Source organism: Dyadobacter sp., from assembly GCF_039919315.1.
Classification (GTDB): Bacteria; Bacteroidota; Bacteroidia; order Cytophagales; family Spirosomataceae; genus Dyadobacter.
This window is the reverse complement of the sequence record NZ_JBDSFX010000089.1, coordinates 1-57,671: the sequence shown is the minus strand read 5'-3', so window position 1 is coordinate 57,671 and position 57,671 is coordinate 1. Positions and strand designations below refer to the sequence as shown.

Annotated in this window: 51 protein-coding genes (1 of these 51 running past the window's edge); 27 read left to right on the top strand and 24 right to left on the bottom strand. The window is 44.7% G+C overall.

Going from position 1 to position 57,671, the window contains the following annotated elements; all coding sequences use genetic code 11:
* The 4 genes from ABIO93_RS24750 to ABIO93_RS24735 form a co-directional block, all read left to right on the top strand.
* Positions 1-1,505: the 3' portion of a T9SS type A sorting domain-containing protein gene (locus ABIO93_RS24750; RefSeq protein ID WP_348072681.1), read on the top strand. It extends 166 nt beyond the left edge of the window; 1,505 of the gene's 1,671 nt are visible here — the last part of the coding sequence; the start codon falls outside the window, past its left edge; its stop codon occupies positions 1,503-1,505.
* A 78-nt stretch (positions 1,506-1,583) separates the two neighbouring features.
* Positions 1,584-3,857 carry an ATP-binding protein gene (locus ABIO93_RS24745; protein WP_348072680.1) on the top strand — a complete coding sequence of 758 codons (2,274 nt, stop codon included), beginning with the start codon at positions 1,584-1,586 and terminating at the stop codon, positions 3,855-3,857.
* Between the two features lie 7 nt (positions 3,858-3,864).
* Positions 3,865-4,497, top strand: coding sequence for a response regulator transcription factor (locus ABIO93_RS24740; protein ID WP_348072679.1), 633 nt, complete (start codon positions 3,865-3,867; stop codon positions 4,495-4,497).
* A 343-nt stretch (positions 4,498-4,840) separates the two neighbouring features.
* Entirely contained in the window at positions 4,841-7,009 is a 2,169-nt protein-coding gene (locus tag ABIO93_RS24735) for a hypothetical protein (RefSeq protein WP_348072678.1), read from the top strand.
* Positions 7,010-7,227: 218 nt separating this feature from the next.
* On the opposite strand, the gene ABIO93_RS24730 is transcribed toward ABIO93_RS24735, so the two are convergent.
* Positions 7,228-9,129 carry a tetratricopeptide repeat-containing sensor histidine kinase gene (locus ABIO93_RS24730; RefSeq protein ID WP_348072677.1) on the bottom strand — a complete coding sequence of 634 codons (1,902 nt, stop codon included), beginning with the start codon at positions 9,127-9,129 and terminating at the stop codon, positions 7,228-7,230.
* A 217-nt stretch (positions 9,130-9,346) separates the two neighbouring features.
* Here ABIO93_RS24730 and ABIO93_RS24725 point away from each other — a divergent pair, with 217 nt between their 5' ends.
* The 5 genes from ABIO93_RS24725 (at position 9,347) to ABIO93_RS24705 (ending at position 14,687) form a co-directional block, all read left to right on the top strand.
* Positions 9,347-10,402: an SGNH/GDSL hydrolase family protein gene (locus ABIO93_RS24725; protein ID WP_348072676.1), complete on the top strand. Its 1,056-nt coding sequence runs from the start codon at positions 9,347-9,349 to the stop codon at positions 10,400-10,402.
* A 149-nt stretch (positions 10,403-10,551) separates the two neighbouring features.
* Entirely contained in the window at positions 10,552-11,088 is a 537-nt protein-coding gene (locus tag ABIO93_RS24720) for a DUF2975 domain-containing protein (protein ID WP_348072675.1), read from the top strand.
* Between the two features lie 2 nt (positions 11,089-11,090).
* On the top strand, positions 11,091-11,297 hold the full coding sequence (locus ABIO93_RS24715; RefSeq protein WP_348072674.1) for a helix-turn-helix transcriptional regulator: 207 nt from the start codon (positions 11,091-11,093) through the stop codon (positions 11,295-11,297).
* A 261-nt stretch (positions 11,298-11,558) separates the two neighbouring features.
* On the top strand, positions 11,559-14,219 hold the full coding sequence (gene ppsA / locus ABIO93_RS24710; RefSeq protein ID WP_348072673.1) for a phosphoenolpyruvate synthase: 2,661 nt from the start codon (positions 11,559-11,561) through the stop codon (positions 14,217-14,219).
* 96 nt (positions 14,220-14,315) lie between these two features.
* Entirely contained in the window at positions 14,316-14,687 is a 372-nt protein-coding gene (locus ABIO93_RS24705; RefSeq protein WP_348072672.1) for a hypothetical protein, read from the top strand.
* A gap of 132 nt (positions 14,688-14,819) precedes the next feature.
* Here the strand turns inward: ABIO93_RS24705 and ABIO93_RS24700 are convergent, their stop codons facing one another.
* From ABIO93_RS24700 to ABIO93_RS24675, 6 genes are all read right to left on the bottom strand, one after another.
* Complete coding sequence (locus tag ABIO93_RS24700) at positions 14,820-15,539, bottom strand: hypothetical protein (protein WP_348072671.1); 720 nt, start codon at positions 15,537-15,539, stop codon at positions 14,820-14,822.
* Positions 15,540-15,918: 379 nt separating this feature from the next.
* Positions 15,919-16,692 carry a hypothetical protein gene (locus ABIO93_RS24695; RefSeq protein ID WP_348072670.1) on the bottom strand — a complete coding sequence of 258 codons (774 nt, stop codon included), beginning with the start codon at positions 16,690-16,692 and terminating at the stop codon, positions 15,919-15,921.
* A 232-nt stretch (positions 16,693-16,924) separates the two neighbouring features.
* Positions 16,925-17,641, bottom strand: a complete 717-nt coding sequence (locus ABIO93_RS24690; RefSeq protein ID WP_348072669.1) for a hypothetical protein — start codon at positions 17,639-17,641, stop codon at positions 16,925-16,927.
* Positions 17,642-18,077: 436 nt separating this feature from the next.
* On the bottom strand, positions 18,078-18,806 hold the full coding sequence (locus tag ABIO93_RS24685) for a hypothetical protein (protein WP_348072668.1): 729 nt from the start codon (positions 18,804-18,806) through the stop codon (positions 18,078-18,080).
* Between the two features lie 402 nt (positions 18,807-19,208).
* Positions 19,209-19,916 carry a DUF642 domain-containing protein gene (locus ABIO93_RS24680; RefSeq protein WP_348072667.1) on the bottom strand — a complete coding sequence of 236 codons (708 nt, stop codon included), beginning with the start codon at positions 19,914-19,916 and terminating at the stop codon, positions 19,209-19,211.
* Positions 19,917-20,248: 332 nt separating this feature from the next.
* Complete coding sequence (locus tag ABIO93_RS24675; RefSeq protein WP_348072666.1) at positions 20,249-20,989, bottom strand: hypothetical protein; 741 nt, start codon at positions 20,987-20,989, stop codon at positions 20,249-20,251.
* A 316-nt stretch (positions 20,990-21,305) separates the two neighbouring features.
* Between ABIO93_RS24675 and ABIO93_RS24670 the strand changes: the two genes are divergently transcribed.
* The 3 genes from ABIO93_RS24670 (at position 21,306) to ABIO93_RS24660 (ending at position 22,191) form a co-directional block, all read left to right on the top strand.
* Positions 21,306-21,452: a hypothetical protein gene (locus tag ABIO93_RS24670; protein ID WP_348072665.1), complete on the top strand. Its 147-nt coding sequence runs from the start codon at positions 21,306-21,308 to the stop codon at positions 21,450-21,452.
* Between the two features lie 101 nt (positions 21,453-21,553).
* Positions 21,554-21,760, top strand: a complete 207-nt coding sequence (locus ABIO93_RS24665; RefSeq protein ID WP_348072664.1) for a hypothetical protein — start codon at positions 21,554-21,556, stop codon at positions 21,758-21,760.
* On the top strand, positions 21,757-22,191 hold the full coding sequence (locus ABIO93_RS24660; RefSeq protein WP_348072663.1) for a PIN domain-containing protein: 435 nt from the start codon (positions 21,757-21,759) through the stop codon (positions 22,189-22,191). The genes ABIO93_RS24665 and ABIO93_RS24660 overlap by 4 nt, the downstream gene beginning before the upstream one ends.
* Positions 22,192-22,285: 94 nt before the next feature.
* On the opposite strand, the gene ABIO93_RS24655 is transcribed toward ABIO93_RS24660, so the two are convergent.
* From ABIO93_RS24655 to ABIO93_RS24635, 5 genes are all read right to left on the bottom strand, one after another.
* Positions 22,286-25,414 carry an efflux RND transporter permease subunit gene (locus ABIO93_RS24655; RefSeq protein WP_348072662.1) on the bottom strand — a complete coding sequence of 1,043 codons (3,129 nt, stop codon included), beginning with the start codon at positions 25,412-25,414 and terminating at the stop codon, positions 22,286-22,288.
* Positions 25,415-25,439: 25 nt separating this feature from the next.
* A complete protein-coding gene (locus ABIO93_RS24650; protein WP_348072661.1) occupies positions 25,440-26,492 on the bottom strand; it encodes an efflux RND transporter periplasmic adaptor subunit in 1,053 nt (350 codons plus the stop codon).
* A 105-nt stretch (positions 26,493-26,597) separates the two neighbouring features.
* Positions 26,598-27,932, bottom strand: coding sequence for a TolC family protein (locus ABIO93_RS24645; protein WP_348072660.1), 1,335 nt, complete (start codon positions 27,930-27,932; stop codon positions 26,598-26,600).
* An 85-nt stretch (positions 27,933-28,017) separates the two neighbouring features.
* Positions 28,018-28,485: a MarR family transcriptional regulator gene (locus ABIO93_RS24640; RefSeq protein WP_348072659.1), complete on the bottom strand. Its 468-nt coding sequence runs from the start codon at positions 28,483-28,485 to the stop codon at positions 28,018-28,020.
* Between the two features lie 199 nt (positions 28,486-28,684).
* Positions 28,685-30,154 carry a M48 family metalloprotease gene (locus ABIO93_RS24635; protein ID WP_348072658.1) on the bottom strand — a complete coding sequence of 490 codons (1,470 nt, stop codon included), beginning with the start codon at positions 30,152-30,154 and terminating at the stop codon, positions 28,685-28,687.
* A gap of 233 nt (positions 30,155-30,387) precedes the next feature.
* On the opposite strand from ABIO93_RS24635, the gene ABIO93_RS24630 reads away from it, so the two are divergent.
* Positions 30,388-31,203, top strand: a complete 816-nt coding sequence (locus ABIO93_RS24630) for a lysophospholipid acyltransferase family protein (protein ID WP_348072657.1) — start codon at positions 30,388-30,390, stop codon at positions 31,201-31,203.
* A gap of 35 nt (positions 31,204-31,238) precedes the next feature.
* Positions 31,239-32,147 (top strand): TIGR01777 family oxidoreductase, encoded by a 909-nt coding sequence (locus ABIO93_RS24625; protein WP_348072656.1) that lies wholly within the window; start codon positions 31,239-31,241, stop codon positions 32,145-32,147.
* A gap of 74 nt (positions 32,148-32,221) precedes the next feature.
* On the opposite strand, the gene ABIO93_RS24620 is transcribed toward ABIO93_RS24625, so the two are convergent.
* A complete protein-coding gene (locus tag ABIO93_RS24620; RefSeq protein WP_348072655.1) occupies positions 32,222-33,697 on the bottom strand; it encodes a M61 family peptidase in 1,476 nt (491 codons plus the stop codon).
* Between the two features lie 78 nt (positions 33,698-33,775).
* Between ABIO93_RS24620 and ABIO93_RS24615 the strand changes: the two genes are divergently transcribed.
* The 9 genes from ABIO93_RS24615 to accC all read left to right on the top strand — a co-directional run bounded on the left by ABIO93_RS24615 (position 33,776) and on the right by accC (position 40,821).
* A complete protein-coding gene (locus ABIO93_RS24615; protein WP_348072654.1) occupies positions 33,776-34,420 on the top strand; it encodes a hypothetical protein in 645 nt (214 codons plus the stop codon).
* A 109-nt stretch (positions 34,421-34,529) separates the two neighbouring features.
* Positions 34,530-35,162 (top strand): acetyltransferase, encoded by a 633-nt coding sequence (locus tag ABIO93_RS24610; RefSeq protein ID WP_348072653.1) that lies wholly within the window; start codon positions 34,530-34,532, stop codon positions 35,160-35,162.
* Between the two features lie 72 nt (positions 35,163-35,234).
* The gene (locus ABIO93_RS24605; RefSeq protein WP_348072652.1) at positions 35,235-35,813 is read left to right on the top strand and encodes a DUF177 domain-containing protein; all 579 of its coding nucleotides are present in this window, start codon (positions 35,235-35,237) and stop codon (positions 35,811-35,813) included.
* A gap of 86 nt (positions 35,814-35,899) precedes the next feature.
* Entirely contained in the window at positions 35,900-36,094 is a 195-nt protein-coding gene (gene rpmF / locus ABIO93_RS24600) for a 50S ribosomal protein L32 (protein WP_348072651.1), read from the top strand.
* A 132-nt stretch (positions 36,095-36,226) separates the two neighbouring features.
* Positions 36,227-37,165, top strand: a complete 939-nt coding sequence (plsX, locus tag ABIO93_RS24595; RefSeq protein ID WP_348072650.1) for a phosphate acyltransferase PlsX — start codon at positions 36,227-36,229, stop codon at positions 37,163-37,165.
* Between the two features lie 86 nt (positions 37,166-37,251).
* A complete protein-coding gene (locus tag ABIO93_RS24590; RefSeq protein ID WP_348072649.1) occupies positions 37,252-38,247 on the top strand; it encodes a beta-ketoacyl-ACP synthase III in 996 nt (331 codons plus the stop codon).
* A gap of 48 nt (positions 38,248-38,295) precedes the next feature.
* On the top strand, positions 38,296-38,862 hold the full coding sequence (gene efp / locus ABIO93_RS24585) for an elongation factor P (protein WP_348072648.1): 567 nt from the start codon (positions 38,296-38,298) through the stop codon (positions 38,860-38,862).
* An 89-nt stretch (positions 38,863-38,951) separates the two neighbouring features.
* Positions 38,952-39,434: an acetyl-CoA carboxylase biotin carboxyl carrier protein gene (accB, locus tag ABIO93_RS24580; RefSeq protein WP_348072647.1), complete on the top strand. Its 483-nt coding sequence runs from the start codon at positions 38,952-38,954 to the stop codon at positions 39,432-39,434.
* Between the two features lie 37 nt (positions 39,435-39,471).
* Positions 39,472-40,821 (top strand): acetyl-CoA carboxylase biotin carboxylase subunit, encoded by a 1,350-nt coding sequence (accC, locus tag ABIO93_RS24575; protein ID WP_348072646.1) that lies wholly within the window; start codon positions 39,472-39,474, stop codon positions 40,819-40,821.
* 53 nt (positions 40,822-40,874) lie between these two features.
* Here the strand turns inward: accC and ABIO93_RS24570 are convergent, their stop codons facing one another.
* The 5 genes from ABIO93_RS24570 to ABIO93_RS24550 form a co-directional block, all read right to left on the bottom strand.
* Positions 40,875-41,300 (bottom strand): transcriptional regulator, encoded by a 426-nt coding sequence (locus tag ABIO93_RS24570; RefSeq protein WP_348072645.1) that lies wholly within the window; start codon positions 41,298-41,300, stop codon positions 40,875-40,877.
* Position 41,301: 1 nt separating this feature from the next.
* On the bottom strand, positions 41,302-41,631 hold the full coding sequence (locus tag ABIO93_RS24565) for a type II toxin-antitoxin system HigB family toxin (RefSeq protein WP_348072644.1): 330 nt from the start codon (positions 41,629-41,631) through the stop codon (positions 41,302-41,304).
* A 69-nt stretch (positions 41,632-41,700) separates the two neighbouring features.
* On the bottom strand, positions 41,701-43,008 hold the full coding sequence (locus tag ABIO93_RS24560; protein WP_348072643.1) for a Gfo/Idh/MocA family oxidoreductase: 1,308 nt from the start codon (positions 43,006-43,008) through the stop codon (positions 41,701-41,703).
* 137 nt (positions 43,009-43,145) lie between these two features.
* Entirely contained in the window at positions 43,146-44,468 is a 1,323-nt protein-coding gene (locus ABIO93_RS24555; RefSeq protein WP_348072642.1) for an Nramp family divalent metal transporter, read from the bottom strand.
* A 148-nt stretch (positions 44,469-44,616) separates the two neighbouring features.
* Entirely contained in the window at positions 44,617-46,077 is a 1,461-nt protein-coding gene (locus tag ABIO93_RS24550; RefSeq protein ID WP_348072641.1) for a TonB-dependent receptor, read from the bottom strand.
* A gap of 149 nt (positions 46,078-46,226) precedes the next feature.
* Here ABIO93_RS24550 and ABIO93_RS24545 point away from each other — a divergent pair, with 149 nt between their 5' ends.
* A complete protein-coding gene (locus ABIO93_RS24545) occupies positions 46,227-46,625 on the top strand; it encodes a gamma-glutamylcyclotransferase family protein (RefSeq protein WP_348072640.1) in 399 nt (132 codons plus the stop codon).
* Here the strand turns inward: ABIO93_RS24545 and ABIO93_RS24540 are convergent.
* Positions 46,622-47,389 (bottom strand): type III pantothenate kinase, encoded by a 768-nt coding sequence (locus tag ABIO93_RS24540; protein WP_348072639.1) that lies wholly within the window; start codon positions 47,387-47,389, stop codon positions 46,622-46,624. The two genes, ABIO93_RS24545 and ABIO93_RS24540, sit on opposite strands and share 4 nt — an antisense overlap.
* Positions 47,390-47,565: 176 nt before the next feature.
* Between ABIO93_RS24540 and ABIO93_RS24535 the strand changes: the two genes are divergently transcribed.
* Complete coding sequence (locus ABIO93_RS24535; protein WP_348072638.1) at positions 47,566-50,952, top strand: glycoside hydrolase family 2 TIM barrel-domain containing protein; 3,387 nt, start codon at positions 47,566-47,568, stop codon at positions 50,950-50,952.
* Between the two features lie 66 nt (positions 50,953-51,018).
* Here ABIO93_RS24535 and ABIO93_RS24530 read toward each other — a convergent pair whose 3' ends face one another.
* The 5 genes from ABIO93_RS24530 to ABIO93_RS24510 all read right to left on the bottom strand — a co-directional run bounded on the left by ABIO93_RS24530 (position 51,019) and on the right by ABIO93_RS24510 (position 55,160).
* On the bottom strand, positions 51,019-51,588 hold the full coding sequence (locus ABIO93_RS24530; RefSeq protein ID WP_348072637.1) for a YceI family protein: 570 nt from the start codon (positions 51,586-51,588) through the stop codon (positions 51,019-51,021).
* 6 nt (positions 51,589-51,594) lie between these two features.
* Positions 51,595-52,491, bottom strand: a complete 897-nt coding sequence (locus tag ABIO93_RS24525; protein WP_348072636.1) for a DUF5777 family beta-barrel protein — start codon at positions 52,489-52,491, stop codon at positions 51,595-51,597.
* 12 nt (positions 52,492-52,503) lie between these two features.
* On the bottom strand, positions 52,504-52,980 hold the full coding sequence (locus ABIO93_RS24520) for a Rieske (2Fe-2S) protein (protein WP_348072635.1): 477 nt from the start codon (positions 52,978-52,980) through the stop codon (positions 52,504-52,506).
* 82 nt (positions 52,981-53,062) lie between these two features.
* Entirely contained in the window at positions 53,063-54,610 is a 1,548-nt protein-coding gene (locus ABIO93_RS24515) for a hypothetical protein (protein WP_348072634.1), read from the bottom strand.
* Positions 54,591-55,160: an RNA polymerase sigma factor gene (locus tag ABIO93_RS24510; protein ID WP_348072633.1), complete on the bottom strand. Its 570-nt coding sequence runs from the start codon at positions 55,158-55,160 to the stop codon at positions 54,591-54,593. The genes ABIO93_RS24515 and ABIO93_RS24510 overlap by 20 nt, the downstream gene beginning before the upstream one ends.
* Before the next feature lie 235 nt (positions 55,161-55,395).
* On the opposite strand from ABIO93_RS24510, the gene ABIO93_RS24505 reads away from it, so the two are divergent.
* Both ABIO93_RS24505 and ABIO93_RS24500 read left to right on the top strand, forming a co-directional pair.
* Positions 55,396-56,484 (top strand): acyltransferase, encoded by a 1,089-nt coding sequence (locus ABIO93_RS24505; RefSeq protein WP_348072632.1) that lies wholly within the window; start codon positions 55,396-55,398, stop codon positions 56,482-56,484.
* Between the two features lie 109 nt (positions 56,485-56,593).
* Positions 56,594-57,671: ABC transporter transmembrane domain-containing protein (locus tag ABIO93_RS24500; RefSeq protein WP_348072631.1), on the top strand; the 1,078-nt coding region annotated here is incomplete at its 3' end.

Here is a 57,671-nt window from a genome sequence, read left to right as displayed (position 1 = left end):
TAGCCTTTTCCGACGCGGGTGTGGGCCAGCGGGTCACAGTCAAGAAACTGGTTTCGGGCGTATGGACGACCCTGGGTGCTGCCGGATTTGCCGGTGGGCAGGGTAACCAGTCGTGTTCGATGGCTTTGAGTTCGACCAATGTTCCGTATGTCGCCGTGATTAGTTCGGTTGATTTACAGGCTTCGGTTTGGAAACTGACGGCGGGTACCTGGGAAAAGGTGGGTGCAGATGTGTCGGAAGAAATGGCCGGAGGAGTGGAGATAGCCCTAAACAGCGCCGACGTTCCTTACGTATTGTATCGTGATCAGAAAAGTATCAATGCGATATCCGGTCGCGCTACTGTCAAGAAATTCAATGGCCTGAGCTGGGAATTGGTTGGCACGGAAGGGTTTTCCGACAATTTTATCCAATCTCTCGATATTGCCATTGATAAAAATGATGTTCCTTACGTTGCCTACGAAGATGGCGGGCATGGGTTACAGGCAACAGTTCAAAAATTCAATGGTGCTTCCTGGGAGCTAGTAGGTCCGGTTGGTTTCACAGGTTCCTGGGCCAAATTCATCTCGCTAGCCATTGACCAGGACAATGTTCCCTATCTGGGGTTTCAAGATTTCGGTGCGTTTTCGAGGGCCAGTTGCATGAAATTTAATGGGACTGCGTGGATATATGTAGGTACATCCACGGGTATCTCCCCGTCGCAGGCAACCTATATTTCATTGACCATCGATAAAAATAAAATCCCGCTCATTGCCTACAAGTCTGAATCCTCCCCTTTTTCCGCGACCGTTAAAAAATTCAATGGCACTTCCTGGGTCGCGATCAGTACTGAAAATTTTACAGGAAACACAGCCGGCTTCCTAAGTTTGACAACTGACAAATTCGCCAACCCGTTTGTAGCCTTTCAGGACGCCAACAATGGTTTCAGGGAAACGGTAGCAACATTCCAGATCTTCGATCCGCTGCCGGTCAACCTCATTGCATTTGAAGGAAAATATTCAAAAACCGAACAAGCGATAATGCTTGAGTGGTCCACAGCAGAGGAAACGAGCAATGATCGTTTTGAAATAGAAGCTGGAAACACGCCGGGCACATTAAAGAAAACGGCCGAAGTGATAGGTAAGGGAAATAACCGGGGTATTGCCTACTACTCTTTTACAGACAATATTTCGAAGGGTAGCATTACCTACTATCGCCTCAAACAAGTGGATTGGGACGGCACATTCTCTTACTCGCGGATCATTAGTGTGAGTCGGCCGGGAAGTGGGGGCGTTTACATTACAGAAAATCCTGTCCGTGATAATCTCCTGCGTATACATACAGGCGGAAAATCAGCAGAGGAAGTCGACGTGAGTCTTTTTAGTATGAATGGAAAAAAGATGAGTCAATGGACATTCAACAAAGAAGAAGAGCTCAGAATGAATGTAAATGGTCTTTTACCAGGAATGTATTTACTCAAATATGCAGACAAATCGGGGGTACAAAGCCGTAAGTTTATGAAGGAATGAAACAATTTGCGGCGACTACATGGCGGATCGTTTTGTTTGCTATATTTAGCTAACTATCAGTAATTTACGAGTTCAGTTATGAATCCCTATCCTGGAATTTTGCTGCGTATTGTTTTCGTGATCCTGCTGATCGTCGCATCACCCTATGTCCGTGCCGAGGATTATACGCCAGAACAGGGGCGGGCCGCGTGGAAACGGTTGAAAACAAAACCTGTAACAGAGGAAAGTTTCAGGGAAGTATGTGATCTGGCCCAGGATATCGCCAAGAAGAACATTGACATCAGCTACGAAATATTAGCGGAATATCTGCCAATGGTTCAGAAAACAGGGGACAAGCGCAAGGTTCACATTATTTTGATGAACTGGGCCAAGGCAAAAGAGTCGCTGCATTTTTTTGAAGAAGCCGAAAAATTGTACGTCAAAGCAAGGGGTAATGCTTTTGGGAGCGGACAAATGTACCGGGAGGCACTGGCGAATACCGTGCTGCTTTATGGAGAATGGGCAAATCCGGATTCGTCCAAAAAATACATTGCATTGGGGGAGAAAGAATGTATCAAGGCTGGTGATAAGGAAAATCTGTCCTTTATTTATACATTCAAAGCAATGGCGAATACGGCCGATACGGCTACTATGCACCGGTACCTCGTCAAAGCGATTCAGCTCGCGGCGGGATTGAAGAACAAGAATGCGTTGTTTACGGCGAGATATAACTATGCGAATATTTTTCTCCAGTACAGTCCGAAAGATCAGGTAGTAGAGCTTGAATCATTACTCGAACTGGCCAAAGATTCGTCGCTGAACAAGTACCCGCGCAAATTGTACGAGCGCACGGCATTCACATTCAGAAACGCCGGGCCCAGCATTTACTACCAGCTGATGCAGCTCAATCTGCTATTGACTGACTTTGAATCTGCGGGGAAATTTGCCGAGCTGTTTTACAATTCCAGCATTAAACCCAATCCAGAAAGCCCACAGGCGGCTTATTTTAATGCTGAAATGTCTATCGTGAAATCATGCCAGCAGGATTTTGCAAGTGCGGCGGAATTCCTGGATAAAAGCAGGAAAATCTTTAAGCTGCCCGAAGAAAAAATACCGTTTATCAGCTATTTTATTGCCGCAGGCTTGCTGGCCGAACATCGGAAAGAGTACGACAGGGCGGAAACCTATTATAAGAAGTTTGCCAGTACGAACGATTATTCCAAAGGTTTTCACGTACTGCCCGTGGAGCTTTATTACGCACATATCCTGACGGTTAACCACAAATTTACGGAGGCGGAAAAGATGTTTTCCTTCTTTGAAAAGGCTTTGGATAACAAGAAGTATTCCGCCACGGGCTATTATTACAGCAAGTTTAAAGCGGAGTACCTAAAAGCAAAAGGAGATTTTAAAGGCTATACTACGGCACTGGAAAACTTTTACGACATCAAGGATTCGCTGACCAATCTTAATAAATACCGGGCGATCCAGGAGGTGATGACCAAGGTGCGGATCAAGGATAAGGAGCAGCAGATTACGCGGCTGAATGAGGAAAGCTTCAATCGGAATGAGGAAATAAAGAAGGAGCGGATATTTTACAGCCTTGTTATTGGCTTGTCTGTGCTGACAATCGTACTATTAATCCTGCATTCCCGGAGCCGGCAAATCAGGAACAAGCAAAAAGATGCATTGCAGCAAAGTGAAATGCAACGGGTCGAAAAACAGCGGCACATTGACCTGATGCAGGGTGTGATGGAAGCGGAAGAAAAAGAACGGCGAAAGATCGCGGATCAGCTGCACGATGAGGTAAGTTCGATGCTCGCACTCGCCTCATTATCCGTTTCGTCCACATTGGAAAAAGGAAGAAATGACGAACAGGGAGAGCAAAAATTACAAAAAACACAGGAAATACTGTCGTCCGTGTCGAGTACCATACGCGATTTGAGCCACCAGCTCAATCCATTGGTCATTGAAAAATATGGTTTCAGAAAAGCAGTGCTCGACTCTGCGGAGATCATCAATTTGTCCGGAAAAATTGCTTTGGAAACGGTGGTAGTAGGTTTTGAGGACACCGGTAATTATGATCTGCCTTTTTTTCACGATCTGTACCGGATCATTCAGGAGCTGCTGCATAACATCCTGAAACACGCCAGGGCCACAAAAGCCTCGCTGGAAGTGATCGAGCATACGGATATGGTGACGATCATCATTGAGGATAATGGGGTGGGAATGGACGAGACTCCGCAAACGGAGGGACAAGGCCTGAGTACGATCCGTTCCAGGGTTGCTTATTTGAATGGTAAAATGGAGATCAGCAATAAGCAGGAAGGCGGCGTGCTGGTGGTGATTGAAATATATTTGGAAAAAGTGGCCTGAGCGCGCTATGTCTATCAAAATTATCATTGCGGATGACCATCCAATGCTCGTCGAGGGCATAGTGAGTGTAGTGCGCGAGATTGAGACCGTCGAGCAGGTCGATATGGCTTCAAATGGGCGGCTGCTGATCGCAAAATTGAAGCAAATGCATTTCGACATTGTTTTGCTGGATCTCAATATGCCCCATATGGACGGTGTGGAGACATTGAAAGTGATCCGAAAGGAATTCGCGAAGGTGAAGGTGATCGTGTTTACGAGTTACGGCCAGCCCGAACTACTGCGTGAGATCAAAAAGCTGGGCGCGGAAGGTTACCTGATCAAGGATTGCACCTCCATTGAGCTGAAAGAGGCGATCACTACGGTTGCTGCCGGCGGCAAGTGGTTTCAGGGAATCCTTTCCGACGCCATTTCCCCGCCATTTCTGATTGATGATTTTTTAAAAAAATACCAGATCACGCCACGGGAGGTAGAAATCTTACGCTACATTACCGACGGCCTTACCAGTCGTGAAATTGGTGAAAAGCTGTTTATCAGCGAATTTACGATCAATGCGCACCGACGCAACATTTGCCGAAAGCTGAACATTTACACTTCGGTTGGCCTTGTTAATTTTGTCAGAAAAAACAGACTAGTGCTGTAACGGAGCTAGTTATTCGTTTGAAAACAGCACTTTAATCAGAAACACCCTGCTGGTATGACCTGCAGGGTGTTTTCAATAATACAACCTTAATACCCAATTATCCATTATTGCGCATAGCTAATAGATTGAAGTGTCCAAATATATGGAAATTATCCTAGTTATTGGAGATAATCCAAAAATAAAAATTTGAATTTCTTAAACCGGATAATATAGAATTGCAGCCGTTTGTTAACTAGGGAGCTCGAACAGTACGATAATCATCTATATTTGTTATAAAAGCTGTTGATTATTAACAAATAATAAATTATTCTACAAGTTACTAGCACCCCTTCGATAACGCATTATGGGTTTTTGTTTACTATTGCTGTCGGTAGCGCTGAGTTTTGTTATTTTCTTTCTCAGTTCTTCCAAAAATGACCTGTATACCAACGCCCGGGAGTCATTTATCCTATCACTGATCGCAAATGCAATACTGGTATTTGTTTACAATGAGGTGTTTTCGACCTTCAATCAGCTTAACACCAAGTCGGCTGTCATTTTTTGGTCAGTTACGGTTATAAATATTTCAGCGCTGCTACTGTACTTTCATTATACCGGAAAGGTCCATCTTTCAAAACTAGCTGCTTTGAGAAAGACTTTCCAGCTCTCCGGACTGAAAACAGGCAACAAGATCATCATCGTTTCCGCGCTGCTATTTTATATTCTTCCGCTGCTTTTCCTCGCCGTATATGCCGCTCCGAACAACTTTGATTCCCATATGTACCATCTTAATAGGGTTCTGTTCTGGATCAACAATGGTAACCTGGATCATTTTCCGACCGTGCATTTACAGCAATTGTATCTCAATGTTTTTGCAGAATACCTCGTGCTGGACACTGTACTCCTTTCGGGCGGCGATCATTTTGCAGGCCTCATCCAGTTTGGTTCCTTTATAGGATCCTTAGCGGGTGTCTCTTTACTAGCCAAACAACTCGGCCTGAAACAGGATGGACAGCTCCTGGCAGCCGTCTTTCTGCTCACATTGCCGATCAGTATCCTCGAAAGTACCAGTACGCAGGTAGATTATTGTGCCTGTTTTTTCTTCATTTCGTTTGTCTATTTTGGATTTAAGTTGCTTGAAAAACGGTCTCTGCTTACATTATTCGCGTTCCTGCTATCATTGTCGTTCGGAGGTTTTTCCAAATACACCATCTTTATTTTTGCCATACCCTTCACCGCGTACTTTGCGATCAGGATTCTGGTGCAGTACCGGTTTTCGTATGCTTTAAAAGTATTGGTCTTGGCCATTGTTTTGCTGGGAGGTACATTCGCTCCATTTTTTTACCGGAACTATACATTGTTCGGGCATATTATGAGCCCGCTGAGAAATACCGTTTTTGCGTCCGAGGAATTACCCGCACTTAAACATTCGCCACTTTTTACTTTTTCAACACTGATCAAAAACGCAGGACTTAACCTCGGCCTGCCCGATACCCGTTTTAACCGGATCGTGGATGAGGGTATCAGAAACCTGCATGAAAAAATGGGTGTGGAAATCGATGATCCTGATATATCCCTTGATCCTTTTTCCGTCAAATATTCAGTACACGAGGATATGATACCCAATACAATTCATTTCTGGATAATCCTGTTTGCAAGTCCCGGACTACTGTTTTTGGCCAGGCAGTGGGATGTCAAATGGTTTTGGATTTGCGCTGTGTTGGGCCTCATCATGTTTTGTACTTTAATGAAATTCCAGCTGTGGAGCACGCGTACCCAGATGCCCTTTTTCGCGATGGGGGCGGTGATGGTAGCATACATTTATAGCCGCAAACCACAATGGAAAATCGCCTGGATGGCGATACCGCTGATGTTGATCTCGGCCCCGTTCGTATATGGCAACCCCAGCAAAGAACTCATCTCGATCAATTATCTCACACGAAAACTACTTGCACACATTCCAATTGCCATTTGTGAAAACGGCGGTGCACAGCGACAGCTCTACCAAAAGCACCTCGGAGCGTACTATGATTTTCCTGGTGAAGATGGCTGTCATCCGCTGAAAAAATGGCTGGATTACAGTGAACGGAAAAAGGTCTTCGATCTGCTCACACAAGTTGGCTACTACGATCAGGACCGTTCGTCGAACATATTGAACATGGATCGCGACAGAGCTTATTTTTTGAGCCACCCGAACGATTATCTGAGCTTCAAACCATTGCTGGCGCATATCAAAGGTGACCATAAGAATGTTGGCGTGTTTTTTGAAAATAATAATGGATTTTACCACTATTGGAGTGCGATTGCTACGAAGATCAAGCAGCCCGGGACGATGGAATACATTCGCTATAACCAGGAGCTAATGGTACTTCCCAATGCACAAAAGGACTTTTGCTACGATTACATTTTGTCCGATGATCCTGTTCTGCTTGCCGCTTTTGTTCCCAAAGCAAACATTGATACCATTTACTCGACACAGCTCTTTCAGCTCGTGAAGCTTAAAAACAAGAGCTGCGACAGAAGTTTATTTTAGATAAATTTCTGTATTACTAAAATTTGAACGTGGCCTGGGCTGAAACAAACCGTCCATGGAACGCAAACTGCGTTACCGTGTGGCTATATACGAAATGCCCGTTGAATGTATTTTCCCTGTTGGTCGTGAAGGTTTTTCGCAGGCCGCCGCGTAAATTGTTTCTGTTATTTCTGGGATCGGGATAGTTTTTGGCAGGATAGATGTCAAAAAGATTGTAGCTATGCAGTTTTCAGATCACCTTTAAGTTGCGTGGCAAAAGGCTTCTCTTCAGGCAAAAACACGAAGAACTTCGTTCCTTTTCCTTCTTCACTTTCAAACCAGATCCTGCCGCGGTGTGCGTCGATAATTTGCTTTGAGATATACAATCCCAGCCCGAATGGTTGTTCACCGGCCGTTCCTGTTCTTTTGGATGGTGTAAAGGGGTCAAATAGTTTTGCGGCATATTCTTTGGGGATTCCCAGGCCATTGTCTTTCACCGAAATGACGATACCATCACTTGCTAGTTCGGTATTGACCTCAATAATCCCTCCCTCGGGCGTGAATTTGATGGCGTTCGCGATCAGGTTGTTCAGTACCCGCAAAAGTTTGTCGGGATCGGCGGTAATCAGCATTTGTACGGATTCCCCAAGAATCAGCTGCTGATTTTTTTCGTTAGCCCTGAAAGTCAGCAGCGCTACCGCTTGCCGAAGAAAGCCCGACAAGTTGATTTGCTCCTTTTGAAGTTCCGATTCCTTAAAATCAAAATCAGTCTGTAGAAGGTCGCCTATCAAGTTGAGACAACTATTGCTCGACTCATGAATGAGCTGCATGAATTCGGAGCTTTCTTCGGCACTCAGATTTTCTTCCTGCAGCAACGTGCTCAGGGCATGAATGCCGCCAATGGGGTTGCGCAGGTCGTGTGCTACCATTTTGATCAGCTTCGCATAATTCTGATTGCTACTTTCCAATGCCTCTGTGGTAGATTCGAGCTGCCGGAATTGCAACGTGAGGACCTCATTGGTTTTCCTGGTAAGCCTCGTGTTTCTCCATAAGAAAATAATGCTCAGTATAGTTAGAAAACAGACTGCCAGAGCAAGCCAGAGCATTTTCGTACTGTATTCAGCTTCAACCTGCTGCGAGATCAGCTGCTGGTCTTTCACAGCATATTCAATGTAATCTATGCTGGAAAACCGGTCGATGCCTGCCTGCTCCTCGTACAACCTGAGTAGTCTTTGACTATAAATAAATGCGGAAGCATTATCTCCTTTGGCTAGGTAAATGTCGTACAGCTTTAAACAAATATCTTTGGCATACATCCGATAGCTCTTTTCCTCGGCGATCCCCAGTGCCCTCGTATAATATTGCAAGGCTTTTGCAGGAGCTTCGGCAAAGTAATTGTCCCCCAGTTCAATCATTATATCCATACTGAGATAATAAAGCTTCATATCCATGGCCGAGGCCAGCGTGCTGTCCAGAAGCTGTATTCCTTTGACACGTTCCTTATTGGCGATCAAAAGATCCGCCCGAAGTTGCTGAATGGCGAGTTTTAAACGCGGGTCATGATACTTGATTGCGATCTTGCTTGCCTTTTCCGTGAGTTCTTCCTTTTTGCTTCTATTAAATTTATGTGGATAAATCAGTAAGTAGTTGAAGATGACCAATGCGGTAATCGAGTCATGGGATATCTGATTTCCGAGGGTCAGCGCGCGATCAAAATTGGCCAGGGCCTTCTGGTCTTTCCCACTGATTCCATAAACTGTGGCAATGTTCATCAATGTCTGAACGATATTGGAGGAATCTCCGAGCACAGTATATTGATTATAAGCATCATTATAGTAGCGCAACGCAAGCTGAGTATTCCCTTTGATATCGAAAACGATGCCCAGATTATTGGTTGCGTCAGCCAGTCCTTTCGCATAATGCAGCCTGAATGCTATTTCACGGGCACGAAGACCGTAATACAGCGTGCTATCCGCATTTTGTTCATAAAAATGCATTGATATCTGGTTCATAACGTCCACATACTGCGTGCTATCCTGGATTAAAAGAAGGCTCTTTTGAAGTTTCGCGATTTTTTCGACCTGCCCACAAGCAGGTCTGACCACGAAGATCATTAAAATAGAGAGGATTTGAACCTTCATTGTGTCGGATTACATCATTCAGTAAGGCAAAGCCATAGAATAAATATTACACACTTAGCGTTCAAAAGCAAGAAAAATAACAGTTTGCATGATGGCCAGACTGCAATTCTTTTATGCCAGGCGGGCATTGCGTACGCGGGATGAATAACCCGGAATGAGACACTGGAATGATTATTGTTTAGAAGCTTAAAATGAACTCACACTTCTTCTAAACAGAATGATTAACGATCCTGACACTAAGCCGGACTCTCATAGTCCAGGCAATTTACTCAACCGCCGGCGGTTTTTTCTGCAATCCGGGGCCGCCATTTTTACAACAGCCTTATTGACGTCATGTAGCGATTTGCTGCACGATATTATCCCGGAAAAGAAAGATGCAGAGACGGAGAAGGAGCCAAAGGCCGACGAACCGAAGAGGGACCAGACGCTTGCATTTTTTGGAGACAGCCTGACTATCGGAGCAGGGGGAACGTTTCCGTATTGGACGCTGGTGGGATCAATGCTCCCGGGGCGGAATTGCGTTGGCGATGGCATCGGGGGCCAGGTCGCCCTGTCGATCTCGACCCGGCAGGGAGGTACACCGCTTAAAATAACCGTTGAAGGAGACAAACTGGACGGCACCAATGCTGTGAAGGTCACAAAATTGAGCAATGAGTTTTTGTCCACACCGATCAACTACAACACTTACAGCAGAGCAGGTACCGTTGCAGGGGTGAAGTGCACGATTACGAGAATGGCCAATGAGGCACAGGGAGAAATTTATTCGATCACTCCCGAATCTGCCAGTACCGCGGCCATTTCGCCTAATTCCGAATTCGTCCTCGAAGACTCTTCACGCCTCAGGTCAGCTACTCAGATCCTATGGTATGGTCGTAACAATGTGGAGCATGTAACTGCGGAAGACGAGATTGTAACAGCACTGGACAGTTCCATTGCCTACATTTCGGATCCCAAAAGGTATATTGTCCTGGGTGTGCTGCTGGCCGTGCCGGAAATAAAAGGAACCGAAAAGTATAACCAGGTCGTCGCAATCAATGATCATCTTTCGTCCAAGTATGGCCGCGCATTCGTCCCTATGACGCCGCCTACTGAGGCTGAAATGGCCGCGATTGGCTACACACCCAACGCTCAGGACATGAAGGATCTCGAAAACATGAATTTTCCGACTGGCCTGCGTCCCGATAACAAAGCGGACGACATTCACATTAATGATAAAGGCTACCAGATCATTGCCAACCGTGTTGTCGCGAAACTGAAAGAATTGAATTACTAGGGATTTTATCGACGGTTTAAAGCATGCGGAGCGTCCCTGAGAAATTCAGGGACGTTTCTTTTTTAACTATTTATTGAATTTCACTTTAAATTTATTGTTTATCAATAATATTTTATTGATATTTGATCGTCACTTTAAAAACGATCTATATGAAATTTGAAACACAAACACGGACCGGGCAGGTGCTCACGGTTATGCGGATACTGGCTTGGGTGGCATGCATCGGGTTTATGGTAGAGGTTGGGGCTATCCTTTTTTCTTACTGCGTTAGCATTGTAAAGCCCGAGGGAGCCAAGAACTTGTATAACGGACTGAATCTGTACAATCTCGAACAGTTCGGTTTTTGGTACTACACCTTGTACATTTCCCTTTTATCGGTTTTGCTGATCATGAAATCTGTGATCGCCTTACTGGTTATCAAAACCTTGACCAATTTTAACCTGCAGAACCCATTTACGAAGGAAGTGGCATGGAGACTGGAGAAGATCAGTTATTACTCATTTGGCACCTGGCTTGTTACCATGGTAGTCAATGCGTACACCGTATGGCTGGAAGAGTTAAGCGGGGAACTTCATGGAAAATGGCTGTCGGGCGAGTTTATATTCATGGTCGGCCTGGTGTTTATCATTTCACAGATATTCAAGCGCGGCGTAGAAATCCAGTCTGAAAACGAATTAACCATATAGCCATGCCCATTATTGTAAATCTGGATGTGATGATGGCTAAGCGAAAAATGTCATTGAATGAGCTTTCCGAAAAGGTGGATCTAACGCTGGCTAACCTCTCCATTCTCAAAACAGGAAAGGCAAAAGCAATCCGGTTCAGTACACTGGAAGCCATTTGCAAAGCATTGGACTGTCAGCCTGGGGATCTGCTGGAATTTGGGGAGGATTGATGCTATGTTTAAGATCTTGCACATCATTTTTCTCCTGGTCCGATCTGTTGTACAGATTCAACAAAGGTATATCCACCGCAATTGAATCCGTAAGTCGCCACTCAATCATCTCAATTGAGAAAGGAAATATTGTTGTTTTTTGTATGAATAACGTCTCCACGATCTGCCCTATTGTGCACAAAAAACTATAGTCAAAAAACGATGTTTTGATACATCGGACCTTCTATTTTTGACTTTCAACATTTCAAAATATTGGCCAATATGAACAGATACGTGTTTGATTTTCAGGAGATCGACAGATCGAAGTTGATGGTTGTGGGAGGCAAGGGCGCCAACCTGGGAGAGCTGTCAAAGATCCGGGAGATACAAGTGCCGGAAGGTTTTTGCGTGACCACCGAAGCGTATCAAAAAATCACCGAAAACAACCCGGAGCTAAACAGCTTGCTGGATGCATTATCGCATTTGAAAGCCGAGGAGCGATCGGCTATCGGTGAAACCAGTGCAAAAATCCGTGATGCTATCGATGGTATACCTATCCCTGATGATATAGCGAAAGAAATTGCGGATTATCTCAGAAAGTATGGTGAAAAAGATGCTTATGCCGTACGGTCCAGCGCCACGGCTGAGGATCTTCCGACAGCCTCCTTCGCAGGCCAGCAGGATACGTATCTGAACATTACCGGCATCAATGCGATCCTGAAACATATCAGCAAATGCTGGGCGTCACTTTTTACGGACAGAGCTGTTATTTATCGGTTGCAAAATCAATTTGACCATCGAAAGATCCATCTGTCTGTTGCTATTCAGAAAATGATTTTACCCGAAGTGGCAGGGATTATGTTCACCGCAGACCCGGTTAATGGTAACAGAAAAGTTGTCTCCATTGACGCCAGTTTCGGATTGGGAGAAGCATTGGTTTCCGGACTGGTGAATTCGGACCATTATAAAGTTCGCGAGGGCAAAATTGTCGATAAGAAAATATCCACCAAGAAACTGGCCATTTATGCTTTAAGTGACGGCGGCACAAAGGAACAAGAGATTGAACCTGATCAGCAGGGCCGACAAGCATTGACGGACGAGCAGATTTTAGAATTAGCCCGCATCGGAAGAACGATCGAAACACATTTCGGAAGCCCGCAGGATATTGAATGGTGTTTAGCTGATGATACATTTTATATTGTCCAGAGTCGGCCGATCACAACCTTATATCCAATTCCCGAGGTGAGTGATGAAGACCCGACCGATCGCGGTCCGCGCGTCTACCTATCCGTCGGTCATCAGCAGATGATGACGGATGCGATGAAACCGTTGGGATTGGCTTTTTGGCTGCTGTCGACTCCTGCGTCGATGCGGGTAGCTGGCGGAAGGCTATTTGTCGACGTTACACCCATGTTGATTTCGCCCGCTGGCCGGGTAACGATTATAGACACACTGGGAAAATTCGATCCGCTCATCAAAGACGCACTTACAACGATCATAGACCGGGGAGATGTAATAAAATCGTTACCGGATGATGAACAAGAAGCAGGTTCCGGCAAAAGCGACAAAGCTGAGTCGCCTCCGAATTATCTGGCATTAAATGATTACGATTCACTCGGCGGCGCTGCAGCGGTCGTTTCTGATTTGATCAAGACCAATCAAACATCGATAGAAGCATTAAAGGAAAACATCCGGATGAAATCAGGATCGGACCTGCTTGATTTTATCCTGGAAGATATCCAACAATTAAAGAAGACAGTACATGCCCCACTGAGCTTTGGTGTGATCATGACCGGTATGAATGCTGCATCATGGGTCAATGAAAAAATGAACGAATGGTTGGGGGAAAAAAATGCGGCGGACACCCTTTCCCAATCCGTACCAAACAATGTTACTTCGGAAATGGGCCTGGCGCTACTGGATGTTGCCGACGTGATCCGTCCTTATCCGGAGGTAGTGGAATATTTACAACGGCATACTGAGCTAAGTTCAAAAGGCCATCACTTTTTAGACGAGCTTGCAAAGTTTGATGGCGGACGGGAGACCCGGGACGCTGTTGATGACTATCTCGACAAATACGGCATGCGATGTCCCGGCGAAATCGATATTACTAAGACGCGTTGGAGTGAAAAACCAGCTGCTCTTATTCCGATCATTGTCAGTAACATCAAAAACTTTGAGCATCATGCTGGCAAACGGAAATTTGAGCAGGGTCGACAGGAAGCATTAAAGAAAGAAAAAGAGTTATTAGAGCGATTGAAGCAATTGCCGGATGGTGAACAAAAAGCCAGCGAGACAAAACGAATGATAGACCTGATCCGGAATTTGAGTGGCTATCGTGAATATCCGAAATATGGTATGATCAGTCGCTACTTCGTTTATAAGCAAGCGTTACTGAAAGAAGCCGAACAACTTGTGCATGCCAATGTTATTCCTGAAAAAGAGGCTATCTACTATCTCACCTTTGAAGAGCTCCGTGAAGTGGTACGCACTAAGACATTGGATTACCAGCTCATCAACCAGCGAAAAGGCGAGTACAAAATTTACGAGAAACTGACTCCGCCACGCGTAATGACGTCTGATGGTGAGATCATTACAGGTGCGTATAAGCGGGAAAATATACCGAACGAAGCTATTGCGGGACTGGCTGTTTCCTCGGGCATTATAGAAGGACGGGCGCGGGTGATCCTCAGCATGGAGGATGCTGACATAGCAGATGGAGACATATTGGTTACCACATTTACCGACCCAAGCTGGACGCCATTGTTCGTGTCCATCGCGGGCCTGGTCACCGAAGTGGGCGGACTGATGACCCACGGAGCCGTTATTGCTCGTGAATATGGCTTACCGGCAGTGGTCGGAGTGGAGAATGCTACCAGGCTGATCAGGGACGGGCAGCGGATCCGTGTGAATGGGACCGATGGGTATATTGAAATACTTTAATAAGCTTTTGTTTTAAAATCTTTGCACAAAATCCAGAATTGTTTTTATTTTTAGACCACATGTTGAGACATTCAAACTTTAAACTTCCGATTTAAGATGAAAACAAAGTATTACTTCCTGGTGATTTTTGCACTTAGCATCTTCTCCATTGCAGCGCAAAAAGCAGTCACGGCCGATGATGTAGTTGGCACCTGGAAATACCTGATCAGCGACGTTCCTCCTGAGTACGAGTCGGGATTCTTTACTTTTGAGCAAAAGGACAACAAAACGGTCGGATACGTAGGTGACACAGAAAAGCAGGAGATGAAGGAGCTGACCGTGGATCAGGGCAAAGTAACTTTCACCACAGAAAGCCAGGCGGGCGTATTCAAATACAGCTTCGCACAAAAAGGCGATACATTAACCGGCATAGTGTCGTCTCAATACGGAGATTTTCCAATTAAGGCGGTGAAAGAGGTTAAGAAATGAGGTTGTTGGAGGCTACTGGATGAAGGTTTCAGGGGGTGGAAGTGGAAGTGAGTAACCCAACGAATAGCCTGGCTTTAGAAAAGTGGTCGCCCCAAAAACCAGGGCGGCCACTTTGATGTTACTTAACCTAATTTAAAGAACCTTTTTGATCGAATTTTTATCTACAAATATGTGCGCGTAGGCGAAATGGTCATGTTCCGATGCAGCGCTAAAATAAAAGGTAGTTTTCCCTGCCAAAGCGGTAAATACAATGCTCTCTTTAACCCATTCCGCTTTTTTACCCACCAAATCGATATCTTTGGGAGTGGATGGGTAACCGATTTGAGCAATCACTTTCCTTGCGTATCCTGCCTTGCGACCGCCGACTGATGTACTTGAAACATAAAAGTCGATGGAGTATTGCTGACCGACTTCTAAATACTTAATTTCAGCAGTCACATCGGCTCTTTTTGTAGCATCAAATTCAGATGATTTTGTTGTTATTGTAATAAATGAGTTTGCATCAGGCGCGGATGGAATTTCTGGCAAAGGCTTAACCCATTGATATGCGACGCCAAAATTTCCAAAGGCATGTGTACGATTCGAAACCCCCGTGGGAAATTCCGCAACAGGAGGTGTGCCAAGATATAATGCTCGCGTCCAGCCTTTTGGATAGATGTCAAGACCCGTAACTCCTATTGTTGAAGGAAATTGTGGCAATGCAATAACTACATCCGCTTTTCTAGAATCAGAATGTTCATTCAAACTTCCCATTTTATACTCAGGAGTCAGAGCATTTTCTTTCGAGCAACCGCTCATCATCACTATACAAGCCAGGCTCAGGCCCATTGGTAATTTCTGTACTAGGTTCATCTTTCTGTTGTTCTGTTTAAACAAGTGATTTTGTTACTGGTACAAAAGAAGTGTTTGTTCGGCGAAGAGGGCCTTGACAATGAGCGAGAGGACGGAGGTGGTTACTGTCCGGCAAAATGGAAGATTTGTACGCCAGATAGTAATTTTCGTATAGAAGCTATTACTAATATTACCTTCGATTTTGTTTGTTATTTACGAATTGACTGGGATAAAGTATTCTACAACTTGTCTATATAATACAAGTCAGGCGACAAGTAATTATCAACATTTGGGACTAGCACTCCACTTTCAGACTGGCATAAAACGGTGGAAGGCACCAGATGCGAAAACGCCGCCTCAGGATTCTGAGGCGGCGTTTTCGCATCTGGTATTTCTCCTGTTACAGCTGGATCGGTGTAACTTGAAGTGCTTCTTTCACTGCATTGACGTCTACGAAGAGATGTATATAAGAATACACATTCCCCGGCTGGGCTAGACCCGAGAAGGAAAATTTAGCATGATCCGTCTGCGGCGTAAATGTCACTGTTTTCTTAACCCATACTGCCTCTTTTCCCGTCAAATCAACATTCACGTTAACCGTCCCGGAATTGGACTGCAAAAGTTTTATCTCTGCGGATTTTGCATATACATTCTTTGTATTGACGCTCAAAATTCTGTTCGTAATAGTACTTGCTACATAGAAGGTAGCTGTGTAAGCTTTTCCTGGAATCAAGTTCTGGATCGTCGTATGCACATAGGATCTCTTCTGTGTTTCGGCGGCGATGGAAGTAAAGCTTCTTACCGTTACCATGGAATTGGCCGTCAAATTTGAAGGAACCGGAGGCAACGGCTTTATCCATTGACAATCCTCGTACCAATGTCCCCAGAGTGAAGTCCTTGTTGACGATCCGGTAGGATATGCGACGAGGTTATCCTGCTGGAGGACAGATCTTTCCCAATACCTTGGGTAAGAGTCAAAATTCACAATTGCGTCGGTCGTTGACGGGAAAAAGGGATGCCCAACTACTTCTCCTGCATTTGTCTTCAAACCTGAATGCGAGTTTGACACGGCTGCCTGTGGTTCCGGAGTTTGAACATCGTCCTTAGAGCAGCTGCTCATCATCATGACGCAGGCAATTGCCAGGATCGCAGGTAATTTTTGTACTAATTTCATTTTTCTAAAAATTTAGTTAAACATTTATTTCTGTTAATGGTCGCAAGAAAGGATTATCAAAAAGGCATTACAATTAAACTGACCCAACGGAGAACCGTGTTTATTCTTCGGGAACGAATGTTTTCCGACTTAGGTGTAGATCGATTAAGAACTGTAATTATTCCTTATTTGACTTCCGAATTACCTCGCAAAAGCACATAAGAATTCATTGCGAGTTGACAGCAAACCTCAATTAGTTCACCAGCTTAACCGCGTTGTCGGCAATCAAAAGATGTGCGTAAGAATACTGTCCCGTCATCGGAGGTGTTGCCGAGAAAGCAAAATCCATTTGAGAGCTCGTTGCTGTAAAAGTGACGATTTTTTGTACCCAGCAATACTTGTAGCTGGTTAAGTCCACAACAGTCTCTTGGGACCCAGCTTGACTAGCGACGCTTAACAAGCATGATTTCGCGTATTTTAATGAAGCTTTCCCGGTCCCTTCGGGTATAGTAGAAGAAACATATACCGTAAGCGCATATTTTTTCCCTATCAGCAGGTTGTTAATTTTGGTTTTTAAGGAAGACTTGCTGGTATTCCAGGTACCCGAAGTGGTGACCGTAATAAACGTAGACATATCTGCCGCCCATGGGATCAAGGACAAGCTTTGCACAAATGGCGTTGAAGGATCGCCCCATAAATTTTTCATGCTTGAAACTCCTGTTGGATACGACATCGTATTACTAGAATAGCCAGCGAGATTCCGAGACCAGTTCGCAGGGAGAATATCAATACCCAGGTATCCCTTTGTCGATGACATAAAAGGCGTAGAAGCATCCACCTTCAGGTTGGAATTCATATTCGCACTCTCCACTTTCGGCTCGGGAGTTTGAACATCTTCTTTCGAGCAACTGCTCATCATCATGACACAGGCAACAGCCAGCGCCACAGGCAATTTTTGTACTAATTTCATTTTCTTAAAGATTTTAGTTAAACATATATTTCTATCAATGGCTACAAGAAAGGGTAATAAAAAAGGCTCTGCAATTAAACTGACCCACCGGACACCCAGGTTTATTCTTCGGAAGCACCTGGTTTCAGGCCTATATGTAGGTCGATATTAAATTGTACTTATTTAATAATAAGCATACGAAATAACTCGCATTGGGGTACTGATTCCTTGCGATTTATTTTGGTAAGCGTGCGAGGACGTGGCCCCGATTGGCTACCCGGCAATGTCCGTCATTGAAGCGAACTGGATGCGAGTTTGGAAGTAGGTGCACTTGGGTATTGGTTGGAGGTTTTGATGGAGAAGTGGAAGTGAGGCGAGCAAACGAATAGCCCAGCTTACAATAAAAATGGCCGCCCCGAGAATCAGGGCGACCGCTATGGCGTTCTTCAATGTATTTCTAACGAACCTTTTTGATTGAATTTTGATCTACGAAAATGTGTGCGTATGCGAAAGTATTATTTTCCGATGCGGCTGCAACACTGAATGTCTCTTCTTGGTAGCGTGCTTTAAATACAAAACTTGCTTTAACCCATTCCGCTTTTTTTCCGGTCAAATTAATATCGACAAAATAGTTCGGGTAGGCAACTTGGGCAATAATACGCTTGGCATATCCTGATCCAGAGACCCCGATAGAAGTTGTTGCAACATAGAACTCAATGGAATATTTCTGACCTACAACTAAGTGCTTAATTTTAGCTTCAACATCGGCTCTTTTAGCAACATCAAATTCAGAGGAATTTGTTACAAATGTAACAAACGAGTTTGCACCGGGTGCGGACGGAATTGCTGGCAATGGCTTAACCCATTGATGTGCTATTCCAAACGCATGGGTACGATTCGAAACGCCAGTTGGAAACGCCGCAACAGACGGTGTACCCGGCCACGACGCGTTCCCTGGATATATTGCTCTCTCCCAGCTTGTGGGATAAATGTCAACACCCGTCGCTCCAAATGTTGAAGGAAATTGTGGCAATGCAATCACTCCTCCTGCACCTCTCAAACTCGAATGCACATTCACACTCTCCACTTTCGGCTCGGGAGTTTGAACATCTTCTTTCGAGCAACTGCTCATCATCATGACACAGGCAACAGCCAGTGCCACAGGCAATTTTTGTACTAATTTCATTTTTTTAAAGATTTTAGTTAAACATATATTTCTATCAATGGCTACAAGAAAGGGCAATAAAAAAGGCTCTGCAATTAAACTGACCCACCGGACACCCAGGCTTATTCTTCGGAAACACCCGGTTTTAGGCTTATATGTAGGTCGATATTAAATTGTACTTATTTAATAATAGATCTGCGAAGTAACTCGCATCGGGGGACTGATTCCTTGCGATTTATTTTTGGCAAGAAGCTGAGGACTTGCACCTATTGCTTCCCTGACGAAGTTTGGAATTTAAGTGCACTGAATGCATGTTTTGCAGAAGGTGGCCCTAGCTGTTATTAAGATGCATAAATACAAAAAGGCCGAATCAGTGAGCTGAGACGGCCTTTAATAGCAAAGTAGCGATGAGAAATCGTTTTACTAAAACTTCACAATTGCATCCTGGCCAACAAAAACATGTGCGTATGCATACTGACCCTCCTGCGCAGGCTCAGCGCTAAAAATAAATTTCATTACCTGAGCCTTTGCTTTGAACATGATAATTTTCTTGACCCAGCAATTTTTGCTATTTGTTAAATCGACATTGAACACCTGAGGCTCAGCTCCTGGAGTCGATATCGACACATGACCTTGCTTTGCAAAAGTTGCGACTTTACCCGCTGGAAGTGTGGAAGCGACATAAATTGTTAAAGCATAATTTGCCCCTGGGGTCAGAAATTGAATGTTCGTTTGAACCATAGATCTCTTTTTAAGCTGCAACTTACTTGAAGTTGCGACTGTCAGGAAGCTACTCCATGGTTGATTTGGGACGGCAGACAAAGACTTTACCCAAGAGAATGAACTGTTTCCCCATAAATGTGTCAAGCTTGAAGTGCCTGACGGGTACGCGACTGGATCACTAGCACCAGAATTAGGGCTGTACCTTTCCCATAGGTTTGGATAAGTATCGACACCGGTGTATCCTTTTGTTGGCGGCATCCAGGGAATCATGTCCGTCTTGAGATTCGAATTTGTATTAATGCTCTCTACTTTCGGCTCAGGCATTTGAGCATCTTCCTGCGAGCAGCTACTCATCATCATCAAACAAGCTAAGCTCAGGCCAATAGATAAATTTTGTACTAAATTCATTTTTTCTGTTTTGAAGTTAAATATTTGTTTCCGTTACTGGCTACAAAACAAGGCATTAGCGCACTCAAAATGGCACAAAACTGACTGGAAGGAAGACATCGCTTATTCGCCGGTAGAAAAGGATATTTTTAAGAGTGATTGTAAGTGTTGCATAGCAAATACTACTAAAAAACTGTTCGATTTAGCTTGTTACACAAGCTATTCTTTTACCCCAACAATTACGATAGCTCCACAAAGTAGTACTAACACTGCATAGCATAAGCAAAATGCCGCCCGAACCTTGTTCCAGCGGCATTAATGATAAAAATGATAGTAGAATGCTATGCTCCTGATCAGTCTAGCTTTATAATCGAGTTTTTATCGACAAAGATATGAGCATATGCATATTTACCCTTCTGAGTGATTGCGGAAAATGCTAAATCTGCTTCTGTTGAGCCAGCCGCATAAGTCACGGTTTGAGCAACCCACTCTGCCTTGATACCTGTCAAATCCACGTAATAATTGCCGCCTCCATGGCCTTCGTCGCTTAAACTTACCCGCACTTTTGTAGCATACGATGAAAGGCCATTTGAATCTTGTAAAGCATGAATCGAACTTGCTACGTAATACGTTATTGCATACCGTTTTCCTGGGATCAGATTTTTGATTTTGGTTTTAACAGATGCCTGATTTTCAAATTCACCGGCCCATGAACATGCCTTGGTAGTGACAGTCACGACTGAATTAGCCTTGGGCGCGGTTGGTATTGTTTCCAGGGGTTTAGCCCATTTAACCGAATTTCCCCAAAGCTGCGTGAGGCTTGACGTGCCGGTTGGTAGGGTCACTGAATTGGTGGAAAAATAATTCGTGTTATTTCTCTCCCAATTGAGTGGATAAATATCTAACCCAGGCTGACCATTAGTACCAGCCAAATACGGAAGGTAAGCCGAAATAACTCCTCCTCGTAGATCCGAACTCGTATTCACGCTCTCTATTTTAGGCTCTGGAGACAAAGCATCTTCCTTGGAGCAACTGCTCATCATCATTAGACAAGCCAGGCTCAGCCCCATTGGTAATTTGTGTAGTGAAGTCATTTTGCGTAATTTTTTTGGTGAAACAATAGTTTTGCTGTCACCACAAAAAAGCCCTCAAAACTGAAATGGAATATAAAAAAATGAGTGTGTGGACGAAAGCGATTATTAGCCGGTGAATAGCCCTTTTATCAGGGCAAATAGTGTTTATCTGAAAATTAGATAATGCTAGAAAGCACTTACAATTAGCTATTGTTGCTGTTAATTGTTTAACGTAAAGTAGTCTTACAATCCACACCTATCCGGGTCTCAGGACCCGATGTGCAAGGCGTATGCCCAGCAAGTACAACAGTTATTCGAGCTCAACACGCCCGCCCAAATGGCGGAGCATCTTTGGGAGATTTACAGCGGTTTTCAAACTTATGACCAGGAAGCCGGTCATAACCCGCGCAAGCTGGACATCTTCTACACTTTTCGTGATCTGCTGTTTTTCTGCCAGAGGATTGAGGCGATGAAAGCGGCGTAGGAATAAATGTCATGAATTGTCAAGAGTGGTCAGGTGATAGAAATTAGTCACCTGGCTACTTTTTTCTTCTAATCTATGTTATATTTGAAAAAAAGCTAACCGTGGTTATCGAGCGTCAAAATCAGGATATTGTGATTCGCTTCAACGCTTCTCTCGTCGATATGGAGGAAGTACAGAAGCTGACAAGCTATTTCAGGTTCCTAGAATCTAATGCGAAGAATCAAGGAACTGAAGAAGAAGCGACCCAGCTAGCCCAGGATGTTCACAAAGACTGGTGGAAAAAAAACCGTAGCCGTTTTATTAAGTGATAGTCATCGTAGATGTAAATATCCTTTTCAGTGCGCTCATTACCCCAGACGGTAAATTAGCAAAAATCCTCAAACATCCTGACTTACCAATAAAGCGCATCAGTTGCTACTATGCTGTAATTGAGTTATTTAAACACCAAACCAAAATCGTAAAGCTTTCCAGGAAATCCGTTGACGATGTGATCGGAGATCTCTACGATCTTCTGACCAGCCTGCAACTTTACAACGAAACACTCATCGAACAAGAACATTGGAAAGAAGCAGAGCGACTTACCAGAGATGTCGATGCTTTCGATATCAATTATGTGGCTCTTGCATTACAAACTGGCGGATGGCTATGGACCGGTGACAAAAAGCTTACTACTCATTTAAATAAAATGGGATTCAACCGCATTGTTAGTACTTCTGAACTTTTCGATAAGGTGATGTAGATTGTTGGCACTACTTAGTCACCTCATAAGCACAAAATCCCCTTTCGGGGATTTTGTGCTTATGAGGAAGATTGACGAAATATCATTCAAAAACTTACGCCTCCAAAACCAACTCTTCCTTCCGCTGCTGTTTCCTAGCCTTCCTCCCCGCAAACCGCTCCTTAACCCTATCCACAACATAATAAACACTTGGGACCAGGAACACTGTCAGCAACAATGAACTTGTCAGACCACCGATGATTACCCAGGCCATACCGTTTTTCACTTCTGCTCCGTCGCCAGATGCTAATGCGATGGGTAGCATACCGGCGATCATGGCGATGGTGGTCATCAGGATCGGGCGGAGACGTTCTTTCCCGGCTTCGATCAATGCGTCTTTTAATGCGTGACCTTCTTCCTTTAATTGATTCGTAAAATCGACGATCAGGATCGCGTTTTTGGCTACCAAACCGAGGAGCATGATCATACCTACGATGGAGAATATGGTCAGGCTTTCCATTGTTAATGCTAATGCTGTCAATGCGCCGACCAATGCGACCGGGATCGAGAACAATACTACGAATGGGTAAATAGTACTTTCGTAAAGCGCGACCATGATCAGGTAAATGAGCACAATACCGAGTACCAGCGCTAGTCCCAGACTTCCGAATGCGTCCGCCTGATTTTTGAGGTCACCGCGGTATTCTATAAAAACACCTTCAGGAAGTTTTACATTTGCCATTTTGGCTTGAATGTCTGCTCCGATCGAACCGGACGGACGACCTACTACCTGTGAATTGATGGAGATTGAGGAGAGACGATCGATACGTTGCAACACGCTTTCTCCAATTCCTTCTTTGATCGTCGCGAATTGTGATAGTTCAAATGCCTGGCCCGCGCTGTTTACGAAACTCAAATGACGGATATCATCGGCCTTTGAGCGGTTGAATTGGTCCAGTGTAACCATAATGTCGTATTCCTTACCATTTTCTTTGAATTTCGAACGGTCGTCGCCACGGAATGCGGTTTGCAATGCAGCACCTACTTCGGCAGCATTGATGCCCAATTGTGACATTTTTTCGCGGTCCAGTGTCACACCTACTTCCGGTTTTGGATCATCCACTGAATAATCGACATTCGCAGTACCCGGCACAGAAGCTACAACCTGTTTTACCTGGGCGGCTATTTTACGGATCGTCGCCATATCGGTACCTTTCACCGCTACCTGGATCGGTGCCTGGTTAGCATTACCGGTAATTGAGGTTGGAGCCACAGTCACTTTTACACCCGGTATTTGCAAGATTTCTTTCTGAATTTGAGTACCAAAATCTTCTGACGACATGGTACGCTCTTTTTTATCCACTAATTGAACCGTCAGATCGGCAATGTTACTATTGGATGTCGTCCCCAAACCAGTACTACTATAACCGACATTCGTAAATACCTTCGTCACTTCTTTTCTGCTCAAAAGTAGTTTTTCAACTTTCTGTGCAACCTGATTCGTTTGGTAAATAGAAACAGTTGGCGCCAGTTCGACGGACACATTCAACTCTCCACGATCGCTTTGCTGCATAAATGCTGCACCGATAAATCCGCCCGGTACCAAGGCTATTGAACCTACGATCAATGCCAGAGAAACGATAAAAACATATCTTTTATGGCCCAGTACCCACGTCAGCATTCTGCCGTATTCTTCTTTGATTCTGTCCAAAAATCTTTCAAAACAAATGTTCAGCTTGCCCCAAAGGCTGTTTTTATCTAATACTTCTATTTTGCCAAAACGCGAAGCCAGAAGCGGGGTAAGCGTAAATGATACGAACAAGCTCATTAATGTCGAGAACACAACCACGAGGGAGAACTCTCTCAGAATGTTGCCGATCAAGCCTTGTGTCATTGCCAATGGTACGAAAACCACGACATCTACCAGTGTAATCGCCAGGGCCGTAAACCCGATTTCTGCCCGTCCGTCCAGTGCGGCCTGCCATCTGCTTTTCCCCATTTCCATGTGGCGGTTGATGTTTTCCAAAACCACAATGGAGTCATCGACCAAGATACCCACCACCAGCGAGAGCGCCATCAATGTCATCAGGTTCAGTGAGAAACCTAGTACGCTCATCAAAATGAACGTAGGGATCATCGACGAAGGCAACGCCACGAGAATAAACATCGAGCTGCGGAAACTGTGCAGGAACATCAACATCACCACGGACACGATCAAAACCGCAAGCCCAAGGTCAAATACGACGGCATCGGCAGAAGCTAACGTATAAATGGACTGGTCAGAGGCAATGTTGAATTTCAAACCGGCAGAAGCATACTGCTTTTCCAAAGTCGTCAAACGTTCACGAGTCAACTTACTCACGTCCACGGCATTGGCGTCAGATTGTTTCTGGATCTGTAAAGCTACGGACGGGCGACCATTGATGTGGTTCACCGCAGTAGCATCGGCAGTGCCGTCGTATACTTCTGCAATATCTTTCAAAAATACCTGTCCACCCGTGTTGTTACGACCTACAATGACATTGCGCAGGTTTTCAACCGTCGTCAATTTTGCATCAAAACGGATCGAAAGCTGATCTTCCTGAGTTTTCACCTGACCAGCTGGATACGAAGTATTTGCGTTGTTGATAGCCATCGAAACTTGTGCAATCGACAAACGATATGCTTTCAATTTGTCCTGGCTGATATTCACCTGGATCTGGCGCTCGGTACCACCGATAATCGTTACCTGACCTACGCCAGTTACATTCGAAAGCTGTGGTTTCAGTTTATCGTCGATCAGGTCATACAGTGCTGAGGGTGACATATTCGCGGTAACGCCCATTCTCAAAACCGGAATTTCGTCGGTTGAGAACTTGTTGATTACCGGGCGGTCGGCATCGTCGGGCAGTAATGAAATCACCTGCTCCACTTTCCGCTGCGCTTCCTGTTGCGCCAAATCGACGCTGATACCTTGTTTTAATTGGATAATGACAGATGAAACTCCTTCCTGAGAAGTTGAATTGATCTGGTCCAAGCCTTCGATCGCCGAAACAGCGTCTTCAATATGTTTGGTAACATTGGTTTCAACTTCGTCCGCTGCGGCGCCGCGGTAAGTCGTCATTACACTCACTACATTGGCCTCGAACTTAGGTAATAAGTTGTAGGACAATTGCTTATAGCTGATCACACCAAATAGTATCAACACCGTGAATACTACTATGATGAAGAGCGGTCTTTTTACTGCTACTTCGGTGATTGACATTTTCTGATTCGTTTACTGATGAAAACTATTTAGTGACATTCACAACCGCACCTTCACTGACGTTGATCTGGCCGGTGGTAATCACGGTCTCGCCCGATTTCAATCCTGTCAAAACCTCTATATTGTCGCCCAATTCGCGGCCTACTTCAATTTTACGTTGTTTCGCTACCCCATTTTCCACCACATACACATAAGGGTTGCGAACGCTTTCTACTAATGCGCTTCTAGGGATGATCAATGCCTGCTGGCTGCTTTTTTGGCTAAATTCAACACTTACGAACGTCCCGGCTCTCAGTTGATTTGAGTTTTTGATCACAATCTCCACCGGATAATTGTGCGATTCATCGCCCTGAGGAGCAATGTAGGAGATCAATCCATCGATTTTTTTATCTGGAAAAATGCTTGAACCTACCTTCACGTGCTGACCTTCTTTCAATTTGTAAACATCATTTTCAGAGATCATTACCTGTACTTTCAGACGCGAAACATCCAGGATCGTTCCTAATGAAGTACCTACATTCACAAATTCACCCGGCTCAATGTTCTTTTTGATAATCCGCCCGCTGATCGGGGCTGCAACCGAAGCATCATTAATTTGTTGCTTGATCTGCTCAGCCTGGTTCAATGCATTTTCGTAGTTGTATTTGGTATCGTTCACCTGAACTTCCGTCGCAGCATTTCCTGCCAAAAGTTTGTTATAACGATCCGTGTCTTTTTTCAATTTATTGATATTCAACTCAGTAGCTTGAAGTGAAAGTTCTTTTAATTTGCTATCCACTTTTACCAGTGAAGTTCCCTTTGTTACATAAGTACCAAGTTCATATTTCACTGCCATCACTTTTCCTGCCGAGGTAGCCATAATTTCCGCCTGTTTGAATGGGATCAGGCTTCCCGTGCGAACCAATTGCTGATCCGTGCTGCCTTCTTTAACAGACACAGCCGTTACCGGAATGGTAACATTTTTGTTATCCGGCATTACCTTCTTTGCGTCCATTTTAGACTTGTTAGCCACCAACCGGAAGCCTATCAGTACGCCAATGATCGCGATGGAACCGATTATAATGAGTTTTCTTTTCATAACTAATTTTGAATGACTGAATGATTGAATTAGTGAATGATTTCGAATTTGTCACATTGAGCGCAGTCGAAATGTATTAATGACCCAAAGACTACCAATGACTTTTTATGGCAGCGCTGTGTAGAAATCGTTAAGTGTTCCAAGCGACTGTTCGATGCCCAGTTGCGCCTGGTAGTAGCTTAGCATGGAGTTGATATAATTGCTTTGTGCTTCTTTATAGGAAGTTTCTGCATTGAGCAGGTCCGATAGAGGTACCGTTCCTTCTCTGTATTGAAGTGTGGTTACATCGTATACTTCTTTGGCCAGAGTAACGTTGCTTTCGTCGCTCGCAAGGTTCAGTTTTGCCTTTTGAAGCTGCGTGGTAGCATTGTTGTTCTGCAATTCATAGTTTAATGTATTAAGCTTCAACTGCTCTTGCTGCGTCATCAGGTTCAGGTCGGCCTGCTTGTATTGTGCGTCCCTTCTGAAACTGTCGAAAATTGGAATGGTCAATTTCAATCCCACCGCCCCGTAGCTGAACCAGCTACCCCACGAATCACCCAAATTACTTCCCAGCGCCTGCATACCATAGCGACCATAAACAGAAACTTTTGGTAGATAACCTGCCTTAATGCGCTCCTTTTCAATTTGTTGCAATTGCATATTGACATTCTGGATGCGGAAGTCAGTCAGGTTGGAAGCTTCGAATTTCCCTGGTTCGATCAGCTTGAAAGGTTGGTTCAAAGGATTATCAGTCAGTTCCAGCTGTTCCGCAAGTGGCATACCCATTTGAAATTTCAACTGGTTGTTAGACAAGATGAGGTTGCTTTCAGCAAGTGTCAACTGAGACTTAATGTTGTTCAAACTCACCTTGGTACGATCGTAGTCGACCTTTTTAATCACGCCGTTATCCAACTGTAATTGCAATGTTCCGAGGATCTTCGAAGTTTTATCAAGGTTGTCTTTCAACAGATCGATCTGTTGCGTCGTCACAAATACCTGGTAATAAGCGTCCGTGATATTGTAAATGATCGTTTCCTTTACCTTCCTCGAATTCAATTCAGAATTCGTAATGTTAGGCTTATTCGCCTTGATACCAGCCAAAAGGGCCTGATCAAAAATTACCTGATCCACCTGGGCCGAAACGTTGGTCGTATACTTGGTACCCAATGCAACCCGTCGGTCCTCACCACCAAACAACGCACCCGGGAGCACCGTCGATTGTAGTTTAAGGTTATCATCGAGCGCACCACTACCGGCAACCTGAGGCAAATAGTACGAAAGTGCTTCCCTCGATTGCTGGCCAGCGATTCCTTCTTTATACTGAGCAATTTTGACGTTGCTATTGTTTTTAATCCCGTAGGCAATGCAGTCCTTCAGGCTGAGCTTGGTCGTCTGCGCCGAGGCGGCCCCCGAGATCAGGACCAAAGCGTAGAATGCCCATATCTGTTTCAAATTCATTGGATTTTTCATTTAATTATTGTGGCTAATCTTTTAATGGTTGACACCTCTACTGGTGATATATCAACTATTATTCTAAATTTTTTTATTTTTCGATGACTGATACAACTCTGTCCAGAAAACCTATAAAATGCTTACGTTCCTCTTCTGAAAAATGCTCCATTACCTGATTATCAAAAGCGATTACCAAGGCCTGGATCCTTTCACATACAAACTTACCGCTGGCAGTGAGCGTCACCATATTCTTTCTTTTGTCCTCAATGTCACTTTCAATTTTCAGAAACCCGTCCTTATGCAATGTCTGCACTGACCTCTGAATACCCGCTTTATCCTTTTGAAGCAGATTTGCGATATCCTGCTGGGTCATAGCGTTTTCCTGGAAATATACAACCATCAGGATCGGCAACTGCTCAGCCAGTACCGGAATACCTTCCTGAACCAACTGCGCATTCATTTTTTTAAAAACAATCTTGGTAACAATCCCCAGCTTAAACTGAAGGGAGTTCTTCAGATCTTCTTTGATATTGACAAATTTATTTAATGTTGTGCTCATCGTGATACAAAAGTAAATAGTGTTGACATATCAACCAAATTTTAAAAGAAAAAGTTTTTTGAATGGCTTAAATCTTTGGTTGAATGGTATAAGCCAAAAAAAGAGCCCCGCCAGGCGGAGCTTTTTTTGTTTGTCTTATTCTCCCTATCCCTATCCTTGACGGCCAGGGCTCAACCCCTGGGTTAACTAATCCCTGGGTTTATTTACCCAGGGTTTTGATTAGCATTCCCTTGGTTACTTTATCCGAGAGAGACATGCCATTGATGATTGCCAGTTCATCAAATTTGCCGTCGGCCTGATTGCTATCTTTCAATGCGTCTTTCAATGAACCATCGCGCTGTACGGATTTGATGCGAATGCGCTCAGGCTGGCGATTAATGATATTCGGGTCACTTACAGACTTGAAACCTTGCGCTACCGATTTGAATTGACCTACATTCCCCGCAAAGTTTGCAGCCTGCGCCACACCGTGGATCGCATAAATGTTGCTTCCATACTGAATCAGCCAGGTTGCAACTTGAATTGAATTTGCAGTAGCTGCTGCTTGCTGGCCCGTCTGTGACTGTGCAACCTGTGTTGAGATCATTGCGATCGCAGGGTTACCATTAATTGTTGTTTTGTTGTTTTCAGAAACCTGTAGACTGTAATTTTTGATGACTGTCTGAGCCGCTTCTTCAAGGCTTTTGCCAGGAGCAAGCGTGAACAGCATCATTGATTTTCCGTCTTTGGCTGCCATTTGGAATTGCGCCGGAGAATTTTCGTATTGCCAGCCACTTGGGACAGGTAGCTGAAATCTCAGTTCAGGATGGTAAAACACATTATTTTCTACAAATCCCTGTTTTGGATCCGTACCATATATTACACCTTCAATTTTACGCAGGTAGGCATCGCGGTTCACATTGTATTTTGCCGGATGCTCTGTTTGATATTGAGTAGCAAGCTTTTCAACTTTATTCTGCCTGCCGCCCGGATCCGGGTGAGTGGATTGGAATGTAGGAATGCTCTGCCCACTCTTTTCGCTGATCTTCTTTAAGGTACCAAAGAAGTCCGCCATTTGATGGGCATCATAACCGATCTTACTGGAATATTCCACACCGATCTTATCCGATTCAGTTTCGTGCTCCCGGCTGTAACTCAGCAAGAGCAATCCCAAAGCCTGTTGCGTCTGGTCAGCAAGGCCCCGTACTGTTTCTGAAAGCACCATTCCGGCCATTAAACCTACTTGCCCGAATATCTGCGACGTTTGCTGGCGCGCAGAGTGGCGGGCGGTAATGTGCCCTATTTCATGACCTAGTACACCAGCGAATTCAGCCTCATTGTTGAAGTGTGCCATGATACCCCTGGTGAAGTATACGTAACCGCCGGGCACAGCGAAAGCGTTGACAACCGGGGAGTCTACAATGTAGAATTGATAGGGTAAGTCAGGCCTGTGAGAGATATTGGCCATCGCCTTTCCTTTCTCATTAATGAAGGCATTCAGGTTTTTATCATCATAAATCCCCATTGTGGCCACAATAGAAGGGTGTGATTCCGCGCCAAGTGCGATCTCTTTTTCTTTGGACATAAAGATGATCTCCTTCTTGCCCGTAACCGGGTTTTTGGAACATCCGGACAACATTCCTACGGCTAAAAAGCCTGCAAGAATGTGAAATTGAATTCTCATTTTCATATAATTGAAACGATGACGGTAACTATGGAGTTGGTCAAAATTAGTTTATGTAATGTATTTTACGAAAGAATCATGCCAATTCCTTGTTACGAACCTCGTCAGCCATATTCTGATAAAAATATATTTTACATTAACTCCGCTTATTACATAAATTACGTCCGATTGGTACAAAAATTATCCTTCCGCCAGTCAGCCCCACAGCCGGGAAAATGGCAGAACACCTGACTTAAACTATGAATTTGAAGAAGCGTACATACAGTCTGTTACCATCCTGGCTGGTCCGGCTTGACTTTTTTGGCATTTTCGAAAAAGACCCTTTCGGTAACTCCCTGCTCCTCAAACGTTTTTTCATATTCGTATTGGGCTGGTTTACCTACTACCGATATACGGCCGTTAACAAGATCACCATTATTGGCAGCGACGAATTGCTGGAACTCCCCGACAATGGCGTACTTTTCCTCTCCAACCATCAGACTTACTTTGCAGATGTAATTGCTTTTTACCATATTTTCTGCGCTGCCAAATGGGGTTATAAAGACACTATATCTCCCCCATTCTATCTCTTTTCCCCGCGTGCCCGATGCTATTATGTGGCAGCATCGGAAACCATGAAAGGTGGCATATTACCCAGGCTGTTCAGCATTGGCGGCGCTATTACCATTGAGCGCTCATGGCGGGCGAATGGTGAGAATGTGGCCAGGCAATTGGATAATTCCGCACAGGACCGGATTGGAATGGGACTTAGCCACGGCTGGGTGGTGAGCTTCCCGCAGGGTACTACCAAACCTTACGCTCCGGTAAGAAAAGGAACCGCGCATTTGATCAAAGACCATCAACCGATTGTGATCCCGGTGGTCATTAACGGTTTCAGAAGGGCTTTTGACAAAAAGGGGTTGCGTTTTAAAAAGCGTAATACGAAGATCACCGTTCATTTTAAACCTCCCATGCATTTTCTACCCGATGAATCCATTGACAGCATGATCGAGCGGGTTACGAAAGCCATTGAACAAGAGGCGCCCAAAGACGGATCCATTCCCGCTAATCAATAACTGGCCTTGGTACGCTTTTTACAGTTACAGCAAGTATGGGCAAAAAAGTATTGATTACCGGAGGAACGGGACTGATTGGAAAACGACTAACCGAATTATTGTTAAAAAAGGGCTACGATGTGGCCTACCTCAGCCGCAAAAAGAAGCCAATTCCCTCTGTTCAAGTATTTGAATGGGATGTCAGCAAGCGCTACATCGAGGAAGGCGCATTGGACGATGTACATTTTTTGATCCACCTTGCGGGTGCCGGGGTCGCGGATGAACGCTGGACGGAAGAGCGCAAGAAAGCTATCATTTCGAGCCGCACCGAATCCATTGAATTAATAGCTGATCAATTTAAGGAAAAAGGAATACTGCCCGTTGCTTTCGTTTCTGCATCCGGTAGCAGCTTCTATGGCGAAGATACCGGCGACATTCGACACACGGAAACTTCACCCGCAGGTCATGATTTTTTATCCAAAGTCACTGTTTTATGGGAAAAAGCTGCCGATTCGGTTGCTGCACTGGGCGTCAGAACTGTGAAGCTCAGGACCGGAATTGTGTTAAGTAAGGATGGCGGGGCACTTGAAAAAATGGCACAACCAGCCCGTTTAGGATTCGGCGCTCCACTAGGCTCAGGCAAGCAATGGATTTCATGGATTCACCTCGACGACCTATGTAATATGTACATGGACGCATTGGAAAATGAAAAATGGCATGGCCCCTACAATGCCATCACCAGCGCTGTTACGAATGAAGAACTGACCAATGCAATATGCCATGCCCTTAACAAACCGCAGTGGCTACCTCATGTGCCAGCATTCGCGCTCAGGATTGCATTTGGAGAAATGGCCAATGTAGTACTGGGAAGCAGTTATCTGATCAACCAACGGATCAGTGAAGAGACCGGTTTCCATTACCAATTCCCTGAGCTGGGAGCAGCCTTGCGGGACGCACTGGGGTGACTTCGGCGGTAGGCAGTCAGCTATCGGCTTTTTTTAATCGAAAAAATAAATCTTGACGGCCAAAAGCCCAAAAACTACTCCTCTTCCTCCTCTTCAACAGAAAGCACCTGTACTGTCGCGAGCCATTTATCTCGCTGCAATTTCGCTTTAAAGTCGTCGAGTACATTCAACTGAATGTTACCATTACTGAATGTCGACATTTGAAGACCAACAAAAGCAAGTGCTTCATTTAATCTGAATTCCAGAGGTTCGCTTGTGAAAATACAATCATTCCAGTACCATTCGAGCGTTTCGCCAGCCACTTCCTCTACAGTGCTAATGTAATCTTCCAGTGTATAACCGATAAAAGGTTTACCAAAACGCGCCCAAAGCAGCCGCATCACATCATCCAGCGACTGGGTATGATTGGTTTTTTTCCTGAGAAATAAATCCAGTATCAATGCTACCAATGCACCTTTGTGGTAAACCGAAACTTTGCGATTGGGAATACCTTTTTCATAACCATCCAGCCAGAGATCAAACGATGAGTCAGCCAGGGATTGGGTAGCATGCGCGCTGTTTTCAAAATGCCGCTTCATGTAAACCTGCAACTCCTTAATGTAAGTCTCGTCGTTGAAAACACCTGCGCGTTTCAGAAAAAGGTCGCCATAGTAAGTCGTACAGCCTTCCGCTACGAAGCAGGTACGGAAGTAATTTTCTTTCGTAAAATCATAGGGAAGCATTTCTTTCGGGCGAATGCGGATAATGTTCCAGGCGTGGAAAAGCTCATGCGAACTTACCCCCAGCAAATCAGCATATAATCCTTCACCCTCATCGTCTGGCCCTAGTACGATCATGGTAGAGTTATGATGCTCAACACCATGATAAAATGCGTTGGGAAGGATCAGATTGAGAAAATGGTAGTCCGTTTCGGGAAACTCCCCCATCATGGCGATCTGCTCGCGGGAGAAGCGCCGGAAATCTCTTTCAATGCGACGCCAGTTGGGTTTCAGATTCCCGTGCATCCATATATTAAATTGCACGCCTCTGATCACGTATTCACATTTTTGCAAAGATTGCGAAGCCAGCAATGGGCTGTCCACGAGTTGATAAAAATCTTTTGCCGACAAAACATTACCACTTGAAGGCAACCCACAGGCGATCTGATAACCGCCGGGCAGCTCTAAATGAACGGTGTAGGGCTCTGAAATCCGCCCCTCGGTGTACATACAGAAGTTGATAAAATTCAGGTACCAGAGTTCCTCATCGACATAACTGGTTCCGGCATTCTGGCTAACCGCGTAGTAAGCATAGCGAATCTTTACTTCTTTTTCTCCTGCCGTTCCAACCCGCCAGCGGTCTTTCGTTACTTTATGAATAGATAGTTTCTGCTCGCTAGCGGAGATCGCTTCGATAAATTGAATATTTTTGGCGAAATTTTGAATTTCATACCGCCCCGGCCTCCATGCGGGTAACTGAATTTCGATATAGTCATCATTGATTTCAGGAATTGTGTAGGTAATCAACAATAGGTGAGACTGAGGATCTGATACCGAAACGTTATAATGCATAGAGAATTAAATAGTGGTTACCGAATTAGAGGGTTTCTGCGTTACTACTTACAATATTATAAAATAAACGATTTTAAGATGAAAAGTAAAATCCTCCTTTCATGCATAGTGCTGCTTACTGTTTTTATTTGCCCGTCACTAATGGCCCAGGACGAATACTACCGCCCCGATTCTCTTAAAAAAGAAAGGCCGGAAGAACAGCCGGTACCTCCGGTGGAACCCAGGAAGTTAGAGGAGAAAAAGAAGTTGGCGGATTTTCAAGACCGTCCATTTATCGAACGGGTGAGGTTGGGAGGCAGTTTTGGATTGAGTCTGGGAACAGTTACCAACATTAACCTGTCGCCGATGGCTGGTTATGAACTTACCGAAAAGCTGGTTGGCGGTGTGGGAGCTACAATGATGTATTTCAGATATAAATATTATGATATCAATACGATTTACTATGGCGGTCGCGGCTTTTTAATGTACAATGTGGTGCCGGTAGTGAATATTATAGCAGAATATGAAGCGCTGAATGTCGAAGGATCGTATCAAAAAAGAAAGTGGCTGGGCTCGCCATTGGTCGGAGCATCGTATTCGCAGCCCTTAGGCGGCCGGTTCATTAAAGCCGTTCATTTTACAGCATTATATAACCTCAGTTACAACAGCCAGATCGATCAGTACAGCGGGCAAAATCTTTCCCCATACGGTAGCCCCTTCGTTTTTCGTGTAACTTTCCTTTAAAACCGGTCTTATTTATATGTAACACTGCGACCGGCAGTGGTCTGATTTTTTAGTCATCTGCGGACCTTCCTGTCTGAGATGACTTTTTACTTATTTAACATTAAACATAATGGAAAACCCCGTTTTAATTTTTGGCGCAGGAGATCTGGGCGTTCAGGCACTGGATATTTTCAGACGAAACAATGTGCTCGTTTATGGCCTGCTTGATGACCACAAAGAGCTTCACGGAAAAGAATTTGGAGACGTAAGCGTATTGGGTGACACTGATGACACTGGTTTTCTCAGTATACTAGGTTCAAAATGTGAGGCATTCGTCGCTATCGGTGAACGATCGGTGCGCGAAAGGATCGTGGAAGCGTTGAATGATGATTATAAAATAATGCCTGTCAATGCGATTCACGACAGCGCCATTATTTCAGATATGGCGTTGATCGGGCATGGTAACCTGATCGGTGCGCGGGTTGTGATCGGTGCAAAATCAAAAATCGGCCATCATTGCCTCGTACAAACTGCCGCTGTGGTGGATACTTCTGTGGAAGTAGGTGACTTCGTTACCATCGGAGCAGGTGCTGTCATTAATGACCGGGTAAAGCTGAATAATGGCGTTTTTATCGGCTCAGGAGCGATTATAGTGGCAGGAATTGAGATCGGTAAAAATGCGCGCGTGGGTGCGGGATCGGTCGTTGTGGAAAATATACCAGCAGGAGCTACCTATTTCGGCAATCCCGCTAAAAAGATCTGACCTTAACTAACTGGTTTACGGCAGTAATAAAATTTCTTCATAGTTTTTTTATTAAATCGAAAGACATTACCTTTGCAGTCCTTTTTGGCAGATGAAGTGAAAGAGCTAAGTAAATACAACATAGACATTTACGGTTTGGAAGACAAACAGTATGACTATGACATGGAATCGGGAGATGCGTTTTTTCAGGAACTGGAACAGGATCTGATCGAGCATGGTAAGTTCAAAACACATGTTGTTCTGAACAAATCAGCTACCATGATGCAGCTTAATTTCGAGACTAAAGGCGTAGTAACCCTGATTTGTGATAGAAGCCTGGAACCTTTCGAGGAACCCGTTGATTCAAACGACCGCATCATATTGAAGTTCGGCGATCACGATGAGGAACTGACGGATGAGATTGAGATGATAAACCGGAATAGCAACAGGATTAACATTGCCCGTTATATTTTTGACTTTATCGCTCTTTCGTTACCTATCAAAAAAATACATCCGGATTTACGGGACCAGGATGACGAATCCGATCCGCTGGATGACGAAGAAGGAGTACTGGTGTACTCTTCCGAGGATCAAAAAGAAGTAATAGAGAACGAAGAAGAAGAAAAAATTGACCCCCGCTGGGAAGCATTAAAAAAACTGAGAGGGGAGTAATGGTTGGTACAACCGATAATTTTATAACCAGGGGTTTCAACCCTTGGATCAAAACAACAAAAATAAACAACAGAACATAAAGCATCATGGCACATCCTAAGCGGAGACATTCCACTACACGTCGCGATACACGCAGAGCGCATGACTTCCTTACCGGAAAGCAATTAGCTACTGATTCTTCAACCGGAGAAATTCACCAGTTACACCGTGCCCACGTTCACGAAGGTAACCTGGTTTACAGAGGAAAAGTGGTAGTTGAAAACTACACTAAAACAGTTTAGTTTCAGTCGATGAACATATCAATTTCGCAGCAGCCCTATAAAAGTTGTTGCGAAATTCTTTTTTACTACGACACATCTGCTAAATTTACACCTTCGATTTCTAACTTATTAGTCTAAAATAACAGCGTGTAAATGAAAATTGCGGTAGATGCTATGGGGGGAGATTTGGCTCCACAAGCAATTGTTGAAGGGGTTATCAAGGCCGCTTCTGAGCTACCATCCGAGGCGAGAATCGTTTTAATTGGTCGTGAAAGTGTTATTTGGGATATTTTTAACCAAAACAATTTCACACCCACTAATATTGACGTCGTTCACGCAGAAGATGTTATTGAGATGGGTGAGCATCCAACGAAAGCCCTTTCTCAAAAACCCAATTCCAGCATAGGAGTTGGCTTCAAGCTTCTGAAAGAAAAAGAAGTAGATATATTCTGTAGTGCCGGTAACACCGGAGCAATGCATGTAGGTGCATTGTTTAGCATTAAAGCTATTGAAGGAATCATAAGACCCGCCATTGCAGGGTTTGTGCCACAGGTTGGCGGTGGATACTCGATTATGCTTGATATTGGCGCTAATGCCGATTGTAAACCCGAGGTTCTTGCCCAATTCGGAGAAATTGGTTCTATCTTTGCCCAATATACCTTTCAAATAGATCGTCCGCGTGTAGCGCTGATGAATATCGGAGAAGAAGAGCAGAAAGGCTCACTCACTTCCCAGGCGACATATCCCCTTCTGAAACAGAATAAGCGAATTAATTTTATTGGAAATATTGAGGGAAAAGACCTCTTTACCAACAAGGCTGATGTGATTGTTACGGACGGCTTTACTGGTAATATTTTGTTTAAGCTGGGAGAATCGCTTTATGAGATTTCCAAAAAACGAGGTTTCCAGGACGATTTCATCGATCAGACGAATTACGAATCAATAGGTGGCAGCTCCATTATCGGAGTTAACGGAAATGTCATGATCGCTCATGGGATTTCTTCACCGTTAGCTATAAAAAATATGATCGGATGGGCCTATAAGCAGGTCAAATCCAAGGCATATTTGCATATAGCACAAGCATTGAACTAGTCAAGCAGGCGACAACCACATTATGAATAAACTGATATTATCCTCTTTACCAAAATCTATTCGGAGTGTGAATAGTTAATTTTATCATGACCCAAATTAGAGCCTCTATAACAGGAATACAAGGGTATGTGCCTGATTATATTTTGACAAATGCCGAACTGGAAACAATGGTGGCGACAAACGATGAATGGATCGTAAGCCGCACCGGTATTAAAGAAAGGCGTATCCTCAAAGGTGAAGGTTTAGGAAGTTCACATATGGGTGCCGAGGCTGTAAAAGGCTTGCTTGCCAAAACCAATACACGCCCGGAGGAAATTGATCTGCTGATTTGCGCCACTACCACCCCTGATTTTATTTTCCCATGTACCGCTAACCTGATCTGTGATATGGTGGGTATCCGCAATGTTGGAAGTTTCGATATCCAGGCTGCCTGCTCAGGTTTCGTATACGCACTTACATTGGGGTCGCAATTCATTGAGACAGGGAAATACAAGAAAATCGTGATCGTAGGTGCGGATAAAATGTCGGCTATCGTAGATTATACCGACCGTAAAACCTGCATACTTTTTGGTGACGGCGCCGGGGCTGTCTTGCTTGAACCTAATACGGAAGGAAATGGCATTATCGATTCCATTATCAAGTCCGACGGTGTAGGTTACCCTTATCTCAATCAAAAAGGAGGAGGAAGCAGGTACCCGCCCACGCACGAGACCATTGACAAAAAATTACATTACGTTTTCCAGGATGGCGCGCAGGTATTTAAATTTGCCGTTACTAACATGGCCGACATTTCTGGGGAGATCATGGAAAAGAACGGACTTACCGGAGACGATATCGCATGGCTTGTCCCGCATCAGGCCAACCGCCGGATCATAGAAGCCACAGCCAACCGAATGGGTGTGGGGATGGATAAAGTGATGGTGAACATCCAGAAATACGGCAATACCACGGCAGCCACCATACCTCTTTGCCTGTGGGATTATGAATCACAACTTAAAAAAGGAGATAACCTGGTACTGGCCGCATTTGGCGGTGGGTTCACCTGGGGTGCCATTTATTTAAAATGGGCCTACGGTGCTTGATCATGTCATTGACCTAAAAAGCATTATTATAAATTTTATTGAATAAAAATGGCAACTACTGCAGATTTGCGCAACGGCTTAGTGATACATTATAACCACGATCTTTTTCAGGTTATAGAATTTCAGCACGTTAAACCTGGTAAAGGAAACGCCTTTGTCCGCACCAAACTGAAAAGCCTGACATCCGGAAAAGTGTTGGACAACACTTTTTCTTCCGGTGCCGGCATTATTCCCGTTCGCGTTGAAAGACACAAATTCCAGTTTTTATATAAAGACGAGGTTGGCTACAACTTTATGAATTCCGAAACATTTGACCAGGTCCTGATCGACGAAAAACTGGTTACCAATGCGGACCTGATGAAGGAAGGACAGGAAGTAGAAATTCTGATCAATACCGAAAATGATGTTGCCTTGCTTTGCGAGCTACCTCCATTTGTGGAGCTGACCGTTACTTATTCAGAACCGGGATTAAAAGGTGATACTGCTAACTCGCCGAAAAAAGCGATCGAAGTGGAGACCGGCGCTAGAATTATGGTTCCTTTGTTCATTGAAGAAGGCCAAAAGATCAAAGTCGACACCCGCACTTACGACTACGTAGAAAGAGTAAAATCATAAATTTTGTTTTCTGTGAAGGTAAATGGTCCGGCTTACCTGCTTATTTACAAAGCCTCAACGGATATTCCCCACAGTTTAAATTTGACTAAATGGAAACCAAAGAAATCCAAAAATTGATTGACTTCATTGCCCAGTCGGGTCTTGATGAAGTGAACATTGAAACAGCAGATCTGAAAATTAAGGTAAAGCGTTACGGTTCCGCCCCTACTGCATCTGTAACCACAACGCATCCGGCCGCTCCTGCGCCATCTTACGCGCCTGCGGTACCTACGACTCCGGTCACTCATTCAGCTTCTGCAGAACCGGTGGTTTCCAATGAACCGACTTCTAATTTAATTACTATCAAATCCCCGATGATCGGTACATTCTACCGCGCATCCAGCCCTGAAACACCCGCATTCTCTAATATCGGAGATGAGATCAAGCCTGGGAAGGTGGTTTGTGTGATTGAAGCCATGAAGCTTTTCAATGAAATTGAATCTGAGATTTCAGGGAAAATCGTAAAAATACTGGTTGAAAACGCAACACCTGTTGAATTTGACCAACCATTATTCCTGGTTGAGCCTGTATAAAAGGCAATGAACGATCTATAAAACTTAATTCATTTTCATGTTTAAAAAGATACTCATTGCCAACCGGGGTGAAATCGCGTTACGCGTGATCAGAACCTGCCGGGAAATGGGAATTAAAACCGTAGCGGTTTATTCCACAGCCGACCGGGATAGCCTTCATGTGCGATTTGCTGACGAAGCAGTGTGCATAGGGCCTCCTCCAAGCAGACAATCTTACCTTAGTATACAAAATATCATTTCAGCAGCAGAAGTTACCGGCGCGGACGCGATCCATCCCGGCTACGGATTCTTGTCTGAAAATGCTGAATTCTCTCAGATATGTGCCGATTATGGCATTAAATTCATTGGTGCAACTGCCGCACAAATCAATGGAATGGGCGATAAAGCAACTGCCAAAGCTACCATGATCGCCGCAGGCGTTCCGGTAGTACCAGGTTCAGAAGGATTGTTGGAATCCGTTGAGCAAGGCAAAAGACTAGCCGAAGGAATTGGTTATCCCGTGATCGTGAAAGCGACTGCCGGTGGTGGTGGACGCGGAATGCGGATCATTAACAAGCCCGACGAATTCGAAAAGGCATGGAATGATGCCCGTACCGAATCAGCTGCTGCTTTTGGAAACGACGGTCTGTACCTCGAAAAATTCGTAGAAGAGCCGCGCCACATTGAAATCCAGATTATCGGCGATCAGTTTGGTAAAGTTTGCCACTTGTCCGAGCGGGATTGCTCAATTCAGCGTCGCCATCAAAAACTGGTAGAAGAAACACCTTCACCAATCATTACCCCCGAGCTTCGTGAGAAAATGGGCGCCGCTGCTATCAAAGGAGCGCAGGCCATCGGATACGAAGGAGCTGGTACCGTAGAGTTTCTGGTAGATAAGCATGGAGATTTCTTCTTTATGGAAATGAACACCCGTATTCAGGTTGAGCATCCAATTACAGAAGAAGTTACCGATTTTGACTTGATTAAAGAGCAGATTAAAGTAGCTGCCGGCGAGCCGATTTTAGGTGTCAACTACACGCCAAAGCTTTTCGCAATGGAGTGCCGTATCAATGCTGAGGATCCTGCTAACGGATTCAGGCCAGCACCGGGAAAAATCACTAATCTCCATTTTCCGGGCGGACATGGTATCCGTATCGATAGTCATGTTTACAGCGGCTACACCATTCCGCCGAACTATGATTCGATGATCGCCAAACTGATCGTAAGTGGCCAGTCGCGTGAAGAGGTCATTACCCGCATGAAGCGTGCATTACAGGAATTTGTGATTGAAGGAATCAAAACCACCATTCCATTCCACATTAAACTAATGGACGATGCCGGATTCAAATCAGGAAATTTCACCACGAAGTATCTTGAAACATTTGATTTCTCTTCGTTGAAAGGATAATATTCAATACCATAAAAACAGCCAGCCGAAATTAATTTGGCTGGCTGTTTTTATTATGCATGTATTGATATTTGTTCATTTGGTACCATAAGTCTAGTCGGCAATTTCAATGAATACGGCCGGTTAAAAGCCTTTTGATTTACCCTAAAATGGTCTGCAAGCTTTCTGATAATTTCTTTTGACATACCTTTTTTATAATGCAAAATGTCTGAGACATACCCTTTGCTAACATTCAAAATACTCGCTATATCACGAGCTTTCAACTGATGATCAGCCATTAAAGATTGTAGCAATTCGATAGGATTATAGTCGGAAAAAGTATTTCTTTCTGCATCATAAGCCTCAATCAAAAGAGTAAGAAGTTCAGCCTCATCCACAAACTTGTCAGCATCCCCTGAGTTGTCTAACCTCTCAAGCTCACGGCAGTAGTCGTCGTACTGCTCTCTCGTTTTGATTACTTTGTATTTCAGAATTTCCATGCTAAAATTGATTAATCGAATATTGATGACCCCGTTTGCACAAAAATGTGTAATCGGCATGTGTTCCAATCCAACATATATATAGCCGCACATAAGTAGCGCCAAATACACACTTACATATTAAACGATAATTATTTCCTCCAATATCAAAAACCACCCTGTTACTACCATTTCCAAGGAAATCAGCTGTGTTGAATGTCATTTTTATGTCTTGCTTATTCCAGTTTACATATTTCACCTTATTCAACCAATCTTCAAACGACACTTTGCTGCGGGAATTTCGTTCAATAAAATCTTCAATACTTTGTCTCTTAATTAGATGAACTCTCATGAACAAGTGTGTAAATATAAAAAAAGTTCTCAAAACGAGAACTTTTAAAATCATATGATTATTAATTTCCTAAATCGCCGTCGGAATAGTGTACGGTGCGCGATATTTCCTCGTCAGATACTTGTTTGCATCATCATCGCCCACAAACTTCTCCGTCTTAGGATCAAATGTCAGAGCCCTTCCGGTTCTGTACGCGATATTACCTAAATGTGCCAATCCTGATGAGAGGTGGGCTGTTTCGACCGGTCCATTCAGCAACGAAGGATCTTTCGCCACTACTGCATCAATGAAGTTCTTGTAATGATCTCCTCCCGCTTTGCGTGTTGGGCCGGGCTTCTTTTCTTTACCCAAAAAGGTCTCGTAGTAGTCATAACCTTTCACCACCATATAGCCCTCTGAGCCGTAGAAGATGTTTCCGATACCAGTACCGCCTTCATCATTCGTCATCCAGGGACGCACTTCAAACTCAATGATCTTTTTCTCTTTTGGATAAATGAATGAAGATGTCAGTACCTCAGGCGTTTCCTTGGCATCATTCCACAAAAATTTCCCTCCCGACGAAGTGATCTTTTCCGGAAAACTATCCACGCCCAGCCCCCACATACACATATCCGTTTCGTGAATTCCCTGGTTACCAATGTCCCCATTTCCATAGTTCCAATGCCAGTGCCAGTCGTAATGCACGTAATTTTTAGAGAAAGGCTTCATCTCCGCCGGACCTGTCCAAAGGTCATAATTAAGCCCTGCTGGCACCGGCTCAGTACCTTTGTCACCAATGTCTGGCCTCCATTTGTAAACAAGCCCTCTGGCCATGTACACATTCCCGATCAAACCGTCACGCAGGTGCTTCACTGCCTCTTTCAAAGCCTCTGAGCTTCGCAACTGCACGCCATGCTGCACAACGCGCTTGTATTTATGTGCCGCTTCTACCAGCTTTCTGCCTTCATGTAAATTATGAGATCCGGGTTTTTCAACATACACGTCCTTTCCCGCCTGGCAAGCCCAAATCGCCGCCAGCGCATGCCAGTGATTGGGCGTCGCTATGCTGACGGCATCGATTGTTTTATCTTCAAAAACCTTACGCAGGTCGTTTTCTGTTTTTACCTTTTTGCCTGTCTTTTCTTCAAATTCTTTGGCCCGTTTTTGAACAATGTTGTTGTCCGGGTCACAGAACGTCGCTACTTCAACATTACTTAAATTATTAAATCCTTTGATATGGTCCTGTCCGCGCCCATTCACACCCAAAACCGCCACACGCACGCGGTCATTAGCGCCAAATGCCTGCGCAGGAATGATATAAGGAATGGACAGTGCTACCGCCGCACCTGTTGAATTCTTGATAAAGTCCCTTCTCGAAACTTCGTTGTTTTTTTGCATAGGAATACGATTTAGGATTTCAGACTTGCAATGATCATAGCTTTGGCCTGCAATCAGTTAGACGATATAAGTTTCAAATGCCCTTATTGCTTTGTAATAAAAAGTACTACTAATTTGCCTTTAAGTACTATACTGATTCACATGATTTGTAAAATTCCGTATCCGCTAACGATCAGGATGGAGGCGACACTGATCCAGAAAAATATATCATAAGTGACTGAGGGAGAAAGCGAAGCAGGCAGCTCGCGATACCGAAATACCAGCGAGACGTACACGATCAGCAATAACAGAATAGAAGTAGCAATTCCGCCCAGGATCACCATTCTTACCGGTGCTTGTAAAAACAGATAAAGGATACACCATACGGCCGGCAAAACCCACGAAAATATGGCAATTGATTTGCGCTGCTGGGCAGGCGTATCAAATTTCATCCATCCTAGCTGGCCAAATGCATCGCCCCAAACCCTTGCCCAGCTCGCAGTAGCAGTGAATAAGGTGGAGTACAATACAAAAAAAGCGCCTACCAGGAACAATGTCTTGGCCCAGGAACCGAGCGTTTCAGTAAATATGCGGGACAACACCTCGATCATGTCGTAACCCTCCGGCACGGCTCCTCCGTCGTGCAAAACGGCGGCCCCGAGCAAGTAAAAAGCCGCGGTAACAATGGTATAAACTACCATTGAAAGCACCGCATCAAGATACATGACTTTGAACCAGCCTTTTGCGCGTTCGGCCCATTCCCTACTTCCGTCATTCGGGCCTGTATACGCCGCATAACCTTTTTCAATGCACCAATAGTTATAGTACATGATCTCGTCGCCACCTACGCCGGTAATCCCAAAAGCCCCGAATGCCATAGCGACCATTCCGACAGGCAGGGAGAACTGAAGACCGGTTTTCAACTGATCCCAATGAATGGCGTATTTCGTTCCTTGCAGCAATAGCAAGGAAACCAGAATGACCACAGTAAACAGAATGATCATCACCAGCGCTCCTTTTTCAATGGCCCCGTAATTGCCTCGGTACACCAGAAAAGAAGTCACCAGCACCGAAATAATCGCCCAGAGATTGACAGAAATAAAGGGAAAGCCCATGTTCAACACAATGGCCGCGCCACCCACGATACCGCCAACCTGCAACAGTTTTAGCCCTTGCAAGGATAGCCATAACCAAATGCTCCAATGTGATTTTCCTAATTTTACGCCCGGCAGCTGATTGAAGTTATGCATGATAAAAGTACCGGTATAAATGGCGTTTTTACCGAATTCCAGCTGTAATGCTACTTTCACCAGACAACTCAGTATGATCAGCCAAAACATAACAAAACCTGCTTTGGCCCCTAATGCGGTGGTAGCAATGAGCTCCCCGGAGCCCACAATGGCAGCCGAAAGAATAAAGCCCGGTCCGAGGTAACGAATTCTTCCTGAGAAGGTTGTAGGTGGATTGCGAATCTCGGCCATGCAGGATTTAATTTATAGCAAAAAGCAATTTGCTACTTTGGGCTACTCCTGCGGCGGCGGGTCATTTATTTTAAATGCCACGAATGCACGAATGTTCACGAATAGCAGTATTTATTCGTGAACATTCGTGCATTCGTGGCAAAAAAATTCAAAGATTTCCCACAGCCTGATGGATCTGTTTGACAGTATCCACATAATTATCTTCGTTGGGCAACCCAAAAAGTGATTTTTCCTTGATGATCTGAGCTACATTTTCCGGTACCAGCTTTTCCCAGCCCGGCTCACCTCTTTTTATTTTTTCAAGAACACTATCCGTAGTAATGTGCATGTGTTCTTTGTTATAATTCACGATATCCTCGATCTTATCATTAATGACCAGATACTGGAATAATGGCCTCAGGTGATCGGGAACAACAAAATTCTCGCAGCTGTAAACCGATCCGTCGGGTTGTAATGTTGGATAAATGAACAGCTTTACTTTTCGGCTGAACAATGTTGCAAATGATTCGAGGATGCCGCCAGGAAGAAATTCGTAATGCTTTTCTTCAAAAATATCCTGCAAACTCGGGCTACCCAGCAAAAGTCCGGCCTTCAATTTTGTTAATCTTGACAAATAAGCTACCAAACGATAATATTCGTGGTGATTGGAGATCATTACCATGTGACCCAGCGAACAAAGAATATCCACGCGGTCGAGGAAATCCTTCTCGTCAATGTCACGATCACCGCCTTTGAGATTATGCAAAGTAAGCTCCGAAATGAGTACTACTTTGGATTCGTCTACATCCGGTTCAGCCAAAAATTGCTTCTGGCCATTGCTGATCAGGTCAATGTGCACATTGGTAATAGGCCTCAGGCGGCCGCGCAACATGAGAATGTGCTTTTTATATAATGCCTCCGAAGGCTGCAAAACGCCGCCATCGCTTCCAAACAATGCGGCGTCTGTAAAACCATTTTTGACCAGTCGCAAACTCATCAATCGATTGTCCACTTTGGCGAAATCGGGCCCGCTGAAACGTACCATATCAATTTCGATCCGGTCGATCGTCAGGTCATCCATGAGCGACAATAACAGGACTTCCGGCGATTTATAATAGAAAAAACAGCCGTACATCAAGTTAACTCCAATGATACCGAGCGCCTGCTGCTGAAGAATATTTTCATCGTCACGCATCCGCACGTGGATCACCATGTAATTGGTAGGCCCCATCGGTGTCAGCTGAAACTGTAACCCGATCCAGCCGTGTGATTCATTGGTTTTCTGAAAATTGAGCGCCACTACGGTATTGGCAAAAGCAAAAAACTGACTGTCGGCGCCACGTTTCTCCGAAAGCCGCTTTTCAACCAGATTATATTCCCGGTTCAACATTTTCATCAACCGGGATTCCACTACATATCTTCCTCCCTCTTCCGTTCCATATATTGCATCACTGAACGTCATGTCATACGCGGACATCGTCTTGGCCACTGTGCCGGATGCCCCGCCGGCTTTAAAAAAGTACGCAGCTGTTTCCTGGCCTGCCCCTATTTCAGCGAACGACCCGTAAATTCTGCGATCCAGGTTGATCCTTAACGCTTTTTGTTTTGTACCGAGGTTCTTTTCGTACATAACTGTATATTAGTAAGTTGAAAAGCTTTACATGTAAATATAAGAAAAATACACTTATTATATTAGCAGATCTGTTTGGCTTCTGGTAGAAGAATGGAAAAGTTCTATAATTTATTACTATTAACAATTTGCCCCACACCTTCGTTACCATGACCTCCGACCTAGGCTATTTATTTACATACGGCACACTAATGCAGGGATTTCAAAACTCTTTCGCTGAAAAACTGCACAAGTTATCGACCTATGCGGGCAAGGGTTATTTCAATGGTTTTTTGTACCAGATCACCTGGTATCCCGGAGCTATTTTTGACGTAAACTCGGATGGCAAAGTGCACGGGGAGATTTACCTGTTGGCACCAGGGAATGATTTATTAAAGGAGCTGGACGAGTATGAAGATGTTTTTGAAGACGAAAGCGCAAGTTTGTACGTTCGCCGCATTGTTCCGATCACTACGGAATCACGATCTGTAATTCCGTGCTGGGTTTACTTATACAATCAGCCGGTAAATGATTATCTACTGATCAGCAGTGGGCATTTCCGCCATTAAGCCCTGATACTTTCTCCTATCACACGAAGTCCGTCGAGCGTCAGTTTTCGGTCTATTTCAACAAATTCGTCTTTCAATGTCTCAATAATCGACGACAATCCGCCGGTTGCGACTGCTATACATTCCCCTCCCAGCTCCGTGCGGATACGTTGCAGCAATGATTTTACCAAGCCTTCATAACCCAGCAAAATGCCTGCCTGAATGGCTTCCGTTGTGTTTTTACCGATAGCAGAAGTCGGGAGTTTAAGCGGTACCTCGGGCAATTGTGCGGTGTTGGCAAACAATGCCTTCACCGCCGTAACCAGGCCCGGCAGAATAGCAACGCCCAATATTTTTCTATCCTTCGACACGGTCGTGAAAGTAAGGGCCGTTCCAAAGTCCACAATGACGCAATTTTCGTGATAGCGGTTCATCACAGCTACGGCATTGGCAATGAGGTCTGCACCGATTTCGTGCGGATGCTCGATGGCAATCGATAGACCCGGATAAATGTCGGGACCCACCACAATCACATCTTCTCCAAAAAGCGTTCGAAGCATTTTCAGGATCGCAGGAGTCAATGCAGGCACTACGCTACTCAAAACCACTGTTTCAACATCGCCAAACCACAATCCTGCTTCCAGAAAATGCAGGCGGAGCTTCGATTCATAATGTATCTCATTCTCCTGCACCAGCGATCTCGTGCGCCATATATAATCCCAGTCACCAGATTGATATAACCCAAAAACAGTATCAGTATTGCCAACGTCGACGGCTAAAAGCATAGTGAAGAATTTACATCCACAAGCAAAATAAAGGCATTATTCAAATAAAACTTCATGATGATATTGATTTACATCTGTTTCTTTTTGATAATCTATAATTTTAGCAAAAAAATGAAGCTGCCGGTACCTCCTGCTATTTCATATACATCGCCAAATATCTGTTATCAAGAAGTTATATGCACCTCTCCATTCGTTATGGGTTAACTTTACTAGGTTTTTTTCTTGTAATCCTTTCTTTCAAAGGTCATTCTCAGGCCATCCCTGAATGGCAGGACCCGCAGGTAATCAGCATTAATACTGAAAAGCCACGCGCCGATTTTACGCCGTACCCGACTGAAAAAGGTGCTTTGTTAATGGACAAAAAGACGCCATTTGTCCAGTCGCTGAATGGTACCTGGAAATTTAAATGGGCCTCGCACCCCTCCAAAGCATTACCTAATTTTTATGATCCGAAGCTTTCAGATGCCAGCTGGGAAACCATTCCGGTACCGTCCAACTGGCAGGTTTTTGGGGCAAGAGAAGGCCGCAATTACGATCGTCCGATATTTACCAACATTAAGCATCCATTTAAAGCTAATCCGCCCCGCATTACAGCTGATACTAATTCGGTAGGGATGTACAGGACCTCATTTACCGTTGGGGAGGCTGCCAAAGACAAGCAGATTTTCTTACAGTTTGGCGGGGTACAATCAGCATGTTATGTGTGGCTCAATGGCGAGGCGATCGGCTACCACGAGGACGGAATGACGCCATTTGAATTTGAGGTGACCGATGATGTCAAATCCGGGATCAACCAACTGGCGGTGCAGGTGATCAACTGGTCGGACGGCAGCTACCTGGAAGATCAGGACTACTGGCGCTTGTCGGGGATATTCCGGGATGTGAACCTGCTGGTCCGCCCAAAAGTGATACTGACAGACTATTCCGTGAGGACGATTCTGGACGCGAACTACGAAAATGCAACATTGAAATTAAGTGCTTTTGTAAAGAATTACAGCACCGAAGCCATTCATGCCCATCAGGTTTTATTTACATTGTATGACGCCAGCAAATCGGTTGCGGCCACCCCCGAGAGCCAGATGGTAGGTACATTGGAACCCTCCAAAGAAGGTTCGGTACGGGTAGAAATACCGGTAGCCAACCCTGCCAAATGGAGCGCTGAAATGCCAAACTTATACACACTCTCGATCCAGCTCATGAATTCGGATGGGAAAGTGATCGAAGCGGCGAGCCAGCGTGTGGGGTTCAGGGAGGTGAAGGTGAAAGGTGGGCAACTACTCGTTAACGGAAAGGCAATTACCATTAAAGGCGTAAACCGTCATGAATTCGACCCGGAAACGGGGCGGGTGATCAGTCGCGAATCCATGATCCGGGACATAACATTGATGAAACAAAACAACATCAATGCCGTGAGGACGTCGCATTACCCCAACACTTCGGAATGGTATGACCTTTGCGATCAGTATGGCTTGTATGTGGTAGACGAAGCCAACATTGAAAGTCACGAACTATGGAGCCGCAATGTGATCCTGGCCGATAATCCGCAATGGCGGTCCGCGTTTCTGGCGCGAGGTAATGCTATGGTGGAACGGGATAAAAACCATCCATCCGTGATCATCTGGTCGTTGGGAAATGAATCGGGAATGGGACAGAATTTTACAGCAATGGGCGACTTTATCCGCCTGGCTGACCCTACGAGGCCCATTCATTACGAGGGAAGGAAAGACTACAAACCGACTACATTGAGCAGTTTCGACATCATTTCGGTCATGTATCCTTCCACACAGGATATGATCGAGCTGGTCAAAAAGGACAAGACGCGCCCATTGATCATTTGCGAATATGCTCACGGAATGGGTAATAGCATTGGTAATCTCAAAGAATATTGGGACGTGATTGAAAAGTACCCGACCATGCAGGGCGGCTTCATCTGGGACTGGGTTGACCAGGGATTAAAATTAAAAAAACCAGACGGCAGCACTTATTGGGATTATTTCAATTATATCGACGGCGCCAATGCAGGTGACGGACTCGTAAATCCTGATCGCACGCCTCAACCCGAGCTGAACGAAGTTAAAAAGGTTTACCAATATGTAAGATTCGAGACTGCCGACACATTAAGGCCCGGCCAGAAACAGATTACGATCCACAATGCCTACGATTTTCAAACTTTGCAGGGTTATGAGCTGGTGTGGACATTGCAGGAAAACGGTAAACCGGTTGGCAAAGGCGGTACCATTGCAAACCTCAATATCCTGGCCCGACAAAAGCAACAGATCACCATTCCATACGAGCTGCCTGCTACCAGCAAACCGCACTCCGAATATTTTCTTAACCTCAGTTTAAGGCTAAAAGATGCCACTATGTGGGCTCCAAAAGGGCACGAACTGGCCTGGCACCAGGTACCTGTTGTAAAACTTTCCGCCCCGCTTCCTAACCTCAGTCTTTATAGTGAAAAGCCACTGCGGGTGGCTCAGATCAGTTCAGGAAAAGTCCAGATCAGCGGGCAGGATTTTTCTGTGACCTTTGATAAAAGTGCCGGAAGAATGACCTCTTTCAAGAATAAGAAAGAAGAAATGCTCGACCAGGGCCCCTTCCCCACTTTCTGGCGGGTACCTACCGATAATGATGAAGGCGGAGCTGCCAAAAGCTACGCAACCCGCTGGCGTGAGGCGGGACTGGACACGCTGGAAATTGTTTCGTCCGACATTAAAACTCAGAGACTGACTACGCAGATTTATAGAGTTACGCTGAACCAGACATTGAAAACCTTAAAGGGGCAATTGGAAGTTGCTTCGGAATACATGGTGTACGCCTCCGGCGATGTTTACTTGAAAAATACTTTTACACCAAGTGGTGAATGGCCAGTGTTAGCAAAAGTCGGCATGCAGTTTCAAATGCCTGCTACCTTCAACAAAACGCAATGGTATGGCAACGGGCCGCACGAGACTTACACTGATCGCAAAACCAGTGGAAGAATAGGGCTCTATCAGGGTTCAGTGGCTGATCAGCATTTCGCCTACATTACGCCGCAGGAGAACGGAAACAAAACCAATGTCCGCTGGGCGACCATTACTAATGCGGAAGGGATAGGCCTACTGGCGATCAGTGACTCTGTATTCAACTTCAACGTACATGACTATACGGACAAAGATTTATTAGCTGCAAAAAAACGCGGTGCAACGCTGAGCCGGGGTACTGAGACGACTGTGAACATTGACCTGGCACAAATGGGACTCGGCGGAGACGATAGCTGGTCGCCGCGCGTACATGAGGCTTACCTGCTGCCGACCAAAACTTATTCATACGCATTCAGGTTGAGGGCTATCGAGAGTACCAGTAACATTGATCAGCTGACAGGAACGAGACTTCCTTATACCAGTAAAACTTCATCAGGTGAAACGGTAAGTGTGGAAAATGACGCGACAGCTACTGTTGTTGAGGAGGAGATTGCGGAAGAAAAGGTGAAGGAGCCTGTTAGGAAAAAGACGGTTAAGAAGGCTCCTGTTCGTAAGAAAGTGGTGAAGAGGAAAAAGTCTTCTCGGCGACGTCGCCGGAGATAATAAGACTTGCCAAGTCTTGAAGACGGGGTCGCCCAGACTTGGTAAGTCTCGGCGACCCCGTCTCGTTTATTTTTTATACGGAGTCAGCACATAATTCGATTTCACACCGATTACCTGCGCAATTTTCACAAAAACAACACTGGGAACTTCAATTTTATGGTCAACCAATGCCACTTCGAAATCAGAAGTAATGGTGATCTTACCTCCTTCAATCTTCATTTTACCATTAATCGTCCTCTCTTTCGTCACGCCGTGGACTGTAAATTTCCCGGTTGCGGAGAGATCATATTGCCCGTCTTTGGTATAATCCGGTGCCTTATCAACCTTTCCACTGAACGTCGCCGTCGGGTATTTGACTGATTCAATGTAGTTTTCGTTGAAATGCTCCTGCATCAGCTTATTAGGAAATACAAAATCACGCATGTTCATTCTGATCGCGATCTCATTGTTCGTGGTGTTCAGTATAGCCTGCGACTTTTTATTCTCCGCCTCGATATTTTCCAAAGGTGTTGACGCTGAGAAACGGGTATTCCCTGCGGTAGCTGCGAACATGCCTCCCTGCGCCGAAACCTGAACTGAATGCAAAGTGATACCTAGCAAGGTTGCGAGAACCATGCGAAAGAAATACGTTTTCATAGTATGTTATTCGTGAGTTGGCTTCTTTTTGTTCTTTTTATCAAAGCTGAAAGTCCGGGAAATGTTAAACCCGTAGTGGATATCCCCCTTGCCCCAGGTTCCGGCTGTTTCGCCGATAAACTGCTTTTCGATCATACCAAGGGAATTGGTAAAATGAAGCTGAAAAACGTGGCCGCCAGTCTCTATATCCACACCGAACGACATTGAATCGTAATAAGGTGCATTGACTGTGTTTTTCTCCCGGGCAGTGTAAAAGTATTCTCCATTGAGGGAAACACGTTTCGACAGCTTAAACCGGCCTCCTATCCCAACTGCCAGCAGCACTTTTTCATCACCCGTCACTTCCGGACGGTTGCGATGCAGGAATGTTGGCGACAGTTGTAATGATAGTCTTTCCCCAAATTTCCGTGCGATCAGTACCTGCGCGGTGTAATAAAGCTTGTCCTGGAATTCCAGCTCTTTATTGAGCGTCGCGATGCCCGTTCCTCCAAACAGCGTAACCGAAACCGGAATGTTCCTGGCACCGCTGGATTGTTTCAGCAATTTATATTTACCAAAAAAATCATAAACTTTCTGAGACGTGCTTCGCCCCACTCCGATCATCAGATCATCGGTGAGCCCGTATTCAAAACCCATACGCATAGTAGCCTGATCGAGGCCGAAGAACTGGTAAGCCCCCGAATTGAGCCTACCAAAACGGTGAGATATCCGAAAGTCGAGATGCTTCTTTTTCATCGTTTCGACTGACTGACCATTCACTACCCTAGTGGATTTGAATGTGGCCGTTACCGGGATCGCTTGTGCGCTATCCTGCTTGGAAAGCTCGCCCAGCAGATCGTCCTGGGCATAGAGTATGGATGAAGTTGAACAAATCAACATCATTACGAGGCGGAGAATTTTCATAATAATTGGTGATTAAGCCGTCACTGTCAATGTATTTCCGTCGGCTGAAAGGGATGTTTTATAAGCTTTCAATGGGGCTGCTGCAGGACCTTGCTCGACCGCACCGGTGAGCGAAAACTCAGACTGATGGAATGGGCACAGAATATCGTTTTGCGCTTTTCTGTATCCCACAGTATTTCCTTCATGTGTACAAATTTTGGACAATGCAGCATATGTGCTGCTGGTAGAGAATGCGACCAGCACGTCTCCGAATATCTTGAACTCGCCAGCAGTTTTGAGCGAAGTGTTTTTGGTAAGATCAATGGTGAAATTAATTGCGCTGCCTGTGGTCGTACCTGTTACGCCGGTTCCGCCTGATGGGTTAGGATCAACAGGATCTGGGTCATCCTCCTTGGAGCCGCAGGCCGTCATGGTGGTGCCGAGGCAATAAAATGCCATTAACGTTGAGGTGCTCAGCCCAAGGCTTCTCAGGAACTGCCCTCTTTTCATTTTGTCTTGCGTTGTAGTCTCCATAGTGAATAATGAATGGTAAATAAATTAGCAGATATAATTCGGCAATCGAATTGCGGGATTATCTAAAAGCAGGCGTGTAGCGAAGGGACAGCCACATACCAGTCGTAATGAGGTTGACTTTACCATAGCCAACACCTTTCAGAGGAATTCGAATATAGGGTTCGGCCAGGATGGACAGCTTTCTGGTGATCGTACGCTCATAGCCGACGGATGCATTGACGTGACTAAATAAATATAGTCCTGTTTTACCCTTCCAGCCTGGTTTCTGCATATGGACATAGTCTTTGTACCGGTATTTATAAGTCTCACTCTGAGCATAGTACGATGAAAACCCGGTACCCGCAAACCATCTTGAGTGTGCCGTTTGAGTTAAATCGTATCGTACTCCCAAGGGTATTTCGTACATCGTACAAGTTCCATCTACTCCATAAGGGGTGTTGACCGCAGTCACGTAACCAGGCAATTTATAATCGCTGGCGAAGGCGTAATAGTCTTTTACACTTCTAGCCAGACCTGTCTGCAGATACAGTCTTTCCGATATTCCGTATTCAAACAACAATGAAAATGCGGACCCCGGCTTGGTAAGGTTTTTAAAACCGACAGTGGTTAAATCGGGAGAGTATCCAAGCCTTACAGCCCATTTAGGAGATTCTACAACCTCGTCCTTTTTTGTTTGTTCCTCATCTGTATTTTTCAATACTTCATCCTGAATTGGTAATGCTGAAGCCGGTGCGATAATCTCAGGATATGGAACCTTGCTGTCCAATCTCAGCGCCCTGTTATTAAGGTTTGCTGCCGAAATCAACATTCGTTCATCCTCTGCCACACTGGTAACCCCATTGGAACCAATAGCCTGCCTTGCCCCAAGTTCGGAGGCATTGGTTCCGTTGGAGTCATTTTTTCGTACTTTATCAGATACTGCTAATGAAAGAGCCCCGTCGCCTCCTTCCACCTTTGAGCGGTTAGGCTCTAAGTACACTCCGCCTGCCTTAGACTGGCTCCGGGGCAATGATGTGCTGCTTTTTGCAGCAGCGGCCTTCAACACTGATTTTGAGGAGGATTCCGAAAGACGGCCATCCTTTTTGACTAATTTTTTACGCTCTGACTTTTCCTTCGCATTGACTGTTGCAGAATTTGAAGGACTATTTTTCAAACCCAAAACCTCGGTTTTCTTTGCTGTAACACCATCACTTTCCGGTTGCTCTACATTGACAACCGCATTTTCCTTTTCCAATTGCGCTTTATCTTCTGCCTTAGCAATAATGTCGGCTTTCCGGCTTTCGACTGCTACTTGTTTTTCCGTAGTTACTCTTTCCGTATTTGCCAATTTTGGATCATTCAGTCTGGAAACCGTATCGATCTTCACCCTGGCCTCATTCCCTCCTCCTTTACTTAACAAATAATAGGACGCAATACCGCCCGGAATGAGCAACAGCAATAGCCCCAAAGGCCACCACTTCCTGAACCATGCGGCCGGATTTCTTCCATCCGTCTCGTCCAGACGTTTTTTCAGGCTATTCCAATCTTCCGGATCAAATTGTGGATCAAACTCTTCTGATGACTTTCTGAAGAGTTTATCCAGTTCGTCATCTGGTAACTCTATCATAATCGTCAATATTAATTTTGGACAACATCTCTCTCAATTTTTCTCTTGCACGCGACAAATTCGACTTCGACGCCCCTACTGAAATGTTCAATTGGTCTGCAATTTCTTCGTGTGTATAGCCGTCAATAACCGATAAACTAAAAACAATCCGGTAAGAAGGTGTAAGTTTTTGGATCAACCCCAGCAGCTCATCATGCGATAGTTTCGCTATCACGGTTTCGTCCACAGAAACATGTTCCGCAACCTCAACGTCGTCAAAAACGTCTCTACGTACTTCCTGCCTGTAGTGATCCAGCGCTGTGTTAATCATAATTCTTCCCAACCAGGTTTTAAATGAACGGCTTGAATCAAAACTTTCCAGTTTTGTAAAAACCTTCATAAATCCATCGTTGAGAATCTCTTTTCCCTCTTCCCTGCTCCGTGTATAGCGTAAACAAATGCTCATAGCATAGCCGTAAAACTGTTTATACAACAGCTCCTGACTGCGGCGGTTTCTCTGTAAACAGCCGTCGAGTAGTTCAATAAGAACGGCGGAGTTATACTCGGGCATGCTATTTGCTTTTTTATCCTAATACGGCGAAACTAAAATAACGGTTGCGTAAGCGTTTATAAGAATTTTATAAAATTTTATAACTATTTGATAATGTAATACTTAATAGTTAAAAATCACTTGAAATTTCTCATTTTTTAAATGCCAATGTGGGGAATTTTCTCCAAATTAGTAGTAGCCAATAATATTACTCGACGTTAAACAGAAACTACGGCAGCAATGCCAGCAAATTGTTATGCTTACTCAACATCCTAACAATCAATCCGTATCTCCCGATGCGCGTCTGGTGGAACTTGACGCGCTACGCGGACTAGCAGCGCTGAGCGTTGTCCTGTTTCATTTCACGATCAATGACAACGCAAAATTGCTCGGATGGGAATTTAGCTATGGTGTCACCGGAGTCGACATATTTTTTATGATCAGTGGCTTTGTGATCTTCCTGACCGTGATGAAAATCAGACGGTGGCAGGATTTCGTAGTGAGCCGTTTTGCACGACTTTATCCTGCTTTTTGGTACTGTATGTTTATTACCCTAGGATTTACAGTATTCTCCGAGCCAGATTTCGTGAGTCCATTCAGGATCTTTGCCAATGCCACCATGATGCCCGTTTATTTCGGGATCGAAGACCTCGACGGTTCGTACTGGACCCTACTGGTAGAAATAATTTTTTACTTATGGATCCTCGTATTGTTCATAACCAATAACATAAGAAACATCAACAAGATAGGGTTTATTACTATCCTTTCAATGATGCTTTTTCATCAATTTTCGGCCTACTACGTCGATTTTTATGAATTCACGGTGAAGAAAGTGCAGCTCCTCAACCATTTTCCCCTATTTTTCTCGGGGATCTTATTTTACCAACTCAAAAAAGGCGAAAAGCGGACTGAAAATATTGCGTTGCTCGTTTTTAGTCTCATCGCATCCTTTTATCTACATCATAAAGGCGGTCGGTCGCAGTTTCACATTTCTGCTACCGCGCATTATCTGTTGTTAACCTCTTTCCACTTGCTATTTGGCCTTTTCATCATGGGAAAGCTTTCATTTTTGAAGTTCGGCCCGTTGTTGTTTTTGGGTAAAATCTCCTACTGTCTGTACCTCATTCACCAATATGTAGGCCTGCACCTCATCTCGGCTTTTACTGACAAGCTGCACCTCAATATTTATATCGCACTTTTCCTGGCATTTTCCATTTGCATTGCCATAGCTTACTTGGTCAATACCTTCATTGAAATACCTGCAAACAGGCTCATCCGAGGTTGGTACAGTAGTAATGAAGCTGAAATTTTCGGTCGCGAGGGCCGCAAGGTTGCCATGCGCTGACCTGCATTTTCAGGTAACCGCTTACTTAATATTATTCCTTACTTTTGCAGCCTAATCGTTAACCGTTTTATAACAAAATGGTCGGATTAAGGATTGTTTAAAGCACTATATGGCTACCAATGAAAATGATAGTGACCGGGTTTCTCCTTTAAAAATAAGGAAAATGAGCTGGCAGGGGTTGAAAATCACCCTCGACCTTTTTAGATATTTGAGACCCTACCGCGGTACATTTATCATAGGGCTCATATTCCTGGCGCTGTCAACCGCTACCTCACTCGCCTTTCCAAAACTCGTCGGCAGCATCATCGAAGTGATCGAGGGGAAATCGAAGTACACAATCAACCAGATCACCCTCCTGCTCTTTGTAATCCTGATATGCCAGGCAATATTCTCTTATTTCAGGATTTATTTGTTTACCAAAGTGAGCGAGCTTGCCATGAACAACATTCGTTCGGATGTTTTCAGCAAGATCATCACATTACCCATTTCGTTTCTGGAACAACGCCGCGTTGGAGAGCTCACGAGCCGCATTACTTCTGACGTTTCACAGCTACAGGGCCTGTTATCATTTACATTGGCCGAAATATTCCGCCAGATCGCAACATTGATCGTCGGAATTTCGATCCTGTTTTACACATCCTGGAAGCTTACCTTATTCATGCTGGCCACTTTTCCTGTGCTGGTGGTGGCATCGGTATTTTTCGGGCGGCATATGCGCAAGCTCTCCCGCCAGGCGCAGGACGAACTCGCCGCGGCTAATGTGGTAGTAGAAGAAACATTACAGTCCGTGAATGTCGTAAAGGCATTCACCAATGAGCCGCTGGAAATAAACCGTTACAAAACCATCCTGCAACGCGTGGTGGACTTATCTCTTTATGCAGCGAGATTCCGTGGTGGCTTTGTATCATTTATCATTTTCGCATTATTTGGCGGAATCGTCGGAGTAGTATGGTACGGCGCGGCATTGGTGCAGGCGGGGGAATTTGGCCTTTCTGATCTTTTTACTTTTATTCTATATACCACATTCATAGGCGCTTCCATTAGTGGAATGGGCGATCTGTATGCGCAGATCAACAAAACCATCGGCGCATCGGAGCGCATTTTCGAAATCCTGGAAGAAACCCCGGAAATTACCGTAGAAGAAGCATTAAATGCGCAACCGAGCCTGATCGACGGAAATATCACTT

Coding starts and splice junctions, on each gene's coding strand:
- plsX (WP_348072650.1), top strand. CDS start 36,227: ATGAAAATTGCGGTAGATGCTATGGGGGGAGATTTGGCTCCACAAGCA.
- ABIO93_RS24655 (WP_348072662.1), bottom strand. CDS start 25,414: ATGTCAATCACCGAAGTAGCAGTAAAAAGACCGCTCTTCATCATAGTA.
- ABIO93_RS24525 (WP_348072636.1), bottom strand. CDS start 52,491: ATGAAAATTCTCCGCCTCGTAATGATGTTGATTTGTTCAACTTCATCC.
- ABIO93_RS24570 (WP_348072645.1), bottom strand. CDS start 41,300: ATGGAAATTCTGAAATACAAAGTAATCAAAACGAGAGAGCAGTACGAC.
- ABIO93_RS24685 (WP_348072668.1), bottom strand. CDS start 18,806: ATGAAATTAGTACAAAAATTGCCTGTGGCACTGGCTGTTGCCTGTGTC.
- ABIO93_RS24695 (WP_348072670.1), bottom strand. CDS start 16,692: ATGAAATTAGTACAAAAATTACCTGCGATCCTGGCAATTGCCTGCGTC.
- ABIO93_RS24645 (WP_348072660.1), bottom strand. CDS start 27,932: ATGAATTTGAAACAGATATGGGCATTCTACGCTTTGGTCCTGATCTCG.
- ABIO93_RS24740 (WP_348072679.1), top strand. CDS start 3,865: ATGTCTATCAAAATTATCATTGCGGATGACCATCCAATGCTCGTCGAG.
- efp (WP_348072648.1), top strand. CDS start 38,296: ATGGCAACTACTGCAGATTTGCGCAACGGCTTAGTGATACATTATAAC.
- ABIO93_RS24620 (WP_348072655.1), bottom strand. CDS start 33,697: ATGCATTATAACGTTTCGGTATCAGATCCTCAGTCTCACCTATTGTTG.
- ABIO93_RS24520 (WP_348072635.1), bottom strand. CDS start 52,980: ATGAAAAGAGGGCAGTTCCTGAGAAGCCTTGGGCTGAGCACCTCAACG.
- ABIO93_RS24670 (WP_348072665.1), top strand. CDS start 21,306: ATGGCGGAGCATCTTTGGGAGATTTACAGCGGTTTTCAAACTTATGAC.
- ABIO93_RS24610 (WP_348072653.1), top strand. CDS start 34,530: ATGGAAAACCCCGTTTTAATTTTTGGCGCAGGAGATCTGGGCGTTCAG.
- ABIO93_RS24535 (WP_348072638.1), top strand. CDS start 47,566: ATGCACCTCTCCATTCGTTATGGGTTAACTTTACTAGGTTTTTTTCTT.
- ABIO93_RS24505 (WP_348072632.1), top strand. CDS start 55,396: ATGCTTACTCAACATCCTAACAATCAATCCGTATCTCCCGATGCGCGT.
- ABIO93_RS24705 (WP_348072672.1), top strand. CDS start 14,316: ATGAAAACAAAGTATTACTTCCTGGTGATTTTTGCACTTAGCATCTTC.
- ABIO93_RS24555 (WP_348072642.1), bottom strand. CDS start 44,468: ATGGCCGAGATTCGCAATCCACCTACAACCTTCTCAGGAAGAATTCGT.
- ppsA (WP_348072673.1), top strand. CDS start 11,559: ATGAACAGATACGTGTTTGATTTTCAGGAGATCGACAGATCGAAGTTG.
- accB (WP_348072647.1), top strand. CDS start 38,952: ATGGAAACCAAAGAAATCCAAAAATTGATTGACTTCATTGCCCAGTCG.
- ABIO93_RS24690 (WP_348072669.1), bottom strand. CDS start 17,641: ATGAAATTAGTACAAAAATTGCCTGTGGCGCTGGCTGTTGCCTGTGTC.
- ABIO93_RS24735 (WP_348072678.1), top strand. CDS start 4,841: ATGGGTTTTTGTTTACTATTGCTGTCGGTAGCGCTGAGTTTTGTTATT.
- ABIO93_RS24635 (WP_348072658.1), bottom strand. CDS start 30,154: ATGAAAATGAGAATTCAATTTCACATTCTTGCAGGCTTTTTAGCCGTA.
- ABIO93_RS24725 (WP_348072676.1), top strand. CDS start 9,347: ATGATTAACGATCCTGACACTAAGCCGGACTCTCATAGTCCAGGCAAT.
- accC (WP_348072646.1), top strand. CDS start 39,472: ATGTTTAAAAAGATACTCATTGCCAACCGGGGTGAAATCGCGTTACGC.
- ABIO93_RS24700 (WP_348072671.1), bottom strand. CDS start 15,539: ATGAACCTAGTACAGAAATTACCAATGGGCCTGAGCCTGGCTTGTATA.
- ABIO93_RS24650 (WP_348072661.1), bottom strand. CDS start 26,492: ATGAAAAGAAAACTCATTATAATCGGTTCCATCGCGATCATTGGCGTA.
- ABIO93_RS24730 (WP_348072677.1), bottom strand. CDS start 9,129: ATGAAGGTTCAAATCCTCTCTATTTTAATGATCTTCGTGGTCAGACCT.
- ABIO93_RS24745 (WP_348072680.1), top strand. CDS start 1,584: ATGAATCCCTATCCTGGAATTTTGCTGCGTATTGTTTTCGTGATCCTG.
- ABIO93_RS24640 (WP_348072659.1), bottom strand. CDS start 28,485: ATGAGCACAACATTAAATAAATTTGTCAATATCAAAGAAGATCTGAAG.
- ABIO93_RS24530 (WP_348072637.1), bottom strand. CDS start 51,588: ATGAAAACGTATTTCTTTCGCATGGTTCTCGCAACCTTGCTAGGTATC.
- ABIO93_RS24715 (WP_348072674.1), top strand. CDS start 11,091: ATGCCCATTATTGTAAATCTGGATGTGATGATGGCTAAGCGAAAAATG.
- ABIO93_RS24625 (WP_348072656.1), top strand. CDS start 31,239: ATGGGCAAAAAAGTATTGATTACCGGAGGAACGGGACTGATTGGAAAA.
- ABIO93_RS24720 (WP_348072675.1), top strand. CDS start 10,552: ATGAAATTTGAAACACAAACACGGACCGGGCAGGTGCTCACGGTTATG.
- ABIO93_RS24615 (WP_348072654.1), top strand. CDS start 33,776: ATGAAAAGTAAAATCCTCCTTTCATGCATAGTGCTGCTTACTGTTTTT.
- rpmF (WP_348072651.1), top strand. CDS start 35,900: ATGGCACATCCTAAGCGGAGACATTCCACTACACGTCGCGATACACGC.
- ABIO93_RS24565 (WP_348072644.1), bottom strand. CDS start 41,631: ATGAGAGTTCATCTAATTAAGAGACAAAGTATTGAAGATTTTATTGAA.
- ABIO93_RS24545 (WP_348072640.1), top strand. CDS start 46,227: ATGACCTCCGACCTAGGCTATTTATTTACATACGGCACACTAATGCAG.
- ABIO93_RS24550 (WP_348072641.1), bottom strand. CDS start 46,077: ATGTACGAAAAGAACCTCGGTACAAAACAAAAAGCGTTAAGGATCAAC.
- ABIO93_RS24510 (WP_348072633.1), bottom strand. CDS start 55,160: ATGCCCGAGTATAACTCCGCCGTTCTTATTGAACTACTCGACGGCTGT.
- ABIO93_RS24560 (WP_348072643.1), bottom strand. CDS start 43,008: ATGCAAAAAAACAACGAAGTTTCGAGAAGGGACTTTATCAAGAATTCA.
- ABIO93_RS24540 (WP_348072639.1), bottom strand. CDS start 47,389: ATGCTTTTAGCCGTCGACGTTGGCAATACTGATACTGTTTTTGGGTTA.
- ABIO93_RS24675 (WP_348072666.1), bottom strand. CDS start 20,989: ATGACTTCACTACACAAATTACCAATGGGGCTGAGCCTGGCTTGTCTA.
- ABIO93_RS24680 (WP_348072667.1), bottom strand. CDS start 19,916: ATGAATTTAGTACAAAATTTATCTATTGGCCTGAGCTTAGCTTGTTTG.
- ABIO93_RS24515 (WP_348072634.1), bottom strand. CDS start 54,610: ATGATAGAGTTACCAGATGACGAACTGGATAAACTCTTCAGAAAGTCA.
- ABIO93_RS24590 (WP_348072649.1), top strand. CDS start 37,252: ATGACCCAAATTAGAGCCTCTATAACAGGAATACAAGGGTATGTGCCT.
- ABIO93_RS24630 (WP_348072657.1), top strand. CDS start 30,388: ATGAATTTGAAGAAGCGTACATACAGTCTGTTACCATCCTGGCTGGTC.